Below are 57671 nucleotides of genomic sequence, written 5' to 3'. Positions count from 1 at the left end.
TGGGCTCTGCAGTGTCTTTGACTTTAGTTATGGAGCTTGGCCCTGTTTTGACAGCGTTGATGGTCACCGGTCGGGCAGGATCAGCCATGTGTGCTGAGATTGGCATTATGCGAATATCAGAGCAAATCGACGCCCTGGAATGTATGGCTATTGACCCTTTTCGTTATTTAATTTCGCCTAAGGTGCTGGCTACAATTATTGCTGTGCCGTTATTAACAGCTTTTTTTGATGTTGTTGGTATATTTGGTGGATATCTTGCCGGGGTGAAGCTTATGGGCGTGAATGCTGGTGCCTACTTTGCCAGCATGGAACAAAGTGTCACCAATCATGACATTCGGCTCGGTGTTGTGAAGTCTTTTGTTTTTGCATTACTGATTGTCTGGATATGCGCTGGTAGAGGGTACTTTGTTCAACAGATTCGAGGTGCCGGTTTTGGCGCAGAAAGTGTGAGTAAAGTGACTACCCAGGCTGTGGTGGTCGCGTCCATCTCAATTCTAGTTTTTGATTACCTGCTGACTGCAATACTGATCTGATATACGATTTATGGAAAAGAACCAGAACCCCCAAGAATATGCCATTCGATTTGTAGACGTAGTGAAATCATTTGGTACCCGCGACAGTAAGCACGTTGTTCTGGACCATGTCGATTTTTCCATTCCAAAGGGGCAGACAACCGTTATTGCAGGTGGCAGCGGTCAAGGGAAAAGTGTTATCCTTAAATTGATATTGGGGTTGCTGCAGCCTGACAGTGGTGCCATCTATATTGGCAACAAAGACGTGAGTAACATGGGGTACAAGGCTCTGCAGGATTTGAGAATGTCGTTTGGTGTCCTCTTTCAGGGCTCGGCACTTTTTGATTCTTTATCTGTCTTTGAAAATATAGCCTTGCCGCTGCGCGAACGAACTCAGCTTGATGAATCTGCTATCAGGGTAAAGGTGGCCCAGACGCTCAAACAACTTGAATTGGAAGGACATGACCAGAAATTTCCTGCACAGTTAAGCGGTGGTATGAAGAAAAGAGTTGGCTTGGCCAGGGCATTGCAGCTCGAACCGGAAATTGTCCTTTACGACGAGCCGACTACCGGACTTGATCCGGTGATGACCAGAGAAATTTATGATCTTTTTACCAGTGTACAAAATCGGCTGGGCTACACTGCTGTAATTGTGAGCCATGATATTCCGCAGGTCTTTGATCTGGCAGACCGAATTATCCTCTTGAATAAAGGGCAGCTTGATGTCTTTGGGCATGTGGATGAAATTATTTCTTCGAAAAAGCCATATATAGCTGAATTTGCTGAAAAAACTCTTGGGCTTGCCCGTGAAACTGAAATTAAAGGTGAGTAGAATGCGGTATTCCCGTTTCGACGTGTTGGTAGGTGTTTTCCTTATTGCCGGTTTTAGTGCATTTGGTTGGCTTGCGTTGCAACTCGGCGAGGTCCCATGGCTTACAGGGGTAAAACGATATGATATCCAAGCAGAATTTCATAATATTTCGGGTATAAAGACCGGCGCAGACGTCCAGATTTCAGGGGTGAATGTGGGCTTGGTAAAGGAGCTCGAACTCAGTGAAGACGGATTAGCCGTGGTGACTATGCAACTTGACAACAGTGTTCAGTTACCAATAGATTCCATTGTATCTGTTAAATCACAGGGAATTATCGGCGATAAATTTCTGCAGATTTCCTTGGGTGGTGATGATGAGTTATATGGGCCCGGTGATTTGATTGTTGACACGGAATCCTCGGTTGATCTTGAATCCCTCATTTCGAAATTTGCATTTGGACAGGTTAAATAGTGGGTTATGGTTTACCGGAACTTAATAATCTATCGTATAGTTATCCTGTTTTTTTTGTTATTGATAACTGCGCCGACGTTGAGTGCTGAAGAAGTTGACTTCCTTGATGATGACTTCTACCTGGATGAACTGGAAAGCGCGGCTGTTAATGATCCTATAGAGCCGTTTAACAGGCTTATTTTTGATTTTAATGATTCTGCATACATGTACCTGTTGAAACCGTTGGCCACGGGATACAGTACAGTGGTCCCTACCGACATACGGGGTTGTGTCTGGAATTTTTTCCGAAATTTGGAAGAACCGCTTCGTTTCGTGAATTGTATTTTGCAGGGGCGTTTTGAGGAGTCCATGTGGGTGTTATCTCGTTTTGCGATTAATTCTGTTGCTGGAGTTTTTGGACTTGGTAATCCAGCTACAAGAGAATTCGGGATACCCATGATTGAAGCTTCTCTTGGCGAAACACTCGCAACCTGGGGAGTTGGTGATGGCTTTTACCTGGTTGTTCCTCTCTATGGTTCATCGACCTTAAGAGATATCACAGGGACAGTAGTAGATGCTATGACAATGTCTCCCTATTATTTCTGGTCGGATGATTATCTTACTCTTGCGGCTATTTATGCTGGAAAAGAGACAAATAAGCTCTCGCTGTACTTGAATGTGTATGATGATTTGAAAAAGTTAAGTTTTGACCCTTATGTAGCTTTGCGGAATAGTTATTTTCAAAATCGAAAAAAAATAAGAGACCATACTGATTTTCAAGTAGAATTTTAAGCTCTAAGGATATAACTCCATGGATTATTTTCGAAGTATACCATTCCAAAGGCAAGAGCGACGGCGCAGCACATGGACGGCTTTGTATCTTCTTGTTCTGTTGGCAGCACTTCTGGTACCTGGCTCAAAAGTATGCGCCTCCGCTCCAGATCCTACCGAACAATTGAAACCCTTTATTGAAAAGGTAATCGCTATTCTACAGGACGAGGAGCTTAGAGAAGGGGCGAGGTGTACCCTGTGTCAAAGGGTTATCGATGTTGCAAGAGAGCGATTTGATTTTCAGGAAATGTCTAAGCGAGTTCTGGGAAAACACTGGAAGCAAATTTCAAGTGAGCAGCAAGCCGAGTTTGAAGAATTATTCACCCGTCTTTTGGAGCACGCATATATTGGGAAAATAGAAGAATATGCCGGCCAGGAAATTGAATACAAAAAACAACGAATCCGCGGGGAGCGAGCTGAAGTGCAGACGTTGCTTATAGATTCAGGTAAAAGCATCCCTGTGTCGTATATTATGTTACTGCGGAAAGACCAATGGATGGCTTATGATGTCGTGGTTGAAGGGGTTAGTCTGGTTCGCAACTATAAGGAACAATTCGACCAAATCATAAGTGCGGATGGCTACGAGTATCTAGTTGGGGAGATTGAAAAAAAAATAACGGCTATAGAAAAAGAGACTACAGGCGAAGAGTAGGAGCCGTGTTGTAACTAGAAAAACGTGACAGGCTTCTTCATCTTTTTCAGCCTCTCATAGGGGACGCCTTGCAACCCGAATAAAGAGATATTTCATTGCAGGGGAACATCTCAAATCACCTACCCTTATTTTTCGTTGGCTTTCTTCTTCATTTTTGTGTATATAAAGCAGCTTTGACGAAAATTACCACTGTTACCACGGGGTAGTGTATCATGCGCCTTCGATTTACCGAGATTTCACCCCATGGAAATCAGGTTGAACTATTTGAAGTTACTGGCTTAGAGCAGGCAGAGATCGTTTCCATAGAGGGTGAGAGCCGTTTTACTTTTACCCTTAAGAGGAAAAGTGAAACCCAGGTTGAGATGAGCGGAATCTTGCTTGTTACACCTGTTATCAACTGTGATCGATGCCTGGTGCCATTTGCCTATCCTATAAACACCTCTTTTCATATTTTATTTGAAACAGGTGGCACTGAGAACTGGCAGCTTAAAGAAGTCGAATGTACTTCCAGTGAGATGGATATAATTTTTTTGGATGAACCCATCATAGATTGCGATGAGGTCTTTCGTCAGCAAATCCTACTGGCATTGCCCCAAAAGAAGCTTTGTTCCCCAGGATGCAAAGGCATCTGTAGCCGGTGTGGTGAGAATTTGAATATCACTGTTTGTGATTGCGAAAATACTCCTACCAATTCACCGTTTGCAGTGCTTTCACGTTTAAAAAAAAATGATTGATTGTTTTCAGCACCTGTTGTCAAGACGTGTGCTGAAAGCGTTGAGTATAAATAAGGAGAATAAAAAATGGCCTTACCTAAAAGAAGACATTCCCGATCACGCACCAGGCAAAGACGCGCTCATGATTCATTGAATCAACCAAGTGTGAGCAAATGTCCAGAGTGCGGTGAACCCAAAATGCTCCATCAGCTTTGTGGTGGGTGCGGTGTTTATAAAGGAAAAAATATCATCCAGTTAGAGGATGAACTTAACTAGGCGGCAACTGTGCGAATAGCCCTCGATGCCATGGGTGGGGACCATGGACCGGAAATGCTTATTCAAGGTGCTATTGCAGCCGTTGAAGAGCAGAAGGATCTCGTAGTTATCTTAGTTGGTCCTGATTCCCTCCATGGTCAACTCGCCGGCGCTGTAACAGGTAAGCCTGGAGATATAGCCGATCGGCTGAAGATTCAACATGCTCCCGAGGTCGTCGGGATGGATGAATCTCCAGTTGACGCCGTGCGAAAGAAAAAAAACTCCACTGTTATGGTGGGTTTTGATCTGATTAAATCTGGAAATGCAGACGCTGTCGTGTCCGCTGGGAACTCTGGGGCGACTTTAGCCGCAGGTGTGCGTAAACTGGGTCGTCTTTCCGGTGTGTCAAGACCTGGTATTGCCAGCTTTTTCCCCACATTGCAACGTCCTGTTATGTTGATGGATATTGGTGCTAATGTGGATTGTCGCCCACAGCACCTGTATCAATTTGCTGTCATGGCTTCATCTTGTTCCAGTCTTTTACTTAATATTAGAGACCCTCGGATTGGTTTACTCAGTATCGGTGAAGAAACCGGAAAAGGCAACGCGCTTGTCAAAGAGACATATGACCTCCTTAAGCACGGCCCCATGAACTTCGTTGGTAATGTTGAAGGGCGGGATGTCTATAAAGGTGATGTCGATGTAATTGTCTGTGATGGGTTTGTCGGCAATATTTCACTGAAAATAAGTGAAGGGCTGGCCGAAGCCGCTATGCAGATGTTGAAAAAAGAAATTATGAAAACCTGGCGAGCCAAAATCGGATACCTGCTTATTCGCAAGGCCTTTGCTGATTTTCGCAAACAGGTCGATTATGCTGAATATGGTGGTGCACCTTTGCTTGGTATAAACGGGACGGGTATAATTTGTCATGGGACATCCAATGCCACTGCTATCCGTAACGCCATAAAAGTTGCATCAGACATGGTCTGCAATAAGGTAAACAATGTTATTGTACAGGCGCTTCGGCAATAATAAGGCCTTCTCGAGGCAAAAGAATGAGTAAAGCTTTGATATTAGGGACAGGTTCATGCCTGCCTCAAAAAACGTTAACCAATGCCGAACTTGAGCAGATAGTTGACACCTCTGATCAATGGATTACCAGTAGGACAGGGATAAAAACCAGGCGGATCTCCGGCGAAGGTGAAGAGAACTTTCGACTGGCTACTCTCGCTGGGCAACGCGCTTTGGAAATGGCGGGTTTGTCACCTCTTGCGTTGGACATGATCATTGTGGCAACCCTTTCTCCGCATAAAATAATGCCTTCTACAGCCTGTTTTGTGCAGGCTGAACTTGGGGCCACCAACGCCTTTGCCTATGATATCAATGCGGCCTGCACAGGTTTTACCTACGGTCTTGATCTGGCAAGTAAATATATTCAAAGCCAACCTGAGATGAAGGTGTTGGTTATAGGATCAGAAACTCTTTCAACCAGAGTTGACTGGAAGGATAGAAACACCTGTGTGCTTTTTGGCGATGGTGCCGGCGCGGCAGTACTTGGCGGGAGTGAAGACGGCCGAGGTGTTTTAGGGAGTAAGCTCCATTCAGACGGCCGACTCTGGAACCTGTTGCATATGGATGGACCGGAGAGTCAAAATCCTGAATTACAGGGGAGTGATTGGGAAGGCGCCCTCATACGCATGAACGGCAGTGATATCTTCAAACAGGCCGTTCGCGCCATGGACGATGTCGTTGTAGAATTATTAGAACAACAGCAGCTGACAATTGAGGATATTGACTTGGTGATACCGCACCAGGCAAATATCAGGATTTTGAACAAATTGCAGCAGCGACTGAACATTCCCGATGATAAATTATTTATCAATGTAGATAAATACGGCAATACTTCTGCCGCCAGTATCCCAATAGCTCTGGATGAAGCCAATAAGCAAGGAAGGGTCAAAGAAAACGACCTTGTTCTGCTTTGTACTTTTGGTGCCGGTTTAACCTGGGCATCGTTACTTATGCGTTGGTAAAAACACCAAGGAGAGACTCGTGGAGTATTTTTTAACTGAAGAACAACAGATGATCGTTGATACCGCCAGGGAAATTACCAACGAGAAGATCATCCCCGTTCGAGCCGAACTTGATGAGAAAAATGAATTTCCCCGCGAAATTTTGAAGGATATTGCCAAGGCTGATCTTTTCAGTATTTTTGTTCCTGAAGAATACGGCGGGTTTGGTGGGGGCTGTTTTGATATAGCCCTGGCCTTGGAAGAATTGGCACGGGGTTGTGTCGGCGTTGCAACTAGCTTTGCCGCAAGTGCCCTTGGTATTTATCCTGTTCTTATTGCAGGTAGTGAAGAGCTGAAGCAGAAATATTTGCCATCCATTGCAACTGGAGAAAAATTTGCTGCTTTTGGATTAACGGAAGCAAACGCAGGCAGTGATGCCTCTGGAATCCAGACAACTGCTGTCCTGGATGGCGATGAATGGGTCCTCAATGGCACTAAGCAATGGATAACCAACGGTGGAGAGGCGCAGATTTACACCATTATAGCCTTGACTGATCCCCAAAAAGGCGCTCGGGGAGCTTCTATTTTTGTCGTGGAAGACGGCGATCCTGGTTTTTCTTATGGTAAAAAAGAAGATAAGATGGGTATCCGTTCTTCATCCACGAGGGAACTTATTTTAAAAGATTGCCGGATTCCCAAAGAACGAATGGTAGGAAGAAAAGGTACAGGCTTTATAACTGTCATGAAGACGCTGGATATTTCTCGACCAGGTATTGCAGCTCTTGGAGTAGGACTCGCTCAGGGTGCATTGGATGAGGCTGTTATCTATGCCAAACAGCGTGTTCAGTTCGGTAAACCTATTGTTTCTTTCCAGGCTGTTCAACATATTCTTGCGGACATGGCTATCCAACTCGAAGCTGCACGTGCTTTGGTGTACTCTGCAGCACGCCATATTGCTAATAATCCAAAAAATATGTCCAAAGCCTCTTCAATGTGCAAGGTTTTCGCTACAGATATGGCAATGAAGGTCACAACGGATGCTGTTCAAGTACTCGGAGGTTATGGGTATATGAAAGAGTATCCTGTCGAAAAAATGATGCGTGATGCCAAAATTTTGCAAATCTATGAAGGTACAAACCAGATTCAGCGTAATGTGGTAGGCCAGGAACTCAACAAAGAATATTCATAATAGCTGAGCCCATGCATATAGTAGTGTGTATCAAACAGGTACCGGATGCCAAAGATGTCCGCCTTGACCCGGAAACAAATACATTGGCTAGAGAAGGTGTGGAATCGATCATGAATCCATATGATCGGCATGCCCTTGAAGAAGCCGTTGCTTTGAAAGAAGAACACGGCGGCACTGTAACCGTTATTACAATGGGGCCGCCGCAGGCAGAAGAAGTGTTGCGTGAGTCAATCGCCTGCGGGGCTGACCAGGCTTTACTTGTGTCGGACCGTGCGTTTGCCGGCGCTGATACGTGGGCAACTTCTTATACCTTGGCAAAGGCAATACAAACCTTAGGCAAAGTCGATTTAACCTTATGTGGCAAGCAAGCCATTGATGGTGATACCGCACAGGTCGGTCCCGGCATTGCCTGCAGGCTTGGTGTGCCTTTTGTCACTTGCGTTCAAAAAACGCGACAATCCTCCACGGAGTCGATAATCGTTGAGCGTATGATGGATGATGGGTTCGATGTTGTACAGGTGCCGTTTCCTGCACTGTTGACTGTGGTAAAAGATATTAATGAACCTCGTGTTGCGTCTTTGAAAGGGAAAATGAAGGCCAAAAAGGCAACGATTCCTACTCTTTCAGCTGCAGATATTCAAGCAGAGCCGCAAAATTTAGGACTCACTGGTTCACCCACTCAGGTAGTCCGCGTTTTTTCGCCTGAAGCGCGAGGCGATCGTACCGTGTTCACTGGAACTGTAGAAGAACAAGTTGATCAGCTGGTACGACAACTGAAGGACCACTTTTAGTAAAAGATATAACCACACCTCTGTTTTTATATATATTACGATACGAGAACATGCTTAAGATAGACTGTGACAAATGTATTGTTTGCGGAATTTGCGAAGCTAGCTGCCCTTTCAGTGCGATTCATGTAGAAGATGATTGCGTTGTCGTCGACGATAACTGCACCCTTTGCGGGGCGTGCGTTGATAATTGCGAAGTGGAAGCGCTATCAATAGAAGTTGCTGATAAAAAAGTACAGGATGATTTCGCGGACTGGGCAGGGGTTATGGTTTTTGGAGAATGCCGCCACGGGGCCATTGCCCCTGTAACCTATGAACTTCTTGGCGTAGGCAGAAAACTTGCCGACACCAGAGGGGTTGCCTTGAGTGTTGTTCTTCTTGGTAAGAATGTGGCCGAAAATAGCGATAGGCTCATTGCTGCAGGTGCTGATTATGTCTATCTTGCAGAGCATGATGACCTTGAGCAATTTCGTGAAGATGTATACGGATATGTTCTGGAAGATATTATCCGTCAAAAGAAACCTGAGATTGTCCTTGCCGGAGCCACTGCTATTGGTCGCTCTGTTATTCCTTTTGTGGCGACCTTGATTGATGCCGGATTGACTGCTGATTGCACTCGGTTGGAAATTCGCGAAAGCGACGGGATGTTGCTGCAAACCCGGCCTGCATTTGGCGGTAATATAATGGCCACTATTGTATGCCCTGATACCCGACCACAGATGGCTACGGTGAGACCCAAGGTAATGGCTGCCCTTGAACCTGATAGCAGTCGGGTCGGGGTCATTGAATCCATTGAGGTTCAACCCAATGCTGTTTCGTCCAAAATAGAAATCTTAGAAACCGTGGTGAGTGACCAAGACCAGGTGAATATACAAGAGGTCGAGACGTTGGTTGCCGGTGGGCGTGGACTTGATTCTGCAAAAGGGTTCGAGCTTATTCGGGAACTGGCAGATGAACTCGGAGCAGCTGTAGCAGCCAGCCGCGCTGCAGTAGATTCCGGCTGGATTCCTTATCCTCATCAGGTGGGACAAACCGGAAAAACAGTTAACCCAAAATTGTATATAGCCTGTGGTATTTCAGGTGCTGTCCAGCATGCCGTAGGCATGCAGTCTTCTGATATTGTTGTTGCCATCAACCGAGATGCAAATGCGCCTATTTTTGATTTTGCTACCTACGGTATTGTTGGGGATCTTTACGATGTCATACCTGCTCTTATTAAAAGAATTCAGGAGGTAAAAAGTGAGTCTTGAAGGGAAAGTAGCACTTATTACTGGTGGTAGCAGGGGGATTGGCAGGGCAGTCTGTACTCAACTCGCCTCGTTAGGCGTTTTGGTGGGCGTTAACTATGTGTCCAATCCAGCGGCTGCCGAGCAGACTTTAGAACAGGTAAAAACTGTGGGCGGGCAGGGCTTCACTTGCCAGTTTAATGTGGCAGACACTGAGGCCGTTCAGAAAAATATAAAAGCTATTATTGATCAATACGGAAGTATTGATATTTTAGTTAATAACGCCGGCATTACAAGAGATGGATTAATGGCACGTATGAAAGAATCCCATTGGGATGATGTGCTTGATACTAATCTTAAAGGTGCCTTTAATTGCAGTAAGGCTGCAATGCGTCCCATGATGAAGAAAAAGTGGGGGCGAATCATTAATATTAGTTCGGTTATTGGTTTTCTTGGTAATGGAGGTCAGGTCAACTATGGCGCAGCTAAAGCTGGGCTTGTTGGTTTTACTAAATCCATGGCCAGGGAACTTGCCGGTCGCAATATCACTGTTAATTGCGTGGCACCCGGATACATTGTTACCGACATGACTGAAGAACTTGACCAGGAAGTACAGGATGCAATTAAAATGCAAATCCCTTTGGGCCGCCTTGGTTCCCCTGAAGATGTGGCTGCTTCTGTAGCCTTTTTCGTTTCTCCAGGTGGTGATTATCTCACAGGTCAGACTCTTCACGTTAATGGCGGCATGTATATGGGGAATTAGTGACTCTTCAGTATTGACACTGCTGAAACAGTTGCTATCTGTTTTACATTCAGAAATTAAATTTATATTTAGGAGAATACAATGGCAGTTGAAGCAAAAATGATTGATATCATCGTAGAGCAGTTGAGTGTAGATAAAGAAAAGGTGGTTCCTGGAGCCTCTTTTGTGGATGATCTTGGTGCAGATTCTCTTGATCTGGTTGAACTTATTATGGCTATGGAAGAAGAATTTGATGTTGAGATTCCTGATGAGGAAGCTGAAAAAATTGCAACTGTGCAAAACGCTATCGATTTTGTAGCAAAAATTCAATAGTAAGTAAGGATAAGTTTGTGAAAAGAAGGGTCGTTGTTACAGGTATCGGATTAGTCACTCCTCTTGGTACAGGAACTGAGAAGACATGGGAAAGTCTCGTTAATGGCCGCGGTGGTATAGGGCCGATTACTCGATTTGACGCTACCGGTCATGCTTCGCAGATTGCAGCGGAAGTAACTGATTTTAAGACGGAAGACTGGTTTGAAAAAAAACAATCCAAAAATTTGGATCTGTTTGTACAATATGCAATTGCTGCTGCTGAATTGGCCTGGCAAAACAGCGGCCTTTCCATTACCGATGAAAATAGAGAGCGGGTTGGAGTCATTACCGGATGCGGTATGGGCGGTTTGCCGACTATTGAAGAGTATCATCAAATCATGGTCGAGAGAGGACCCCGCAAAATAACCCCGTTTTTTATTCCTCGTGTAATTCCAAATATGCCTTCCGGCCATATTTCCATGCGTCTAGGTTCGAAAGGACCGAATCTCACCCAGACAACAGCTTGTGCTGCAGGCACCCATGCTGTTGGAGAGGCATTTCGTCATATCGCCTACGGAGATTGCGACATAGCTGTAACAGGCGGTACTGAATCCGTTATCTGTCCACTTGCCGTAGGTGGATTTAGTGCTATGAAGGCCCTCTCTACGCGTAATGATGATCCTGAATCAGCATCAAGGCCTTTTGACAAAGACAGAGATGGTTTTATCATTTCCGAGGGGTCGGGAATGATTATTCTCGAAGAGTTGGAATCAGCCAAAAAACGCGGAGCGAAAATATACGCGGAGGTCATAGGGTACGGACAGACCAGTGACGCTTATCATATTGCTGCCCCGCCCGAGGATGGAGAAGGTGGTGCCCGATGTATGGCAGCTGCCCTACGTGATGCGAAGCTGAACCCAGAGGATGTTGATTACATTAATGCTCATGGGACCTCAACCCCGCTTAATGACAAGTGTGAGACCCAGGCTATTAAGACTGTTTTTAAAGAGCATGCACACAAGTTAGCTGTAAGTTCAACAAAGTCTATGACCGGGCATATGCTTGGAGCCGCCGGAGGAATCGAGTCAGCATTTACTGCTCTTACCTTGGATACGGGTATAATTCCGCCAACGGTTAATTTGCATAACCCCTCGCCGGAATGCGACCTCGATTACGTTCCATTGACTGCCAGAGAAGCCAACCCTATGGTTGCTATTTCAAATTCTTTTGGGTTTGGCGGAACAAATGGTGTGGTTGTTATGAAAAAGTTCTCATCGTAATTATCCCGGAGACTGATGTGAATATTATTATTGGTTGTGACCACGGTGGATTTGAACTGAAACAGGAAATCATGTCCTTCCTCCTGGAGCATGACCACCAGGTAATGGATGCAGGGTGTTACTCTACAGAATCTGTGGATTATCCGGATTTCGCTTCTGAGGTATGCCGTGCAATAGATACGCAAACAACAGATAAAGGCATACTTATATGCGGGACCGGCATTGGCATGTCTATTGCCGCAAACCGCTATCCAGGTATTCGCGCCGCACTCTGCATGGAACCTTTTTCCGCACGTATGAGCCGAGAACATAACGATGCAAATGTCTTGTGCCTTGGTGGTCGCCTGACCGGAGTGTCACTGGCTACCGCTATTGTCGATACCTGGCTGAATACAGAGTTTAGCGGCGGTCGTCACCAACGGCGTATAGATATGCTTGAATAGTAGCTCTTTTTACGATTTTATCGAGTCGCCATAGACTTTTATAACCGGTATGCTTGTAACGAGCTGCCGGTTTTTTTTTACCTATACTTACATTTCTTTTGAGGATGCCATGAAATGTCCTTACTGCAGTCATCTCGAAAATCGAGTGATTGACTCTCGGGTGAACAAAGATAAAACTATTATACGTAGGCGTCGTGCGTGTTCATCGTGTCAACAACGATTCACAACCTACGAGCGAATTGAATTGATGCTGCCCATGTTGATCAAAAAAGATGGTCGGCGAGAGCCGTGGGATCGTGGTAAAATTATAGCAGGGCTCGAAAAAGCATGTGAGAAACTTCCTGTAAGCATGACTGATATTGATGCTTTTGTTGATGCTATTGAGCTACGACTTCAAGATGCCGGAGGGAAGGAAATTTCGACTACTCAAGTAGGAGAGTGGGTGATGGAGGCGCTTCCCTCTCTAGATGAGGTTGCCTATGTACGCTTTGCTTCTGTTTATCGGCAATTTAAGGATGTTAACGAGTTTATGGATGAATTAAAGATTTTCCTCGGTAATGCAAAGGACAAATAATTATTTATGGCTAAGCTACTCACAGCTACTCTCGCAATCTTCCGTCGGTCGCTTACCTCCACGGGCGGTCTCGATCTCCATTATCGATAGGCTGACGGAGTCGTCGCTTACCTTGCTAATAAACACTCCTGTTCATATATGAGACACTTGTGAGCAGGTACAGATTTCAGGGATTATACATCAAGGACTTAGCACTCCAGTGAGTTACATTTATGGTAGGTTTCAAAAAGGAAGATTATGGAAAATTTTGATATTCATTTCATGAAGTTGGCAATACAAGAAGCCGAAAAAGGCATAGGGCGAACTTCTCCCAACCCTGCTGTTGGTGCTGTGATTGTGCATGATGGCGACATAATCGGAAAAGGATATCACAAAAAAGCAGGCACACCTCATGCCGAAATTAATGCTCTTGCCGATGCAAACAAGAACACTGCCCAGGCAACAATGTACGTTACGCTTGAACCATGCAATCATACTGGGCGTACCCCGCCATGTACTGAGGCAATTTTGAGGAGCGGGATTGAACGCGTTGTTATCGGTATGAAGGATCCTAACCCGCATGTTGCCGGTGATGGTATAACTCGTTTGCTTGAAAATGGAATCAAAGTAGAGTGCGGAATATTAGAAAAAGAATGCAAATTGTTAAATCTGCCCTTTCTTAAGCATGTCTCCACTGGTCTGCCATGGGTTGTCATGAAGGCAGGGGTTAGCCTAGACGGGCGAATATCCTATCAAGTGGGCAGCGGGGGGGCAATCACCGGCGCCAAGGCATTTGAAATGGTGCATAGGTTGCGAGATAGGTTTGATGCTATTCTTGTTGGTGTTGATACGGCTTTAATTGACAATCCTAGTCTTACTACTCGAATGAGTGATGACAGCGGGCATGATCCGTTAAGAGTAGTGCTTGATTCCAGACTGAGACTTTCAGCCGACGCACAAATGTTGCGGCAACAATCCCAGGCAGAGACATGGGTTTACTGCTGTGAGGGTGCGGAAGAAAAAAAACAGAAGGCGCTTGAAAAAAATGGGGCTAAGGTCCATAGAGTCGGAGGCCACGAGGCGCACCAGTTAGATATTAAAGAGGTTCTGTCACATTTAAGCAAAGCAGGCATAACCTCAGTTTTGGTCGAAGGCGGAAGCCGTATTCACGGTGCTTTCCTTGATGCTGATGCAGTTGACGAAGTATATCTCTTTTATGCGCCCTTTTTTATCGGTGATGCCGGTACGCCGCTCGTCAAAGGATACACATCCTTTACAAAAAGGGAAGATAACTTTTTTGTTGAGCATTCAGCGCAAGTTATTGGTACGGACATACTCTTTCATGGAATTAGGCGCTATCCCTGGTAGGTGAGGCGGGCACCATTGCCTTTAAGGCATCAAGTTTTGACTCTAGAGCATGAATGTCATCAAAGGTAATGGAGAGGTTGCAACTGTCTTTTTCAAAGGATGCACTGTGCTGAAGCTGAAAATGTTCTGGGAGTTGCAGTTGATGAATGCGTAATTGAAATGCCTTCTCTGCCTTAAAAAGTTCCGGTGAACATTGATGTTGGAGAAAGTCGAGGAGTTGATTTCCCTGTTGGGGGATGTTTTTTGCGTCCGTAATATTCTGTTGATCACAGGTTGAAAGGACTCGTTCAATGGAGCATTGTCTCCTTTTCGATAATTCAATCACCATCTGTACAAAATTATGCTGTTTTGACCCGCCAAAATGGTATTTGTCAATGAGGCTCACCAGAAGATGCTGGTCTACTTGGCTAAGCTTGTTCAACTTTTTTCCTGTTTTGAGGGTGAGCTTTCCCTTATGAATACTAATCATTGCTGTTTTTTCCAGTTGGAGTAGAGAAAGCAGCTCGTTGAACTGGTGTTTATTGGGCTTATATCCCATTATCTGCAGCAGAGGGAGTGTTTCGTGGTCAGCCAGGTGCTGCTGCGTCTGCTGGAGAAGGAGGGCATCTTCGATGGGGCTGACATTATTATCCAGGTGTTTATGCTGGGCTATATATTGATACAATTCACCAAGCTCGGTCTGGCGAGAGAGGACGAGACACGGAACCAATAGAATGTTGAATGTTATCGCTGCCTGTAATCTTTTGAAACCCGATAAAAGGTTAAATATCCCACCACCGCCTTCAGTCTCAGCAACAAGCAGGGGCTGCATGATGCCGAAATTTTCAATACTTGCAAGTAATGTGTCGTCGAGTGCGGTGTGTGCATGTATCAGGTGAAAAAAATCATTATGGGTGGAGATGATGTCGGGTTCCAGTAAACGAAACGAAGGAGCATGCTTCACGGTGTCTGCCAATAAGTAAGGGGTGGGGTAAAAGATAAAGGGGCATCAACACATGATGCCCCTTTTGTTCATGCTAAAGGAAGGAACTCTTATGCCGAATTTATGCGGGTGCGTAAAATACCGGAAGGCTTAAAAGTGACAACACGACGAGCGTCAAGAATCAGTTCATTCCCAGTCTGAGGATTTCTTCCTCGTCTTGATTTTTTGTCCTTGATATTAAATTTTCCGAATCCGCTTAACAAGAGATCCTGCCCGTTGATAAGGGACGATTTAGACAAGGTTAAAAAGGTTTCTACAGATGCAGTTGATTGAGATTTTGTCAACGTTGGGTGTGTTTTATACACTTGTTGAACTAAATCGGCCTTGGTCAAGGTCATTTTTCACCTCCAAATGAAGCGAATTTACAATGGTTTGGTTTGTAATTAAACTGTTACTTATATGATAGGCAGCCATACCCGTAATTGTCAATCCTCAATCATTAAGAAAATGAAAAGCTGTTGTGCCTGCAAACTGCGCAACTTCACCAAGTTCTTCTTCTATGCGAAGCAATTGATTGTATTTCGCAACTCGATCACTGCGTGAAGGAGCACCGGTTTTTATTTGTCCTGCATTGAGTGCGACAGCAAGGTCGGCAATTGTAGTATCTTCGGTTTCACCGGATCGGTGCGAAATAACGGCAGTGTAGGATGCCCTGTGTGCCATGTCGACAGCATCGATTGTTTCTGTTACAGAACCTATCTGGTTAAGTTTGATTAAAATGGAATTGCATACTCCGCGCTTGATACCTTTTTGTAAGATAGCAGTATTGGTCACAAAAATATCGTCACCAACCAGCTGAATCTTGTTACCCAATTCTTGGGTAAGTTTTTTCCAGCCCTTCCAGTCGGCTTCATCAAGACCGTCTTCGATGGATATAAGCGGGTATTGTCTCACCCAGTCACTGTAAAATTCGATTAACTGGTCAGCATCTTTTTTTGATTTTTTCTCAGCAGCCAGTACGTATTTCTTTTCCGTGGCATCGTAAAATTCGCTGGCAGCTGCATCTAGACCAATATAAATATCTTTGCCGGGTTTGTATCCGGCTTGGTGAATTCCTTCAAGAATAGCTTCCATCGCTTCTTCATTGGAACTCAGGTTAGGGGCAAATCCGCCTTCATCGCCACCGGCTGTTTGCAGGCCACGCTTTTTGAGCACGGATTTTAAGGCATGAAAAGTTTCGGCTCCCATACGAAGGGCGTCTGCAAAACTTTTTGCACCCACCGGCAGGATCATGAATTCCTGAATATCGACATTGTTGTCAGCGTGGGCGCCACCATTGAGGATATTCATCATAGGTACAGGCAGCACTTTTGCGTTGACACCACCAAGATAATTATAGAGTGGTAATTCAAGCTCTGCTGCAGTCGCCTTTGCAACAGCCAAAGATACGCCCAGTATGGAGTTGGCACCTAATTTTTTTTTGTTAGCAGTATTGTCCAGCCCGAGCATAACGGTGTCGATCAACACCTGGTTAGAAGATTCAAAGCCAAGAAGGGCAGGGGTGATGATGTCATTCACATTTTTTACGGCCTGCAATACCCCTTTTCCACCATACCTTCTTTTTTTGGTATCTCTTAGTTCCAGCGCTTCTCGTTTCCCTGTAGAAGCACCAGAAGGTACAGCTGCCCTGCCGACCGCCCCGGTTTCAAGGTATGCTTCAACTTCAACTGTAGGGTTACCTCTGGAGTCCAATATTTCTCGCGCAACTATATCTACTATTTCTCCCATGAAAGTACTCTCCAAAATCTATAATTTGATATTTTATATAATAATGTAAATAGTATAAGTATTGAAAGGAATTAAACAACACTTGCCATTTTAAAAATCGGCAGATACATGGCTACAACCAATCCACCAATCATTCCGCCTAAGAAGACCATCATAAACGGTTCGATCATAGCGGTTAGATTTTCTACCGCCTGGTCTACTTCTTCGTCATAAAAATCGGCGATCTTTTCAAGCATGGTGTCCAGTGCACCAACCGACTCGCCGACGTTAATCATTTGTACAACCATATTGGGAAAAACACCTGACTCGTCGAGCGGTTCAGCAATTGGACGTCCCTCTGCAATACTGTCAGCGACTCGAAAAACAGCTCGCTCGATAACCTTATTACCGGAAGTTCGCCCGACAACCTGCAGTGCCTCAAGTATGGGTACGCCACTTTGCAGCATGGTACTTAAGGTTCGAGTGAATTTCGAGACCGCGACCCGGCGGAGCAGGGTACCTAACACCGGTGATTTAAGGAGGGCCGCATCAATTTTGAGACGACCTTTTTCAGTATTGTAAATCCGTTTGAAAATCCAGGTGAAGAGAACAGCTGCAATGACAATATAGAAGAAATTACCTTTAAAAAAATGACTCATGTTGACAACAATCTGCGTTGGTGCCGGCAGTGCTGAACCAAATTCCTGAAACATTTTGTCAAAAACAGGCACAACAAAAACAAGGATGACAACAAGAATAATAAGAGAAATGCCAAGACAGATGGCAGGGTAGGTCATCGCTCCTTTTATCTTTTTCTGCAGAGCCATGGCTTTTTCTTTGAAAACGGCAAGCCTGGAGAGGATGGTGTCAAGAATACCTCCCAGCTCCCCTGCCTCGATCATGTTTGAGTACAGGTTATCAAACACTTTAGGGTGCTTGCGCATGGAATCTGCCAGTGTCGTACCAGTCTCAACGTCGGTTTGAATCTCGAGGATTATCTTTTTAAAGGTGGTGTTTTCCTGCTGTTTGCCGAGAATTTGTAAACATTGAACCAGCGGAAGGCCCGCATCAATCATAGTTGAAAGCTGCCTTGTGAAAATAACAAGGTCTTTGCCGGTGACTTTAGGTTTAAAAAGCGGAATTTGCTCTAGAATATCTTTAGGCTTTTCCTTTATTTTGACATTGTCAATCCGCATTCGCCTGAGTTGCGCCAGAGCAGAATTCTCGTCGGGTGCCTCCAGTTCCCCTTTCCGTTTTTCGCCGTAACTATTTTTTCCTTTCCAAACATAAATTGGCATGAGTCTTTCTCCGGACAACTTCCTGGTGTTTTTAAAGGCTGTTCAATATAAGGTATTGACAGAAAGCGCAATAGTCTTTATAAAATCTATTTTCTATCGGTGAAGTGACAATTCGTCACAATTAATGATATTGTAGGGAAGTTTTTTTCTTGATTCAAGAAAAAGTTTATATTTTTTCAGGAGTTGGCAAGATGCAGACAAATGATACAGCTAAATTCAGTGATGGCCCGTTTCAACCGGTTGTCGAGCAGTGCGAAGGGTGTGATCGCATTGTAGAGGTTGATGAAAAGAAATATTGCAACACATATGTACAGCCTGATGCAAAATGGCGTCTTGGTATTTGCAATTTCGCGACCCATTCCAAGCCGGAAGTGAAAGTGGTGAAAGTAAGAATTAACCCGTTGAAAGCTGCAAAGAGAGCTTCTTCCAAGCGAAGATCCTAGTAATTCAGCAACTTTCTCGGGGCAAGAAAGGAAATCCGCTGCACCATTTCTTCTTGCTGTTATTGAAAAAAAGGCCTTTGTTTCTTAGAAACAAAGGCCTTTTTTATTTTGCGTTATTTTCTTCCGACTCCCATATATTGAAAACCGAGTTCCTTCATCTTTTGCGGTTCGTATACATTACGCAAGTCGACAAATACCGGAGCATTCATGCTTTCTTTTATTCTTTCCAGGTCAAGTGCTCTGTATTGGTTCCATTCTGTCATTAGAACAACGCAGTCGGCTTCAGCAGCAGCTTCATAGGCGTTTTGAACATATTCTATTCCTGCCGGCAGGTAGTGTTTTGCCTCCTCAATACCTTTGGGGTCGTGTGCTTTGATTTTGGCCCCTTTTTCAAGAAGGGCCGGAATGATTGTTGCGGAGGGTGCATCCCGCATATCATCTGTTTCCGGTTTAAATGTAAGGCCGAGTATGGCGATAGTCTTACCTGCCTCAGACCCGCCAAGCATTTCCCTGATTTTTTTAACCATTCGTGCTTTTTGTGCTGAGTTTGCCTCTACTGCAGCTTCAACAACTCGAACATTTTCACCGTTTTCCTGGACTATACGCATCAGGGCCAGCGTATCCTTGGGAAAGCAGGAACCACCGTAGCCCGGTCCTGGGTGTAAAAATTTACTGCCGATACGTCCATCCATGCCAATAGCCTTGGCAATATCTGTAACGTTGGCGTTCACTGCTTCACAGACATTGGCAATTTCATTAATAAAGCTGATTTTTACAGCTAGAAAAGCGTTTGCTGCGTATTTAGCAAGCTCTGCAGTTTCTATGGTCGTGCTGACAATAGGGGTGTCTCTGATGTAAAGGGGTTTGTATATTTCGCGCATAACGTCCTCTGCGCGTTCTGTTTCAACCCCAATTACTACCCTGTCAGGCCGCATGAAATCAGCTATTGCGGCACCTTCTCTTAAAAATTCAGGGTTTGATGCTATATCAATATCAACAGATGGATTAGTTTCTTTGATAATGCGGCTTACCTGCCGTGCTGTACCAACCGGAACCGTGCTTTTGTCCACAACCACTGTGTAACCATTAAGATGTGGTGCTACCTCCTTTGCTGCCTGATAAATATAGCTCAGGTCCGCATAACCGTCACCGCGTCGAGAACTGGGGGTGCCGACAGCAATGAAAACAGCATCTGAGAATGGAACCGATACGGCCAGGTCGCTGGTAAAGCAGAGTCTGCCCTCATCGACATTTTTTTTCACCAGGTTGTCAAGACCTGGTTCATATATAGGGATGACTCCTTTTTTTAATTTTTCAATTTTTTCCTCTACCTTGTCAACACAGGTGACGGTATGGCCGAATTCGGCAAAACAGGTCCCTGTTACCAGGCCTACGTACCCGGTGCCAATCATGGTAATGTGCATTAACTTCTCCTTTTAATAATCTCTAGCACCAAACAGTGCCGTTCCTATTCGTATGTGTGTCGCACCCTCTTCGATAGCAACATGAAAATCTGCCGACATACCCATTGAGAGGACAACGTTTTGATTGTCTGTAAATAATTGTTTACGGGCAAAATCCTCTGCAAGTTTCCTTGTCTCTCTGAAAAAGAGCCTGGTTTCTTCCGGGTTATTTGAAAATGGGGGAATGACCATCAGGCCACGTACCTGCAGTTTGGTTTCGCTGGAAATCCGGCGCAGTAAGGACTCCGTTTCTTCAGGCAAGACGCCTGCCTTTTGTGGTTCCCTTCCGATATTGATTTGCAAAAGGATAGCGATCGATTTGCTAAGGGCGTTGGCATGTTTGTCTATGAGTTTTGCGAGTTTCAGGCTATCAACAGTTTCAATGACGTCAAAAAGACTGACAGCCTGTTTGGCCTTATTGCTTTGCAGATGCCCGATAAAATGCCATGTTATAGACGATGGAAGTTCAGGGATTTTTTGGGCTGCTTCCTGGAGATAATTTTCGCCAAAAATTCTTTGTCCACAGTCAAAAGCCTGCTGTATTAACGCGCATTCTTTTTTCTTTGAAACCGCAACCAAATGGATTGAGTCCGCTGCCCGGTTGCAGCCTGCAGCACATTGGCTGATTTTTTGGCGTATAGTTTGGTAGTTATCCTGTATCATGTTTTTGTTTTAACCCGGCAACCGAAACAGATCGATTGCATTTTTTGTTGTCATGGCAGCAACGTCATGCAGTGACATCTGCTTCAGCTCGGCCACCATTTGCGCAGTATAGGCAATTTTAGCAGGAGTGTTTCTTTTACCCCGAAAAGGGACAGGAGCCAGGAAGGGACCATCAGTTTCAAGAATAAGGTGCTGGATATCTGTTTCCCGGACAACTTCCTGAAGGTCTTTGGCGTTCTTAAAAGTAACAATACCTGGTATGGAAATATAAAAACCAAGATCTATAACCTGACGAGCGAGAGAAACATCGCCTGAGAAACAGTGCATGACCCCTCGCTTGTGGAAAGGACCCGTTGCTCTTAGAAGTTGGATGGTCTCGTCGTGTGCTTCCCGGTCATGGATAACGACCGGTAGGTCCAATTGTTTGGCGAGTTCCAGTTGTGTTGCAAACACTTTACGCTGAACTTCACGAGGAGCATAGTTCTTTGCATAGTCAAGGCCGATTTCACCATACCCTACCACCTTGGGGGCTTTGGATAAAAGTGAGAGCTCATCAAGGATGGCCGGTGTTACATTGTTAGCCTCGTGGGGATGCACTCCTACAGTAGCGTAGATCTGCGGGTATCGGTCTGCAAGTTTCACCGCAGCCCTTGAACTTGCCAAGTCTATACCAATGGTAATTATGTTGCGTATTCCAGCGTCTGCAGCTTGTTCAAGAACATGATCGAGGTCGCTGTCGTATGCCTGCATGTCCAGGTGGCAGTGGGTGTCGATGAGTGTAGCATCAGGAAGAACGGGGGGAGGGCTGGGCGATGTATTCTGCATATATGTGTAAGTAAATATTGGTGACGTTCTCTCTAGTAGGTTGTTTTCGTTTATTTTGTATAAATGAAAATAATGCGAAAAAGCCTTGCTTCGTATAACGGACTGGTGCGTCTCTGCAACAAAAAAAGACTTATATAGCATAGTGAATGTTTATTGACATTAAAACCTTATTTTTTTACAACCAAGTATTTGTTTGTAAAAAAGTTAGCCTGAACAATAGTTTTTTTTGAGCAGTGGAATACTGGGTACTTTCTCCACTTTCTCACTGTATCGAAACAGGCTGCAATACAGGGCGCCTTAGGAAATGTAATTTGTTGATCAGGGGTAGCTTATGTGTAGATGGTAACACCGGGATCTGTTGGGGATTTCGAATGTGAAAATTTTATCATAATGCTCAGTCAGACAACAATACAGTCTCTTAAGGTGACTTACACTCTCTGATCGGAGGATGATCTGCATGAAGAAGAATTTTGTTGTATATGCCATTATTTTGGCAGGGCTGGTAGCGGTGTTTTCTTTATCGGGTTGTGTCGGTAATAAGACAGCAGTTGCCTCTGCACCTGGCGAAAGTCCTGACTCCCTTCCACCTGTACCCGGCTTTGCCGGTGATATCCAGGATATTGTTCTTCCAACGGAACTTGAGTGGAATAGAAAAAATTCGATGGGCATTAAGACCGAGTCTTTTCGAGGTGGCGTTTATGTGTATGAGGGAAAGGTTGCTGTAATGTCCTTGAAAGACTACATGGTGCAATCCATGCAGGATAACAAGTGGAAGCAAGTAGGGGAAACGTCTTCAAAGGATATTATGCTTGCATTTGTCAAGCCCAATAAAACCTGTATGATGGTTATCAGCGAGGGAGGACCTCTCTCCAAAACAAAGTTAACTTTTTATGTGACCATTGATGAAACAGCAGCTACCTCTTTAAATCCCTTTGGTGAAGCTGTAACTCAATAGTAGCGTGTATGACCCCAAATGGTTTTTTTGAATTTCAGTAAGGTATGAGCCTGTGATGAAGAATACACATGTGGACCTGACAAAACCTGGTCTGCAGGGGGTGCGGGTATTGCTTGGAGTTACCGGATCCATTGCCGCATATAAAGCTGCGGAATGGGTTCGTGCTTTAATCAAGGAGGAAGCCATTGTAACGGTTATGATGACCAGTGCCGGACAACGGTTTGTTTCACCGTTGACCTTTTCTGCTCTTTCCGGAAATCGGGTGTATCATGATATGTTTGAGGAGGATCAGGAAGGGGTAATGGCGCACATCAATCTGTCACGAGATAATGACGTGGTGCTCGTGGCTCCTGCTACAGCTCAAACCATGACGCGATTAAGCCGGGGCATGGCTAACGACTTGGTCTCCACTACAGTATTGGCAGCTCAAAAACCTGTTATAGTGTGTCCGGCAATGAATACCAACATGTTCACCCATCCCGCAACACAAGAAAATATCAAGAAATTGGAAGACTACGGATACCATGTGGTCGCCCCGGACAGCGGTTCGTTAGCGTGTGGGGAAGTTGGCGATGGACGGCTTCCTGACTGGGATGTGGCCAGGGAGAAATTGCTGCAGGTACTGTGTCCTGATGATCTCACTGGACAAAATATCGTTATCACTGCCGGGCCTACCAGAGAGGCTATTGATCCCGCCCGCTATCTGACTAACAGGTCCAGTGGGAAGATGGGATATGCTCTTGCAAGAGCAGCCGTGCGTCGCGGCGCTAAGGTTACATTGATAAGTGGGCCCGTAACCTTATCTGAACCTCCAGGGGTGCAGGTAGTCAAGGTCCAGTCTGCCCAAGAGATGGAAGCAGAGGTACTTTCCCATGCTGCGGAAGCATCTGTCGTTATCAAGGCAGCTGCGGTTGCAGATTATCGCCCTCTTGTTGAACAGCACCATAAAATAAAGAAAAAAGCTGATACCTTCAGTCTTGAACTCGTTAAAAATAATGACATCCTTGCCAGGCTTGGAAGGGAAAGAAATGGGCGGCAATTGTTGGTCGGTTTTGCAGCAGAAAGCAAAAATCATCAACAGGAAGGTTTGCGCAAACTCACTGAGAAAAATGTGGACCTGATAGTGGTCAATGATATTCTTGGTAAGAAAACCGGCTTTGATGTTGAGACGAACCAAGTCACCTTAATAGACCGTACCGATATCTGCCAACTTCCGCTTCTCTCCAAAGAGGGGACCGCCAATCAAATTCTTAATAAAGTGTTAGAACTCCTGTCGGCACGATAAATCCGTGCCGACGGTGAGCGTAATCCCTTTTCCCCCGTTTTTTATTTTACAGCGTATCGTCCCTTTTCTTTTTACTCTTTTGTGAACTGGGTGTTTATCAAGAATAGTATTAAGACGGTATGGGGGCTCATATAATTAATTGTTGGAGTAAAAAACGTGCACATAAGTCGCTCGGAACAGAAAAGACGTATCAAGGAAATTGAAACACTGGTGGTTGAACTGGCCAAATTGTCGTCCCAGGTTATTGAAAAATGTCCTTGTTCCCAGGAAGTGAAAGAACTGCTCAACGAGGCAAGTGAACTCAAAGGCGGAGCAAAAAAAAGACAGCTTAAATACATCACCAAGCTGTTGAAGGAGCAACCCCTTGAACAACTCTATAAGTATTTAGCTGATCGAAAAGGGAATGAACTTGTTAAAAATAAACAGTTCCATGAAATTGAGTATTGGCGGGACTCGTTGCTCAACGAAGCGCTGGAGGCTAAAAAGCAATGTGTAGCTGAATTTATGGAGTGGACTGAACAATGGGATTCCAGCGTTGCCGAGTCCATAGCGAAGGAACTTCCAGGGGCAGAAAAGAATACATTGCTCAGGCTTGCATATTTATTTGTTCAGACAAGAAATCCTCGGCACAGCAGGGAAATTTTTCGCTATCTGATGGCCATCAGAGAACAGCAGCGTTTTGGAAAATAAAACGGTTCGGTGAGAGTAGAAAGCCTGTCCCTCCACGACACATATTTGCAGTGCTGGCGCGTAGCATCTGTGTCGCAGAGGTTGAGATTATTACGCTTTTTCTAGTTTTCGTTTGAATGCACGGGCAAAAGTAGCAGCCTCCATCCCGGCGACGCATCCTTCTCCGACAGCTTTTGCCATCTGGTAGGGAGGGCCGACGATGTCTCCGGCGGCATAGATGCCGGTAATGTTAGTTTCCTGTTTGTTGTTTGTCGCGATATACTTGAAGGATTCCATGTCTAGTTGAACGTCGACTTGAGTGGCAAGCTCAAGGGCGCCTTTGGAGCCCAGTTCAATGAAAACACCTTCGGTTTCAATAGTTTCTCCATTATCAAGCAATACGGAACCGACAGCATTTTCTCCTTGAATTTCCTGGATACTATTTGTGATAAATTCTACTTCACTGGCGCGTAATTTGTGTTCGAGTTCCTGAGAGACTTCAAGTTTGTTGGCAATAAGGTAGACTTTAGAGGCGTAATCAAGCAAGGTGAGAGCGCCATCTACAGCCGCGCTTCTGTCTCCTGTTACAGCTACTGTAGCTCCTCGGTAGAAATTGGCGTCGCAGTCCACACAATAGCTGACTCCACGACCTGAAAAATCCTTTTCGCCGGGAACGTTCAGTTTCTTTTTCGCAACACCCATAGCAAAGATAAGCGCCCTTGTGGAGACTGATTTTCCTGTTTCCAGGGTTAAGTCAAAGCCATCTTTCTGGGCGGAAATTTTCAGCACGTCTTCGTGTGAAATCTCGGTGCCGAATGATTTCGCCTGCTCTAAACCTGTCCGGAGGATGTCGCAGCCATCAGACACGCCTGGAATAAAGGCATAGTTTTCAATGTGCGCCCCATAGAGAGCTGAATTTTCGATTCTACCGAGCATGAGAACACGCGTTTTTTTTCTCGATGCATGTATTGCTGCCTGTATACCAGCGGGACCGGCACCAATTATCACCACATCGTAAACGGATTCAGGCATATTTGTCTCCTCTTCTATACGAAAAAAAATTACCCCTGTATGTTTACACAATTAGGGGATGATATTTATCCACGAATATTTCATAAATATTTCTACACCATCCTTAGATCTAGGTCGACAGAATTATTGTTTTCATTTATAATTTCAGGCTCTAGTTTTTATTTATAATTATGGTGTGCTTTAACTCTGCCGGTATCTCTTCTGCAAGCTGTTGACAGCCCGCCGCGCGGCCCTGATGAGCTGGTTCGGTTGCAAACCCTGAAAGTGTAGCGGCCTTTTGCTTATTTGGGCTTAGCCTTTGCATGGATAAAATCGAAGCAAAAGATACAAATCAAGCGCTGCCCGCAATTATTCGACATTAAATTCAACTTCAACGTTAGGTAAACTGTGACATTATCAATAATTGAAATGCTGCTTAATGCAGGGCTCATGGTTAAACTCGTCATGATGACTCTGTTTATTTTTTCTGTAGTATCCTGGTCGATTATCATCGTCAAGCACCTCATGTTTAAGAAATCCGAGAACGCTTCTGCTGATTTCCTTGAAGATTTCTGGAACAGTAAAACGCTTAATGAAGCCTACAACTCTGCTCAAAACTATTCACAGAGTCCAGAGGCCTCGGTTTTTATAACCGGTTATACAGAACTGAAAAAAATCAGCGCAGCCAGGAATGGTGGTGAAGGTGCCGTGACCCTGGAGATGCAGTTGGCCACCATGGAAAATTTAAAACGGTCCGTAAGAAAAGCCCAGGTGATGGAAAGTGATAGAATGTCACGCTCTCTTTCTTTTCTGGCCACCACCGGATCTGCCACGCCTTTTATCGGCTTGTTTGGCACGGTCTGGGGGATCATGACCTCATTTAAAGATATAGGTGAGCGCGGATCTGCATCCTTGGCTGTTGTCGCCCCCGGCATATCAGAGGCTTTGGTGGCGACTGCTGCCGGCTTGGCTGTAGCTATCCCAGCTGTTATTTTTTTCAATTATTATTCCAACAAACTTGCTGATTCGGAATCCGATATTGATAATTTCAGTTCAGATTTTTTGAATCTCATCGAACGAGATATTCTTTCTCGCGCATAAGGATACAATGGGGCCTTCAGGATTAAGAAATAAAAAAGGTTTGGTCGCTGAAATTAATGTGACGCCCCTGGTAGATGTCATGCTGGTATTACTCATCATTTTTATGGTGACCGCGCCGATGATGACACAGGGGTTGGAGGTGGATCTTCCCGCAACAACGGCCAAAGCGTTGAGGCAGCAGGAAAAGCCGATTGTGGTCACGATCAGTGAACAGGGAAAAGTTGTATTAAATAAGGTCGAAGTGAACGCCTCTTTATTGATACAGCAGTTGTCCGCCTTGCCTGACGATCAAAAGGAACAGCCTGTGTATTTACGAGCTGATAAAAATGTTCCTTACGGAGTAGTTGTGGCCACCATGGCAGATATTCGATCAGCCGGTTTTAAAAAACTAGGTATGATCACCGTGCCTGCAGACAAGAAGAAGTAGAGTCTTTTGATTAGATGGCTGTACATTTAACAGAATCCGATTTTTATATTCAGCAAAAAAATGCTGATAACAAGTGGCGTATAGCAGCACCTGTTGCGGTTGGGCTGCATGTCATTCTTCTGGTGTGGTCTTTTTTGCTGCCGGATATGTTTGATCAGAAACCGCTTTTGGATGAGTTCGTCACGGTTGATCTGGTCTCGATGCCTGAACCGCAAGCTCTGCCTGAAATAGCGACACCACCACCAAGCAAACAACCGGAAGTTGAGCAGCCACCTCAACCACCACCAGAAGAGGCGGCACAGCCTGATCCCGATGAGGTGGAAATTCCCCTTGAGTCTGAAGTTGTTCCTGATCCTGTTGTAGAGGCTAAGCCGATATCAGTAAAACCTTTAAAACGAAAAATAAAAAAGGCCGTTGATACGCGACTTGCTGAAGAAAAGGAACGTGAAAAAAGGGCACTTGCATTGCGCGAAAAAGAGCATCAGCGAAAGCGCAATGAGCAGTTGGAGAGAGAACAAAAGCAAAAGGCTGCTGCTGCCCGAAAAGCGGCTGCGGTTGCACGAGCTGAACAAGCAAGAAAAGAAGCTGATCTCGCCGCCAAAGATGCGAGAAGAGCCCTGGCGGAGATGTATCGTCGCCAAGGCGCATTGGAAACAAAAAATACAACCGCTGCTGCAAGCGGTTCTGGAAACTCTGCTAGGCGTCAGGTGCAGTCAATTGTTGCCCAGCAATACTATGCTGCCCTCTATTCGCATATACAAGGATACTGGGTGTTGCCCGATATGCGCAAGTGGGATCGCAACCTTGAGGCGACAGTTGTCCTGGTGATTAATAACAACGGACAGGTACTGAAAACAACTGTCGAAAAGCAATCACGAGACCCCTTTTTCAACCAGGTCGTGGTAAAAACACTGCATAGTGCTGCTCCAATGCCGACTTTTCCAAAGCTCATGAAGGAAAGAACCATTGAGGTGGGGTTACGTTTTCGGCCTGGTAAACTGGAAATGTGATGAAAACAAAACGCAACTGTGCAGCCGCATCCACGGTGGCTGGGTTCACCTCTGCATACGATAAGGCCGGAAGGCATAGCTTGCGGTAGTATAGTTATCCAGCCCGCTTGATTGTCGGAGCACAACTGAACAGTTACAGGTCGAAGTTAAGGCGAGCTTTTTTTCGCTGAACAGTTCCAATAAAACATACAACAAAAACTATGATTTTTTTCAAACGCAACTTTTTGGTCATTGTAGCTCTTTTATTTACGTGCGGTTTTTTGCCGGACAATGCCTCTGCTGAACGGGTATATCTTGACATCACCGCAGCTGATGTTCGTAAAGTGGTTGTAGCTGTGCCTGCCTTTACCTTCACCGGATCGCCGGCCGGTAGCCAAAAGGGTAAAGAGATGGCGCAACTGCTCGGTCGTGCACTGGAAATTCATGGTTTTATTGATTTAGTCGATACCAGCCGTTATGCTGGTGTGCAAAATGTCGATTGGCGTGCCTTGGGTGTTGATTATGCTGTTATGGGAAAGTTCAGCCAGAGCGCTCAAGAGATGGTTATTGAAGGGCGGCTGCTTGATGTTGCTGAAAACAGACTCCTGGCAGGAAGGCGCTACCGAGGAGCCGCCAGCCAGCAGGATGACATGGTTTTACGACTTGCCGATGGTTTGATAGAGGAATTCACCGGTGAACCGGGGATCAGCAGAACTTCCATCGCCTATGTGTCTGATGTGTCAGGTCGAAAGGAAATATATATCTCGGATATTTTAGGTCGAAATCAAAGACAGATCACTAAACACAAGCATTTAGCTGTTTCTCCAAGATTTACCCCTGATGGCAATTATCTCGCTTATACCACCTATCACCGTGGTAATCAGGACCTTTACATTACCGATCTCAGGCAAAACAAGGTGACCAGGTCACTTTCTCGCAGAAGCGGGATGAACTTAGCACCTGCTTTTTCTCCGGATGGCAAGAATATGGTCGTCACCTTGAGTAAAGATGGTGGACCTGACTTGTACCTTTTGGATAGAAAAGGGGAAATACTCAAACGCATCACATCAAGGTCTGGAATTAATGTCTCTGCCTCCTATTCTCCGGATGGTAACAACATTGTGTTTGTTTCCGATCGCAGTGGGAAGCCTCAAGTGTATACAATGGATTTAAGGAGTGGAAATGTGAAGCGTTTGACCTTTAAATCCGCCGGCTCGCAGAACAGCGAACCTAATTGGTCACCCAAAGGAGACTTGATTGCTTTTTCAGGATTGGTTGACGGGCATAATCAGCTTTTTATTATGGATCCACAGGGAAATAATGTGAAACGGTTGACCACAAGTTGGGGTGATTACGAGTCGCCTTCATGGTCGCCGGATGGAAAATTGTTGACTTTTGCCCGGAGAAGAAACGGTAAATCAGAGATCTGTATTATAGGTAAAAATGGAAAAGGATTGCGTGTGCTTTTTCCTTTTAAGGGCAATAAGTCGTACCCGCAATGGTCCCCTTCTTTATAACACTTTCCATGGTCGTCACTCCAATCAAAGGTGAGTTGTCCTTTTTTGCCGGGGTACTTGAGAAGGTCTTTTCTAAGAGAACAGGGCGCTGCTGCGCAATAAAGATTTTTAAAGTAACATGAGTATAGAAATGTAATTTAAAAAATCCATTTTTCCGCCCCTTTTCGGTGAGGCTTTGCATGGTTGTTATCGCAAAGGGCTGACCGTCTTTTGGGCGGAATTTGAGGTTTCCTTAAATCGGTTTATTATAGAGTGAATGAAAAGGGAGCGTACATGAAAACTATTCGTAATATTACTGTGGCCGGCTGTTCATTGTTACTGCTAACCCAATGTGCAACACAAGATGAGGTTCGAGTTCTGAATAATCAACTCCGGGCCGTTAATCAAAAAGTGGATGAGGTTAAGTCCACTACAGTCAATCAAATGCAAAAGCGGCAGGCCAGCTCCGTGAATAAAATAGGTCAAGTAGAAAGCGAAACTATGCGCCTGCAGTCCATGATTGAAGAGAGTGCCCACCAGGCAAGTCTCTACCGGGAGCAGGGCAAAGAGGATATTGCTAACCTGCAGGCTGCAATAGAGGCAATGCGTGAAGAGAATAAAACCAAGCTGCTTGAAACAGATCAAAAAATTTCTGTTCTAGAGCAACAGGTCGCTCTGTTAAGAGGAAATATTGAGCAAGCCCAGCAACAAAGGGTTCGAGAGGCGGAAAAACGTGCCCGCGCAGCTGCTATAAAAGCTGAAGAGGCGCGTCGTCAGAGCTATGTTGCTGCAACCAGCGGCTCGCAACTGGCAAGAGTCACTCCAGATAAAAAGAAAGTAAAGATTGGCAGCGCCCCTGTTGTCAATGGTGAGGAAACTCCTGCTCAGGCTTCCGTGGCGACTGCCCCAAAAGTAGAAGAAGTACAGCCACAGGTTAAAACGGTTGTTACTCCTGATTTGACATCAGAGCCATTTAACCAGGCGATGCAGCAGTATCAGGCAAAAAAATATCAGGATGCCTATCGAGGATTTGAGCAGGTATTAGCCGGTAATCCACAAGGGAAACGCGCTGCCGAAACGCTTTTTTACATGGGAGAATGCCTTTTTTATCAAGGTGAGTATGATCTGGCAATCCTTGATTATCAAAAAGTGATTTCTAATCACTCTAGAAACAGCCTTACCCCCCAGGCCCTGCTGAAACAAGGGATGTCATTTGAAAAACTCACTGACCATGAAACAGCTAAAATTATCTATAAAAAGCTTATCAATGATTATGCGGGCAGTAGTGAGGCCGGCCAGGCAAAGAGTCGACTGGCAAATCTTTAAGCTGAGAGGATGACTCAAACCGAATCATTACAAGGCATTGTGCCGTCAACAGTTTCAAATATCAGGCTGCATGCACTCAACCGGTTGGACAAGAACGACCTTTTTTATTTCTGGATTGATTAACAGTGGGCAAGAAAAAACGACTCGACATAATGTTGGTTGAAAGGCAGCTTGCCAAAAGCCTTGATGAAGCCCGGCGGTTAATCTGTTCGGGTGTGATTCGGGTAAACGGAATGCTTCGTGAGAAAGCGGAAAGTCAACACGAAGAGCACGTCAAGATCAGCCTTCATAAAACAAAACGTTTTGTGAGTAGGGGCGGCGAAAAACTTGCACCAGCGCTTGAGCATTTTGCCATTGATCCGGCAGGGAAAATCTGTCTTGATATAGGTAGTTCTACAGGAGGTTTTACTGATTGCCTGCTCCAGAATAATGCGAAACGCGCTTATTGCGTGGATGTCGGCTATGGTATATTGGACTGGAAAATTCGCCAGGATAAAAGAGTGGTTGTGTTGGAGCGAACCAATGCCCGTTTCCTCACCAAAAAGGAAATACCGGAATCTGTAGATTTTTGCGTTATTGATGCTTCCTTCATTTCGCTGAATCTCCTACTGGAACCACTTGTTCAGTTTTTTGATACCACTGTTATGATTTTGGCATTAATTAAACCACAGTTCCAGTTACCGCAAAAAAAAATTACAGCAGGTGGGGTTATCACTGATCAGGACTTGCACGCTGAAGCTATTGAAATGGTAGAGACCCATGCTGCAACGCTTGGCTTATATTCCCAAGGAATTATTGCCTCACCCATACGCGGGGCAAAAGGTAATCAGGAGTTTTTTATACTGCTTACCGGACAATCAAGTGATCTTCACTGAAGAATAGGGTTAAGATAAATAAGGAGATAACGATGAAAAGAAATATCGTCAAAAATGTATTCATATCAACTGTTACAGCTGCCACTCTAGTGGGAGCGACCGTTTTGAGTTCATCGGCAGCAGAATATGTAACTGTTACAAAAGACGGCGTAAACCTACGTTCCGGCCCAGGCACCAATTATGAGGCTATTTATCAGTTACCTATGCATTATCCTTTACGAGTTTTATCAAAAAAAGGACAGTGGGTCAAAATTGAGGATTATGAGGGCGACAAGGGGTGGATTTATGATACCTTAGTTTCGGCATCTCCTTATGTGATTGTAAAGGTCGAGGAAGGGAATGTTCGCAGTGGTCCTGGAACCAACAATGCAAAGGTAGGGACCGTGTCCAAAGACGTTATTTTAAAAAAGGGTGATAATCAGGGTGACTGGATACAGGTCAGTCACCCTGAGATCAACGGCTGGGTCCACCGCTCCCTGGTATGGCCGTAAGCTTTTTTTCTAAAAACGAGAAGTTACTGTAGTCGCTCACCACAATTTTTAATCTACCGCTGTTTAGCCTGATCTGATACTCGGGCTAGCCCGAATTTCTCATGAGTTTTTTGGTTTTCGGTTTAAGTTTTTGATATTTATAGAAAATACGGTAGCGTTAAAAAAACAGACTGTTTTTTCGTCGATAATCAAAAAACTCACCCTCCGGGTCAGCGGATTTTTCCGCAGACTCTTTGTTGCATGCCATTTGCGGTAGCTTACTATCGGAGTCTACGCTTACCTGCTGCGTGTCCTGCGCCTCGATCTGCGAAAAACTTCACTGATGAGAAATCCGGGCTAACGCGGCTTGAAAATTAACCGGCAGTCGCACCTTTTTCTTCGCTTTGTTTCGGAAAAGAAGGTGCTGCTGCCGGATTCCAAAGAGAAAAAGTTCTTTTGTCAATTGTACATCTTCTCGGCAATAGGCTGTCAGCTTTTCCATTTCTCCCTGTTTAAACCATTCAAGAGCCTGCAGGCCATGTCCTTGCTTGCTTTTGCCCAGTGTCTGTTCGGCGAGGTGATCCAGACTGAGCCGGTAGCCAAGTTGATTGTAAATTACTTCCAGGATGTCAAAGGACGGCAGGGAGGAAAGATTTTTTCGGGTATAGGCTGAGAGCACTTTGTTGTCAAACCGTTTGTTATTAAAGCCGACAACGAGGTCAAATGAGAAAAGAGATATGATCAGTTGTTCTATCTGTTTCTCTTCATACACAAGAAATTTTTGTTGCCTGTTGTCATATACTACGGCAACGCTGACCCCCATATTTTGTGCTCTATGCCAGCCGCCTACCTCCTGGGCTGACCTTTTTGTTTCTATATCGAAAACACAATAATTTTCGGGCAGGATGACCTGCTCGATGTGATTCGTTGTTTTTTTGAGAGTCGGTAAAGGGGGGTGCTCTACCATTGCGGAGTTTGAAGCAGGCGGCGGTTTCAGCAATGCCTCCATGATATAAACGCATCCATTTTTGTCTATTGGGCGGTTACCTGAACCACATTTAGAAGAATGGACACAGCTCGGGCAACCTGCGTCACAGCTGCAGGAGCGTACGGCGTTCAGAGTACTTTCAACCAGGCTGTGTATATGAGAAAACGCCTCACGTGCCAGTCCCACGCCACCGGCATGGCCGTCGTAGACAAAAACAGCGGCTCCTTCTATTTGGTCATGCCAAGGATGAGAAATGCCGCCAATGTCATTGCGGTCACAAAGTACCAAAAGCGGCATCAGTCCAATAAGAGCATGCTCCATGGCGTGTATGCCGCCCATAAAATGAAATTGGTGGTGTTCGCAGGCATTTTTGATATGTGGGGGAAGCAGGAGCCAGTAGCCTTCTGTTTCAAAGGTCTGCGGGGGAAGATCAAGCGGACGACGACCGATGATCTTCATGCTGCCGGAGAGAATTTTCAAGTATCCCGTGATATGCTCGGTCACCCGTAGCCGACCAAAAAAAACGACCACACCTTTGAGTTGAGTTCGTGAGAATTCCTCTAGTATCTCGGTGGTTTTGGTTGATTGGACACGGGTAAAATAATTGGGGGATATTGGGCTGACATAGACAGCCTTTTCTTCCATATCAAGGCCGTCGACGTAATAGCTTTGTGCCATATGCAGATAGATTGCTCCCTTATGACATTCTGTGATAACGCGACGCCCGTCAATTTCACCTATTATTTTATTGTTTGCTGAAAGGTAAATCATAAAGGGGTGGCCGCTCCCCCTGATACTGACATGACGTTGCGGGTACTTTCGAGCGGCAAACCAAGAGTTGCCATTTGCAGACTGCAGCAACTCTCCGGCAGTGGTTAGTTCTTGCAACTGTTGATCGAGTTTATAGGCCTGGAGCAGTGGCTCCTCTCTGTGGAGAGGTATTTCCGCAGCTGCGCACACCAGGTGCCGGCCGGCAATAAAGGTATTGAGCGGGTTGATGGTGACAGATTCAACCGGGCGGGCGAAAAAATCTTCAGGGTTGCGCATAAAGTACTGATCAAGGGCATCTTCATGACCAATAAGGATGACTAATGATTCGCGATTATTTCTCCCGACCCTTCCAGCCCGTTGCCTGGCTGCCATTATAGATCCGGGGTAACCAACCATTATACATATGTCCAGGGTACCGATATCTATACCCAGCTCAAGTGCTGAAGTGGTGATAACGGCAAGCAGTTCCCCTGTCACAAGCTTTTTTTCTATATGGCGTCGATCTTCAGGGAGAAAGCCGGCCCGATAAGAAGCTATGTTGTGTTGATACTCTTTGAGCCGCTTGCCGGACCACATGGTGATCAGCTCTGTCATCTTTCTTGATTGCGTATAGATGATGGTTCGCAGTTTTCTGTGTACAGCAGCGTCGAGTAGCAGGGTTGCCGCGCCTGCTGCTGAGTCTATTGGGTTAAGCAGCAGGGTATGTTTGGCTGCTTTACCGGCTCCTGAGGCGGTAACTGAAACAAACCGTTGTCCGGTCAGGTTTTGTGCCAGGTCTTCAGGGTTGCCAACCGTAGCAGACGTGAGGATGTAGGTCGGTTGGGTACCGTAAACTTCGCACATCCTATTCAAGCGGCGCAGAACCCAGGCGATATGCGAGCCGAAAACACCTCGATACGTATGTACTTCATCAATGATAATATACTTAAGATGTGAGAAAAAATGCGCCCATTTGTCGCTGTAAGGTAACAGGGAAAGATGGAGCATATCAGGGTTGGTTATAAGCACTGCCGGCAGTTGTTCACGTATCTTTTTTCGTTTATAGCCGGAGGTGTCACCGTCATATATTGCAGCCGTATCGGTTTCCGGCAGAACCTCCTCTGGAAGGTTATGGACGAGGGTTTGAAGGGTTTTCAACTGGTCCTGAGCCAGTGCTTTTAAGGGAAATAAATAAAGGGCTTTTGTCAGGGGCTCGGTAAGTAGGCTTTGTATTACAGGTAGATTATATATCAGGCTTTTCCCCGAGGCCGTAGCTGTGGAAATAATAACATGTCGTCCTGCTGCAACATGTTCTATAGCTGCTGCCTGGTGGGAGTAGAGGGCCTTTATCCCTATATTGTGTAACAGGCTCCGTATCGGGTCGGACAGCAGTTTAGACGAAGCATGTTCAGCTATTTGGGGAGCATCGGTGTGGTGAGCAACAACTTGCCGGCCGAATTTTTCAGATTGTTTAAGTGCGGTAACATACTCTGTAACGCCTGTTTTCTCTCCTTCTGTCCCCATTGATAACTATTAGTGTTTGTTATTTTAAAAATATCTTATACTATTGCTTGGCCCTTTTCCACCATGGTCGGGAAGGGCGTCACTCAATCGACTTGAGTGGCTTGAGCGTATAAAAAATGTTTTGGTAACTATTCGTAAAGATCTACAAACTCTCAATCTATCCCGAACTGTAGCTATTCATCTGTGTTTCAATTATTCATAAGCATACCGATTAGCTCTACATCGCTATGCTGGGGCGGATTAGGGAGAATGGGGGTGCTGCTCAATAGTTACGTGTTTTTTTGCTGTTTTCCGGCTGCTGCAGTACTGTATACACAAATTCCATAGGTATAGAAATGTTAACCATTGCCACAATTGGACCTCAAGGATCTTTAGCGTGGAAAGCTGCACAAAAATATGCAGATGATGCAGTTTTGCGTACCCATTCGAGTTCGAAAAAAGTGATTTCCTCTTTTGTTAATCACGATGTGGATTGCGCAATCCTGCCTGTCTATAATACCCGCGAAGGGGAGAATAAACAGTATTTTCGTATTTTTGACCACCTGAAAGCAGGGTATTGGGTGGACAATGTTATTGTCTACTCCGACCTTTCACTGGGGATGCATCAGCCGGATGCTGATTTAGATTCCATACATTTACTGGTTGGAAGGCGAGAAGTCCTGGGCCAGTGTGCCGAGTTTATTGATCAGCATTTACCAGACGTTGACCAGATGGTGGTCAGCGATGTCGAACAGGTAATGGCTGACATCAGCAGCGGGCAACGATCAGGAGTCGGATTCATTGCTCCTGTGGAAATGCTTAGTGAGCACGGATTTCATATACTTGAGCGGGAGGTCGCTCCCCATAACCGTACCAGATTTGCTGTGTTTGCGCATGATTTACCCAAGCCGACCGGGTATGATGCCACCACCTTTGTCACTGTACCTTTAGATGATCGCGTAGGGTTACTGGTAGATATCCTCCAGGAATTCTCTCAGCGGGGTATTAATATTCTCGATATGCGCTCAGAGAATGATATAAAAACCCAAAAGCTGCAGATCTACATAGAAGCAGAAGGTCATATCAGCACCGAGATGATGAGCAGTGCACTGCAGCATATCGAGAACAAGGTTATTCAGCAGCCGGGCGCTATTCAAGTGCTTGGCAGTTTCCCTCGGATCGATATGCGAACCAAGCACATAAAATCGTTTGGCTTTATCGGCACCGGAGCGATGAGCAAGTGGTTTGCAGATCGCTTGGAGAGTGAAGGGTACAAAGTGTTCATGAGTGGTCGCTCCACCTCGTTGCGACCGGAAGAGATGATCCGTTATGTGGACGTTGTCATCATCTGTGTTCCGATATCGGTTACCACCGAAACCATTGCCAAATATGGGCCGATGATTGCCGGAAACAAAGCGCTTATTTTACTTGCAGGCGAATCGGAAAAAACAGTTAACACGGCACTTGAAACTACCTCGGAAACGGTAGAAGTTATGCTGGTGCATAATTTGTGGGGGCCTCAGGCAGCCACAATGAAAGATAAAAATGCAGTGGTGGTCAGAACGCCGCGGAGCGGTTTGTATTGCAGTGAGTTTGAAGCATTTATGTATAAACATGGTGCTGATATTTATCACGACAGCTCTACCCAGCATGATTTATTGATGGGGGTCGGCCAGAAGTTGCCCACTGCTATTTCGGTTGCTCTGGCCATGACACTGCAGGAAAATGAAATCACCAGTGAAGATATTGCCAGTCATAGTACCCTGACATCCCTGTACCCTATTTTAGCAATGGCCAGGGTGCATTCACAGAATCCGAGGACCTATGCGGAAATAATGTCCACCTCTGGTGCTGGCAATAAAATTGTGATCGATTTTTTAAAAAATCTACAGACAATAATGGAACTCGCAGATGCGGCTTCCATAGGTCCTTTAAGCGAACTGATTAATAAGAATGCTCAACATCTGAGTGACTCGTTCCTTCGTGCAAGAATGGAGCAGGCTAAAGCCGTGGATACGGTATTGGGGAAAATGATTTAATAAGGTGTGTTGACCATTAAGGTACCAGTGGTTATTTTTCACCTTTGCGTTCGCCTTTATGGGCGGAAATTGTCAAATATGTCAAACAGCACCTGTTATAGAGGGTTATCAGATGACGCAGAGAAAACTGAATAACCTTAGATGGTAGGATAAGAAGAATATGTTCAATTTTCTCTAAAAAAGGAGCTTTTGCCTTTATGTTGTCCCGTGCATTGAAGTATCTCGAAGAAAAACATACCTGTCCCCACTGTAAACAAGAGTTGTCGCTTTGTCATGCGCCACCAATGCATGTCGGTGACGGGCTTGGCTGGGGATCTGAATTTCTTTTTGTCTGTCTCAATGATGAATGCCCTCTTTTTGTTAAAGGATGGAAGTACATCGAAGACCAATACGGTCATGTCGGCTCTTATCGACATATGGAAATCCCGGATTCCAATGAAAACTATAATATGATGGTTGCCGGTCATGATGCTTTTAAAGGCAGTCTGGTTGATGTTGAGAGCATGAAAAAGCAGAATGATCGTTTTCAAAAAGAAAAAAAAGCTGTTGCAGCTTTGGACACCTGTGTTGAAAAGGGTGATCTGGAATCTGTACTGTTCTTGATCCTCGATGAACATGCCAAACTGTCGGACAGAAAGCGAGCTGTTACGTACCTGGTTCCCCTAAACGATGTTTCCTGTATAGAACCTCTTCGCAATTTTAGTTATAGGGATACAGATCTTGAGCAGGCAGTGAATATGGCGCTCAATAAATTACTGGCGCAGAATTTTTTGAAAGAGTGCCCATTCTGTAGCGAGTTGATTAAAAGTCGGGCTAAAGTGTGTAAACACTGCCAGAAAGATTTATAAATTGAACTTTCTGCTTGCCAAAAGATCTGCTTGAGGGTATATAAGCCCACGTTCAGTGGTGAGCGTAGCTCAGCTGGTGGTAGCACCGGGTTGTGGCCTCGGAGGTCGTGGGTTCAAGTCCCATCGCTCACCCCACAAATTGAAAAGGCATTTCAAGTATCGCACTTGAAGTGCCTTTTTTTTTCTCTGGAAAACTCTCGTCCTTTTCATGCGTTAGCGCCCACCCAGGCAGGTTCTTTTCTCCCCAAAATATTGATGTTTAAGCAGGGTAAACCTGCGCTCTCTTTGGTCATCGCTCTTAACCCTGATTGTATGATTCCTCATGAATATTTTTTCATGAAACAAGAAAATGTTTATGAGGAATCCGGGTCGTTAACCGAAAGTTACTTTTCAAAGAGAGACCGGGGTTGCGGTTGTATAGTATCCATTACGCTGTTTTTGATGGATGGTTGATGAGCTTTTAGTGTATTTATAAAAAAGAGGGATAAAGTCGTCAGCGACCCCTATTGCTTTACAAAAATCTGCTGCATTGATTGCTTGCAGTTGCGGGGCGAGTATCCTACAGGCTGTTTGGAAGAGAATTTTCGTTTTTTCTCTATCAGAGTGCCGTATCAGTTCTTTAAAGTAGGGTGCACAAACAAAAATGACCATAATTCACCTCAAAATTTTTTTCTATTACTATTGCACTTTTCATTCCAGATTGTTTTTTTAGCTCTAGTGCGTTGGAATTGTAGAGTTTGTTCAATTTGTTGATTCTTGTTTTTATTTGTTGTTTCGGAAAAAAGGAATTTTTAAAACTGTATTCCGGAATTGCGCGTTGCAGGTGTAGCGGTTAGGTGACTTTTGTTGTTGACAGTGAGAATACCACCATGTTGCAGATACTTCCTTTTGAACAGAGTGTTGAAGTACAGCAAGCTGTTGAGGCCTATCAGAATGCCGAATATCCTATTGCCCTGACTGGTGCCGGAATTTCGGTTGCTTCCGGGATACCTGATTTCAGGAGTCCAGGTGGATTATGGAGCATATTCAATCCTGAAGAGTACGCTACTTTGGAGGTGTTTTTGCGTAATCCAGATAAAGCGTGGCAACTATATCGTGAACTTGGTTTGGTTCTGTTGGACAAGGAGCCAAGTAAGGCCCATAATGCTCTGGTGGAGTTAGAAAGAGAGGGGTTGCTGAAAGCGGTTATTACGCAGAATGTTGATCGACTCCACCAGAAAGCCGGAAGCCGTCAGGTAGTAGAAATACATGGCGAGCATCAACACCTCCAGTGCCTGCAGTGCAGGAACCGCATGCCGGTTAGCAAATCACACTATCAGGGCAGGGGCAGTGTACCTTGTCCCAAGTGCGGTTTTCCTTTAAAGCCTGGTATTGTCCTTTTCGGCGAGGATGTGCGTGAGTATGACAGAATTGCTGCCATAGCTTCCAAAGCCGATTTTTTGCTGGTCATAGGTACTTCCGCCCAGGTGTATCCTGCTGCGGAGATACCGTTTTTGGTGAAACGCAATAACGGGCGTGTGTACGAATTTAATCAGGAACACGTACTTGCAAGGCAGCTGTCTGCACAAAGCGGCAGGGAGGGTGATTATTGTTTTAAAGGCGATGTGGAAGAAACACTTCCCTGGTTTGTCAGTTTGGTTGTAGCAGCATGAAAAAACAACCTTGCATCATTTTCACCCAATCTCTCAGAGCCTGGTGCTTACTATGGTAGGCGAAAAAACTGTTAATTTACTCCGAATTTTCACTGTTCAGCAGTTTTTCAACTACCAGCGGGACGCCTTTTTCAGGGGCTCTTGTTAAGGTGATGGCTCCATTTTTACATTTGTCGGCACAAACCCCGCAGCCAAGACATTGTGCAGTATCAACTGTAGCGCTCTGGTGACGTTCCCCTGCAATTGCCTGAAATTGACAGAAATGGACACATGCCAGGCATCCTTCACACAGTTCAGCATCGATGTTTGCTATATACCCGGATGATGCAAGCATTGGAGTACCATTCTTCATGGCTTGGATAGCCCCGCAGCAACAGCCACAGCAATTACAGATAGCATAAAATCGATTGAGCATGGCTTCTTTGAAAAAGGCATGCTGCACGTGGCCTCTTTTATGCTCTTGTTCAACAATGGTAAGAGCCTCAGCCTGTGTTATTTTTCTTGAGCGGTGAGGATGATGTTCCACAACAAAAGATGCAAAAGGCTCCCCAATAATTAAACAGACATCCACCGGCAGGCATGGAGTAGGACTTGATAATCTGCAGGGGCAGTCAAGGACAACAATATTTTCTGGATTTTTGAGAATAATGCTTCTTGCTTTGGTGTAAGGGATAACTTTTTCCAGATCATCAATGACTATTTCACGGTTTACTGTCACCAGTTTTTTGGCCTCATTTACGGAAATAACCTTGCCGTGGTAGGTGTCGCTGAAAGTGGTTTTTTTGTTCCCAGTTGTGAGGGTAGGTAAAAAATAGCTGATACGCTGAAAAAAACCGACCATCGGTCGGATAATTTTTGCAAGCGGATGATTTCCTTTGCCAATCCCTATATAGAGGTAGGTCCACCGTCCATACACGTAGCCGTGGATCCAATCCATCAGTGAAAACGAAGGGCTCTTCCAGGCTTCACGGATAAAAGCAATAGTCGATGGTCGGGGAAATATCCTGAATTTGCGCATTTTCAACCTCTGTATGGGATGAGGAGATACCTGCATTTTACTAAAACATCTATGCTTAAATGTACTCTCTCCTTATGAACTATACCATGATCCGCAGCTGCAGAAAAGTTAGGAAATGTTGACTTGCTGGCCTGTTATGGTATTAACTGGTTGGAATTATGTCGTTTGGAGAGTGGGTAAAGCTGTTTTTACGGAGTATAAATGCTTTGCTAAAGGTTGATAAAGTCCATTGAATTGATTTTAAGAAAAGGAGAGAGAGGATGCGTAAAAAAGAAGGCCTTACCGTTTTTTGGGGTAGTTATTTGTTGGCTGTGGGTGCTGTTGTATTATTTGCCACTGGAGCCGTTGCTGCTACGTATAAGATAGGCGCAATATTGGCGGAAACCGGTCCGGCTTCTTTTCTTGGCGGCCCGGAAAGCCGTTCGTTGCGTATGTTGGTTGACGATATTAATCAACGTGGCGGTATTAATGGCAATCAGGTCGAGCTGATTGTCAAGGATTCCGGAGGCAGTCCTGAAAAGGCCATATCTTTTGCCCGCCAACTTATTGAAGAAGAAAAAGTCTTTGCCATCATTGGTCCATCCACCAGTGGTGAAACTCTGAAAATTAAAAAGATATGTCAGCAGGGCAAAACTATTCTTATCTCGTGTGCTTCTGCAGAACTGATTGTTAATCCACTCGCCTCCTATGTCTTTAAGACGGCGCCAAGCGATAGCTATGCAGCACAACAGATTTTTATGACCATGCAGGATATGGGCATTACAAAAATTGCCGTATTGGCTGGAAATACAGGTTTTGGTAAGGCTGGGAAAAAGCAACTGGAAAAAATAGCTCCGGAATACAGCGTCGAGATTGTTGCTCAGGAGGTTTACGACAAGAAGACCACTGATCTCTCAGCGGTGGTTGCCAAACTTAAAGCTAACGAGAGCATTCAGGCGGTTATTAATTGGTCCATCGTTCCAGCTCAGTCAATCGTGGCTAAAAATATTCGCCAGGCAGGTTGGGATGTCCCTCTCTTCCAGAGTCATGGTTTTGCTAATATTAAATATGTGGAAGCTGCCGGAGCTGCTGCAGAGGGTATAATTTTTCCTGCGAGCAAATTAATGGTCGCCGAAAGCCTCCCCGCAGGAGATCAAAAAGATTTTCTCCTGAAGTATAAAGAAATGTATGAGAATAAATTTAATGAAGATATTTCTACTTTTGGCGGTCATTCCTATGATGCCATGAGTATTCTTGCCAAGGCCATTGAGCAGGGTGGGGACGATCGTGAAAAGGTACGCGCATCCATCGAAACCATCAAAGATATGATAGGTACTGCCGGTATCTTTAACTTTTCAGCAACAGACCATAATGGTCTGGGGCTCGATGCCTTTGCCATGCTGACCGTAAAGGACGGCAAGTTTGTTTTAATGAATGAGAAAAAGTAGTTTCTGTTTGTTGCCACATGGGGGACGATCATGGTATAGCTCCGTGCGTAAAAAAACAATATTGTTAACAGGCAACTTTTAAAAGGAACTACGAGGGATTTTTACCATGGAAAGAACATTTGCCATTATTAAACCAAATGCTTTTGCCGCCGGTAATGCCGGTAAAATAATTGATCGCATTTATGCTGAAGGGTTTGCCATTGTCGGTCTGAAAAAGCTCTATCTCAGCAAGCTGGAGGCCGAAGGGTTTTATCATGTCCACAGCGAAAGACCTTTTTTTGGTGAACTGACAGATTTTATGTCAAGCGGACCATGTATTGTGATGGTGCTTGAAGCAGAAGGTGCGATTAAAAAATGGCGCGATCTGATGGGTGCTACAAACCCTGCCGATGCTGAAGAGGGTACCCTTCGCAAAGAATTTGGTGATTCTCTGGAGGCAAATGCAACTCATGGTTCCGATGCACCGGAAACCGCTGCATTTGAGATTGGTTACTTTTTTTCAGGTCTTGAAATGCTGATGTAGTTCCTGTAGGCTCAGCACTAAAAAAGGCGGTCACCTGAAAGGTGACCGCCTTTTTTTTTTAGACAGCTTCAGTTGCTTCATCTATCAGGGATAAAAGAGAAATGTGGGTGGATATTGCCCTGCAGGGCAAGCCCTCTCTCGCACGTTTTGCTGGTTGATTTTATGTCTATTCCTTTGGCAATAGAGCCTAAATTATTAGCACCAGGTTGGCCACCTTTTCTGGAAAGGGAAGAGCGTAGAGCGAAAAAGAGATGTTACCTAAAATTTAGCTTACAATTGTATGAGCAAAGGCTATGGCCTTCTTTTTCGCTTCGCTGTCAAGATTTTCAGGGGTTGTACAAGAGCCAATGTATAGTTCTCCGGCATTGATCGCCTTATGCGGAGCCTGCAATTTTCGGAATGCTGCAAATACCGGTTCTGCATTGTTTTCGTACGGTCCGCCCCCGGTCATAAGCAGCGCCTGTCGTTGTCCTTCAACCAGCGAAGAATGTCCGGGTTGATGATACCCAGTGTAGAGGCTGTATGTTCTGTCGATAAATGATTTGAGAGGACCGGCCAACCCCCAAAAATAAAGCGGAGATGTGAAGATTACCAGGTCTGCAGCGACCATCTCGTCAAGGATAGGCCATGTGTCGTCTTTCTGGATGCAGTTAATTTTATCTGCTTCTTTTTTGCACTGGCCGCAGGCAAGGCAGCCTTTTATAGTTTTGTCATGCAAGGGAATAGAGGTGATTTCGTGTCCCATGGAGGTTACTTCGGAAACAACCCAATCGAGTATGGTGGCTGTGTTGCCTTTTTGCCTGGCTCCACCCTGAAGTGTAAGAATTTTCAAAATATCTTCCTTGTATAGTCTTTGTCGTCTGTATGTTGAGAAAACATGTAACTGTTCAGCAGTGCTCCAAATGTTCACAAACTGACCGATTTAGCAGATATGCCTCAACTTCCACGCATCGGTATGCTGAACGGGTAGATCGTGAAGGGTTGGGGTGCTCCCGAACAGATACGGAAAAAGAAGAACAGGCCCAATGCATGAAAGGGCTTTGCATTAAGGTTTGTTGCTACGGGTGTGTTTGTACAGGATAGTGTGGATTTGTCCAGTCAATTTGTGTTTGCTAAACGTTTTATCGCAATGCAATGGAACAGGGAAGAAATAAATTGTCCGTTGTTGCTTAGCTTATATCCTCAGCTCATTTTCTTGGTTAGCGTTTCCATTCGCCCGCTTTTTCTTTTTGGCTGCAAACTGGATCGAATATTTCTTCATTTTTCGCCAGAGTGTTGTTTTGTCTATGTTCAAATGGGCAGCTGTTTTTCCCCTGTGTCCGTTGAATTTGTGAAGTGCTGCCCATATGGCGCTGGCTTCTGCGTTTGAAAGAGGGTTTGCCTCACTCTCATCAGCTTTGCTGGTGTGTAAGGTGGACTCAACAATTTCTTCAGGCAGGCAGCCCACATCAATAATTGAATCCTGACACATGACAAAACAGTGTTCAATAATATTTTCAAGCTCTCTGATATTGCCTGGAAAGTCATACTGCATAAGAATTTTCAGCACAGCCGGAGTGGCGGCCTGAATATTCTTTTTTTGAGACTCTCTGAATTTGTCTATAAAATGCTGCACAAGCAAGGGTAAATCTTCTCGCCGCTTACAGAATGGAGGGAGTGCTATATTGATAACATTGAGACGAAAATAGAGGTCACTGCGAAAAATACCTTTAGTGACCTGTTCTTTCAGCTTTTTATTGGTCGCTGCAATGGTTCGTACGTTTGCTTTGAGGGTGGTGGTGCCGCCTAGTGGTTCATATTCTTTTTCCTGGAGCACACGCAAAAGTTTTGCCTGCAGGGCAGGGGATATATCACCGATTTCATCTAGAAAAAGGGTGCCGTTTTCTGCCATTGCAAAACGGCCCAGCTTATCTTTTGTAGCACCTGTAAAGGCCCCTTTTTTATAGCCGAATAATTCAGATTCCAACAAGGTGTCGGGCAGCGCTGCGCAGTTAATAGCTACAAAAGGGCCCTTTCTTGAGCTGAGGGTATGGATAGCGCGGGCAAAAAGTTCTTTGCCTGACCCGCTTTCACCTTCGATGAGTACCGTACTGGTACTTTTGGCTATTGTTGGCAAAGTTGAAAATATTTTTTGTATTCTGCTGTTTTTACTAATAATGTTTTGGAAATTGTATTTTTGCGGAATGTTTTTTCGTACATTGCCAAGGCTGGAGACATTACGGAATGTTTCCACGCCTCCAATAACAACCTGGTCGCCATCTTTCAGCACAGAGGTGTTAATGGCTATTTTTAAATCATCGCCATGAATGTCTTTGATAATCGATTTTTGGTTAACCATTTCCTTGCCGGTCTCAATGGATTTTTTGAGTGGACAGTCTGGTTTGGAGATGTTGGCTCCAAACAGGTTGAAGCACTTGGTGCCGATGGCCTCCTCCCGCTTAAAACCGGTTATCATTTCAGCAGCCCGGTTAAAGGAAGTTATTTCAAAATCATGATTAACAGTAAATGCACCGTCTGCAATGGACTCGAGGATGCAGGTGCTAAAGGTGTTATTGTTTTCAGGCAAATGACTGAGACAAGAGCCCGGACACGCTGATGTTAGATCGGACCCGGACTGGGCAGAAGCAACATTGTCAGCAGGCAATTTTTCTTCTGTCTCGTTCTTGATTTTTTGCTTTTCGATTGAGTCAGCTTTATCAGGAGCGTGCTTTTTGGGTTGCCTGGCTGCTGGGTATTTACTTTTCTGCATGAGAAATACCTTGGTGCGGAACCTGTAACCGCGTTGTTTCTATGCTTAGCACTGGTATTTCATCTGGTTGTTTAATGATGAGATAAGCGTGCAAGCAGTGGTCCCATTTTTTTTGGTTAGAACCATACTGTTCCTCTTTCTGTATTGTCTGCAACGACTAATGGGGGCAGCCGAGCTTGATAGATAGAGATAGTCTCCATACAAGATACCCGGTAGTACCAGCTGTCGTCAATACATGTGAAGTAACAGCTATGATAGAATATAAGGTCGATTGTTATCTTTACAAGCAATATCGATTGCTTAGTTCTTTATTGCCTGTCGTTTTATAGATGTGTAAAGTCGCGATTAAAATTAATTGTTTGCACAATTTTCATCTTGTCCGAAGACAAAAAAACTCGTCGGGCTACATTTTTTGCATCTTTAACCGTAACAGTCATCAGCAGTATAGAGACGAATTTCCATCCAACCTTTTTGGAAAATTGCTCATTTGTCCGATTTCTTGTTCTATCCACGATTTTATCCTCGGAGACAAGCATAGGCTCAGCTATTCAGCATACGTCTGCTGAAAAAAATCATCGTTGTTCTCGGAGTCGAGGGTTATCCATACTTTAAATTTTACCTAAATCTTGCCACCCTTCGGGATTGCCGATTTTACCGAATCTGTCTTGTTTGCGCACACTTGAAGTACTACAATACGTCTGCGTGTACGCAGCCTCGCACCTTCGGCAAACTTGGCAATTGCAGGATTTAGGTTTTAATAAAAGACTCATTAAAGCTCTGTGCAGACAGCGCCATCTCCGTCAGTATTATGCCGGCTACAATAGTCACCAACTATGCATCATTGCCAACAACAGTTTTGAATCTGACGCCATCTGAACTAATAAGCAATCCAGTTTAATCGTGGTGCTCCTCGTAGCCGGTAAACATGGCCTTGAAATGAGCAAGTGGTGTGTGTCCTAACGTCGCAAGATAACAATGGATAAATATAAATGAGGTGAAAAAGAAAAATATAAGGACATGGATAGTGTCGATAATTTTTATTCCACCCAGTAACATGACATATTCCTCGTACCCCTTTACCTTCCACAGAAATAGTCCGGATATCATTTGCGCGGGGAGAAGTACCATCATGATGACGAGGTATGCTTGCTGCTGAAGGGCATTAAATTTATTTTCAGGGGTCATTACGTGCGGATTGGGTTTACCGACAAAGAATCCGTAACCATAATACTGAGCCTGTTTGATTGCCATGGCGACCACGTTTCTAAGATCAGGAATATAAATTTTTATTTTCCCTGTCCCGAGGTAATAGGCAAACCAAATAAAATAGTTGGCGATAGCCGCAAATCCAACATAATTATGGATTGAGATAGCGCTACTCAGCGTCATGAATTCTAATGTTTCCGCGTACCTGATCTGGATTCCGGTAATTATCAGGACAATAAATGATGCCGCATTTATCCAGTGCCATATCCGGACAGGAACAGGGTGAATGTATATGAGTTTTTGATGATTCACTGAGGAACCTCCTTGTAAATTGAAAGAGAATAGAAAATGACTGTCACTGTTCTTTTCTTCTGTTGCGGAGCCTGACCGTTACAATTCTTAAAAAAAGATGACCAAATGCCCCCAGAATGCCGCCACCAAGAATAAGAATGCCTATTTTGTCCAACATTTTAATTTTGGTTCCACCCAGAAGGTAGAAGTGGCTTACATGGTAGCTCTCCAGCACCGAACGATCGATTGTATACCTTTCAACTGTGCCGTCATTATGTGGCAGGAGAATTGATACTTCGTTGAAGTAAGGCGAGTCGCCTGAATGACATTTTTCACAGTCATTTTGTGCAGCACCTCTGTTTATCTGGTGTGCTATTGGATGTATGTCGGCAACTAGTTCAGCCCGCAAGAGGGTGTGTATGTTCTGTTGCTTGAGCATGAAAAGCAAGTCCTCAAGTTCATCGCTATCGATGATTTTGTTGCCATTTTTGTCAATGGTGGCCATAAAGTTTTCACTGGTAAGACCAAGGGCCTTTAAGATTTGGTCACCGTCATAAAATTTATTGGTAACAAGATCATAAAAACGAAGATTGATGTATTTCGGTACATCAGGGGCGTGGCACACAACACATTCAACAAAGGCAAAGTGTGAATCGCCCGCCGGTAACCAGTCGTGGGAAAGATTGGGGTTGTGGCATTTCAGGCATTTAGTGTTTGCTCTTTCTGCTACCTGTACCCCTTCCATCGGCTTCACATAATGGTAATCATGGCAGGCATAACAACTCATGGTTACACCTTTTTTACGGATTTTCATGTGCACACTGTTTTGGAACTCTGTTCCGGACTCTTCGTGGCACTCGGTACAGGATACAGGCTGTAGCTCCGCCTTATGGGGTATATCTTCATCCCAGTTGAGTTCCTCTATGTCAGTGTGGCAGTCAACACAGGTTATGCCGTTTATGTTGTGGATCGAATGTTCAAATTTTTCTTCATCCACATACATGGATTCTGTAATCGCGGTTTGCAGGATGTTGTCAGTACTTTCCTTGGTAAGCGTTTCATCGGAATGACACTCAAAGCATTCTGAATTTTCAGTCGCCCTGAGTGGCGTTGGGTAAAGCCAGGATGCAAGCATAAGGGAACATCCCAGGTGCAACATACAGCGGGTTACTTTTTTCATGGCATGGTTTCTCCTGGTAGACTCCCATCTGTTGTTTGGAGCCTGGTGAGTAAAGTGAAGTGGTTTAACATTTTTTATATGCTGTTATTTATCTTGTCCGGTCGCTGACAACTATCTTGCCCGGCATTTCACTCGTTGTATAACTGTCATTACTTTTGTGAAGCAAAAGGCGTCCTTGCTAGAGTTTGTACTGATCTTTCCACTGGCTTACCCTGCGTTGAAAGGTACGCAGCTTGTTGTCGGAAAATCTACCTGGATGTTCTTTCTGCAAATGTTTAAATAAAGTATTTGCGGTCAACCTCGGATTTTCCTTTAAAAGCGGTACAACCTCCTCGCCCCATACCTCAGCAAAAGAATCGGGGTGGGTTCTCCAGTTTCTCTTTTTATTATTAATGGGTTGGAATTCCCCTTTTTCAATCCTGCGACCAGACCTTTCCGATATACCGGCGATGGCAGCAGCCGTTTTTTGGGTTTTGCCGTTGTCGCGTGCTTCCTTATACAGTTTTATTTGTTCTATATTGATGGGCTTGCCAGACACGCGAAACCTCCATTCACAAAAGATGTTTCTTGGCCGATATGCAGCAAATACAATCGGCCATTTTAATTGCCATTTATCGGCCATTGTAATTGTCATCTGTAAGGCACAATACAACGTGTCGATACATACAGTTTGCATTTCATGTGCCACCTTCTGTTGTGCGTAAAATCAGTGAGATGGAGTGGGCGTTGCTGAAAGATGTTGCAACGATGCAATCCTTTTTTTAAGAAATGCTTGCAAAAATGCAATCGTTGCAAGTCGTGTAGGTAAGCTGAAATAGTGGAGTAGTAGCTCAGCTCCGAGGATATAATTTTGAGCATATCGAGATTAGGAGAGAAAGCTGTTATTCAAGATGCGCAGAGGTAAAATGCACAGCCTCTTCATAAAGTTGTCAGGGTATGGTGGCAGCAAGGTAGCAGGTTGATAGTTGCTGACTGTATGTTCAACACAAAGGGGGTGTGTAGTTGTTTATAGCATTGACGTAATCTTGAATCCGGGACGGCACAGAATAATGTGTAGGAAAAATCAGGATGATGGTGCGGAAAAAGGCAGTTTTACTGTTGCAGATGCAATCAGCAAAACTGCCTGGGAAAAAGTAAGGTGAAAAAGAAAGTGTTTATTGTTCGTTGTGTAACAGATTGTATTTTTTACTGTATTAAACCGGCATCATATGGCCGCTTGCTCCTGTTTCTGTTTCTAGCTTTTTATCAATAGAATATCCGATCAATCCATAGCAATGGGCAAACAGAACTGCATTTACAATATTGATTATAACTAGTTGAGGCGCACTGATAACTGAATTAAGTTCAAGTACTCCGCTGCCGAGCAAGCATAAAAAGCCTATTGATCCATGTGTTAAATTGGCTATAAGTCCTATTAATCCCAGCAACTTTCCGATCAAAGGAATATACGTCATTTGTAATAAACCGAGACTTACCGGAGCAACGACTAGTCCAAAAGCGATACCATTAATCAACCATCTGTGCTTAACTTGGAAGTGCTTTGTAAGTTGTATGCTTGACAGGGGGATGATTGCAAGAAAAATTAACCATTGACTCATGACGCGTCTCCAATCTTTTGTAATTAGTCAGTATAATCACCTGGGATGTTTTAAATTCCGGATGATTACCCTTAAATTGTCTTCATGAATAAGTTCATGAAAAATTTTCTTTAGTTGTTTTATTCACTGCACGTACTGTGCCAATGAGTTTTTTGTAGCTTTATGTATAATATTCAGTAGGTTATGCGTTGCATGGTTGTTTGGAGTATTGCAATAAATGATTGCAGAACTGCAATGAAAGGGTGAAAAGAAGGAAATGCGTGCACTGGTCAGGATGCATCTTGAGTGAAAAACAACCTGTTTTTTTCAGATCTCAGCCGGTAAGTCCTGTTGCTGAAAAGGAAAAATGGCACACTATGTAGAGTGGCTGGTGGGGGAATGCAAAATAGCTTGTGGGGTAGCAGGTTCAGCAGTATGTATCATGGATATATATGCCTGGAAAGAGTGTCGCCTCAGGCTCTATGCGTTCACCTCTACCCTGGCCTGTCCATGAAAAAATCCACAGTTCTCTATTGTCTTGCCGGAAATAAAACCTACTGTAATTATTGTCCCGGCTACTGCTGCTACCGTTTGCAAGGGTCAACGCTCTATCTGGATGCCATTGATATCAATCGGATAGCCCGCCATTTTCACATTACTGATGGGACGGTTAGGCTACGGTATATGGAAGGAAAAAATACCTTCAAGGTCAGGGAAGACGGCTCTTGTATTTTCCTCAACAATAACAAGTTTCATGCCCGCTGTATGATTCACACTGCCCGCCCCAGACAGTGCCGTGAGTTTCCGTATGAGCGCCCCTGTCCATATCTGGAACGTGAAGATTTGCTGGAAACTATCCAGCCCCGCATAGAACAGTATATAGCAGACCGTTTTAAGAGCGGTTCTTAATCTGCTGAAAGCTTCATTGGCTCCGGGAGATACTTTGGATTGCTCAGGACAGCGTCAGGCAACTGATCCAAGGATATGTTGCCTTTTTTTCATAGATTGTATGCCAAGGAGATAGCGCAGCCTTTGATCAGGCTGCCGGTGGAAAAATACATGCAATCAGTCCGCTGGCTGCTTAGGCCAATAATCGGCAGAGTAGCTTGCGTAATCAGGAAATAAAATAAATTGCTTTTTTTATCATTACTCATTAGTACTTGCTCATTCCGATTGGGGTGTTCTGCACTAGTGGCAGGGCTGAGATCATACCCATCGAACCTGATACAGTTCATACTGTCGCAGGGAATTCGGAGATCGCTTTCCCCGCCGGAATTTTTCCAGCCTCCTGCAAAGCCTTCCCGCCTTTCCCCGACAGTCTCGTTGTTTTTAATCGTTGCCGATGCAAAAGGAGATTGTGCATGAAAAGCGGAGAAGCTCTAACCCGTTCCCCCAAAGGTGGGGAGCAAAGCGTTTCTGTCATACAAAGATACAGTCATTATATCAGTCAGTTGGGTCCGGCATGGATCATCGGTGCCGTGGCCTGCGGGCCGGCAACCCTGGCCAGCGTAGCCATTGCCGGAGCAACATACGGCTACAAGATGCTGTGGGTGGTAATCTTGAGTGCTGTATTCGGCACCACCGCACAGTATCTGGCTGCCAGGGTCGGTATCCTGGAAGGAATGGGCATAATTGAGGCAACGGAAAAATACTTAGGCAAAAGCTGGGCATGGATACTCACCATTGACGCACTCCTGGCCACCTGGCTGGCCGCCATGTTCCTCATGAACGCCCTTGCAGGCGTAACCTCACTGGTGACCGGCCTGGAAACCCCATACTGGGGAGTTGTATACGGCATACTGATCACTCTTTTTCTGGTGCGCAAAGGATATCGGAAATTTGAAACAGTTTGCAAAATCCTGGTTATCTTTGTTGTGGCATGTTTTGTGGCGACCCTTTTTATGGCAGATCTCTCGGCCGCAGGAATCTTGGGGGGAATTCTTCCTAATCTGCCGGGCGGCATTGATGCGGCCCTGATGATGGCGGCTATCATGGGCGGTGCGGTTCACATCACCATTATCGGGATGCATACCTACAATACCAATGCCAGAGATTGGAAACCTAAAGACCTGCCCCTGGCAAGATTCGACACCGTAACCTCAATGGGGATGGCTTTTGGTCTCTACAGTGTCGCTATTTTTCTGGTAGCTGCAGCCGTACTTCATCCCAATGGAATTGGAGTGAAAAGGGCAACAGACGCAGCATTGGCTCTACAGCCTCTTTTAGGGGACAGTGCCATGAAAATTTTCATGATCGGCCTCTGGGCTGCAACGCTGTCCACCCTTTCTCCCACCTTTATGGCTGGAGCATATTTCATTTCCGGGAAAATGGGATGGGCACAGAATGTTAAGGATAAGCGTTTTGCAGGAGCGGTTTTTGCCGGATGTTTGGTGAGTATGCTCGGTCCCTTTGTCAAGGGCAGCTTTTTCCTCCTGCTCCCATTGATGCTTGCCCTGGGCCTTACTGGCACCCCGTTGGTCATCGCGATTATTCTCTACCTGCTCAACCGATCAGGCTGCACCGTCAAGAATTCGGCTTTACTCAATTTTATGGGTGGCCTCACTTTGTTGGTGACCTCCTTTCTTGCCGTCAGGTTTCTTCTTACTCAATTTGGGATTATGTAATGCAGGATGTCGATATTCAACACTATCTTAACAGGCAGACCCTGATTGCCGGTGATGTTAACTCCGGCAAGACCACCAAGACCACTACGGTCCTGGAGCAGTTCCTCCATGCTGGATACGGTGAGCAGATAGTAGTGCTGGATTTGTCTCCAGATCCTGTTCAAGGGATCGGCGGAAAGCTGCCCCTTGGTCCAGGAACGCCTGTTATGTACCTGACCACCCAGATTATTGCGCCCCGCCTTATGGGCAGGGATGCGGAGCATACCCTTGAGCTGGCGGCTGAGAACGCTCGTAAAATAGAAGGATTGTTTGCGGAGTTTGCTGGGCAGAAGCGGGATATTTTGTTTGTTAACGATGCAACCCTTTATCTCCAAGCCGGTAATTATGACCTGTTTCTTGAAACGTTGGCAAAAAGTTCAACTCGAATTATTAACGCCTACTATGGGATTACGTTTGCAGATTCAGAGCTGACCAAGCGGGAAAGAACGTTGACCGAAGCCTTAATGGGCGTCAGTGATGAAGTTATCCGTATGTAAAAGGAGTATTACTCGTAATGTCGTTTTGGAGGAGCAAGTAGTTTGGGAGGTGGTTGAGCGTTTTCTATGGCTATGAACAGTGTTGAACGCATTTATTTTCAAAACAGAGGCAATTCATGGCAACCAAAAAAGCACTCATCGTGGGGGCAACCGGACTTATCGGCGGGTACTGCCTCCAGGCACTCCTCAAGGACCCAGCGTATGCAGGGGTCATTGCTCTTGTAAGAAGTCCTCAGCCCACGACCCATCTTAAGCTCAAAACAGTATATGCACGATTTGATAACCTGGAGCCTGCGCTGGCAGGGATAGAGGTGCATGATGTCTTTTGCTGTTTGGGAACCACGATTAAAAAAGCCGGATCTCAACAAGCCTTTAGAGAGGTAGACTTTACTCTGGTGCTTACAATAGCTGAGCTGATGAGAAAAAAAGGTGCAATCCAATTTCTGGTAATCTCTTCGATGGGTGCCGATAAAAACGCAAAGGTATTCTATAGCCGGGTGAAGGGGGAGATGGAAACGGCGCTCAAGCATGTGGGGTATCCGTGCTTACGTATTATTCGACCATCGTTGCTGCTGGGATCCAGAAAAGAATTCCGCCTGGGAGAGAAAGTAGGAACACTGTTAACTCCCGTGCTGCAACTGCTTTTGCGGGGGCCGCTGGGGAAATATCAACCAGTCCAGGCAGAAGCAGTTGCTCGCTTTATGGTAATGGTGGCTCATCAAGAACCATCGTCCGGCGTCCATGTGTACGAATCGGATATGATTTGCCGACCAAAAGGAATGAAAAGGCAAAAGGATCAAAAATAGTGGTTTCGGCAAGTAAGCCCCAACCCTATGGGTACCTTTTCCTCGCCACAAGATAATGAGCGTCCACCTTCTTCTCTGCTTCTGTAACCAGAAGCCACCACCCGACCTGGAATTGTTCATTTCCCCTGTAGCCTGTATTTTGTTTGACTTGAAATAGCGACAGATGTATCGTCTAATCTGTTGAACTTACATGACAACCTGGTTCCTCCAGGTGTCCATTGTCATTTTCAAGTGGAGACAATTATGCAATCTTTACGATCAGTATCTTACCTCTCTCTCTTGTTGCTCCTCCTTTCCTGCCCAATCTACGCAGCGTCTGCCGACAACACAATCAACGGCAATGCCGGGTCAACCCTTTTTGCGCAAAGTTTTGGCGCATTCAATGAACCCTGGGCTATGACCTTTCTACCTGATGGAAACCTCCTGGTAACGGAGAAACCCGGCACTTTACTCCTCGTCAACCTGGATGATCGCTCAACAATAACCGTAGAAGGTGTACCTGAAGTAGCTTACGGGGGGCAGGGTGGTCTGGGTGATATAATCCTCCATCCTCAGTACGAGGAGAACCACTGGGTATACTTTTCGTATGCTGAGGAGGATGCATATGGAAAAAGGGGTGCTGTCGTTGCCCGGGCCACATTCCGTCCTGCTTCTGCCAAGCCAAAACTGGAAAACGTGGAAGTCATCTGGCGGCAGACACCGAAAGTATCAGGGAGTGGGCATTACTCACATCGGTTGGCATTCAGCCCAGATGGAAAATTATTCATCACTTCCGGTGAACGGCAAAAACAGAAGCCGGCCCAAAGCTGGACCCAAGACTTGGGCAAAGTTATCAGGCTCAACGCAGACGGCTCAGTGCCCGCAGATAACCCGTTTCAGGACAAGGGCGAACTCGCGAAAACCTTCTGGTCCCTGGGGCATCGCAATCTGCTTGGTATTGCTTTTGATGGGCAGGGGCGACTGTGGACACACGAAATGGGCCCAAGGCACGGTGATGAATTTAACCTTACTGTTGCTGGGGATAATTACGGTTGGCCAATTGTTTCCTGGGGCGATCAATACTCAGGTATTCCCATCCCTGACCATGACACGCGTCCGGAATTCAATGCACCAGAGGTCTACTGGGTGCCCACCGTTGCTCCCTCAGGACTGATTATTTACAATGGTTCGCTCTTTCCAGCCTGGCAGGGGAATGCCTTTCTCGGCGGACTCAGGTCAGAATCTCTCGTACGAATCAAGATTGAAGGCGACCAGGCCGAAGAGGTCGAACGTTTTTCCATGGGCAAACGGATACGGGAGGTTGAGCAAGGACCCAAAGGTGCCATATGGGTGCTGGAGGATAAAAAAGGTGGTCGTTTGCTTCGGCTTACCCCGCAGGAGTAACCATGGGGTAACAAATGTGCATGGTGTGGACAGGATGTTCAGGGAAAGTAATCACACCGTTTACCCCAATAAAAGTAAAAAGTAAAGGTGTTCAATTATTTAATTTTGAGGATCCTTTTTTCATGTTGCGCATTTCAATATTAGTTATCGTGGAAAGCTGGGTGGATGGAGTAATAAATGGATATAGTTTTCCTCTTCGGACTCCATGATATTCAATATTATGAAAAACATGTCCAGCTATAAGGCAATATTATTATGGATCTTTTCCATGTATTGCACTGTTGGACACTCCAAAAATAGATAAACGGCATCAATAAACTTACCCCAATCAATGACCGCCTCGAAAAACCAAATTATAAAAGAATTGCTGATATCAATAACCTTGCTAGCAGCTTATCGATTGATGCTAATGATACCTATGCCATTTGTTGATTTAGGGGGACTCTACTCATTTTCAGAAACAATAGGCGGCTCATTTCTGGGCAATGATTTCTTTAGCCATATTTCAATTACAGCATTGGGTATCATGCCATTTGTTTCTGCCTATATTTTGGTTGAATTACTCTCACTTTTTATTCCATTTCTGAAAAAACATCGTACGGGTGAATATTATGGAAGAAAAGTGCTGAAAAAATATGCAATGGGGCTAACTCTAATATTAAGTGTAGTTCAGGGATACTTTATCATTCATGGTTTAAAAGGCATGCTATCTCCTTCTGGAGTGAAAATTTTAAACCTCTCCAATAATATGCAATTTTTTGCACTTTTAGCAACATTAGTAACTGCAGTATTTGTTCTCCTATTTTTAGCAGAAATTATCACAAAATTTGGAATTGGTAATGGAATTTCTTTATTAATTTTTTCGGGCGCATGTTTTAATTTGTTTGACAATTTTTTAAAATTCTTTGACCACACAAGTGAATTTCAGCAAAACTTTTTTTACGTCGTCGTTTTTGCCCTTGTAGTCATATTTCTTTTTGTCTTCATACCAATCGTCTTGGTAAAAACAACATTTTCAATACCACTGAAACACAGCTCAGATGAGTCTGTTTCAAACTTCTTCAAACTAAGCTCTTGCCTGTCAGGCAAAGAGATAATCGGTTATGCAACCTCCTTACTAATGCTGCCTGCGACTCTATTTTCTTTCATGGGTGGTTTTGAATCATTTGCAAACTCATTATACCCAGGGTCTTTTTCTTATTACTTTTTTTCTTGCATTTTAGTCATATTATTAAGCTACTTGTTTGGCTGGTCGTTTTTAAGCCCAAATAAAAGATTCGAGACTCTAAAACAATGGGGGTGGAATTCAGAAGGGAATCAGAACTTTTCAATTGATTCTATAAAAAAGAAATTCCTATTCATGAACTTGCCTTGGACAATATTTCTTTGCGCAGTACTCATCTTGCCAACCATCACAATTACTGGTTTTAATATCCCATTTTACCTTGGTGGCACATCTTTAATTATAGTAGCGGTTATTAGTTTAGATTTTGTATCACGATTTAGACTTTGGAATGAAAATATCCACGATAAAGCATACAAAATTGCAGAGTTTCAAGATCTACATCATGCCACTATGATCAAAAATCACCTTATCGATGAAAATATCAAGTTTTACTTACAAGGGTATTATCATAGACATTTGCTATATTTCTTTGGCCCATATATACCTATAAATCTCATGATTCCGGCATATGAGGCAGAACGAGTAATAGAAATTATTTCTCGTTATTATGGTGGGTTAGGTTTAAAGAAACGATAAAATGTCCAACAAACCATTCCAGCGGACCCGAAAAAGCGCCGGCCGCTGAATTCAACGTTAGGAGTAAAATGGGGTCAGACCCCGTTTTACTTTTTTTAACCTTCAAACTGAAGGTTCATTCATTGCGCTCATGAAGGGCCTTTGGGGAAAGACGTTGCACAGGTGCCGATACTGGCGCCCATAAAAGAGGATGCGCTCATATTTTTCTTTACATCCTTGCTTTTGCATGCAGGACAAGTGATCCCCTTTTCTTTACCTGACAAAACAACTCTCTCAAACTCTTTACCACATTGTTTACACGTATATTCCAAAATAGGCATGGGTAAAACTCCCTCATTCGTAGATAAAATAATCATCCAAAATATACTTTGATATTAAAACGAAGTCCTTCGTGCTGTTGATCAATAGGGCAGCTTTTCATCCCAGGTATGCTACGACAGACGCCGGTAACAAGGAGAAACATAATGAACATGCAATCAATACAAACAATTTTACTGAGTATTGTTGTCGTATTGTTTGTGGCTATTAGCCCTGGAGTTACTGCTCAAACAATGAAGATGGGTGCATCCGACGTTTATGGAATCATTTAACACGCCGAATCCTCTTCTCTCGTGAGACCCTTTTTTCCTGCGCACTTTTCTCATACTGATCAAAGAACGAATCAAATTTTGAGTTATACTTGGCGC

The 57671-nt window shown here is 44.7% G+C and carries 59 protein-coding genes, 1 tRNA gene and 1 riboswitch (1 of these 61 running past the window's edge); of the genes, 42 read left to right on the top strand and 18 right to left on the bottom strand.

Translation table 11 applies throughout. From position 1 onward, the window contains the following. From JWH17_RS15985 to ribD, 18 genes are all read left to right on the top strand, one after another. Positions 1-533 carry the 3' portion of an MlaE family ABC transporter permease gene (locus JWH17_RS15985; protein WP_205223638.1) on the top strand. 289 nt of this gene lie to the left of the window's left edge, so the window shows 533 of its 822 coding nt (coding positions 290-822); its start codon lies off the left edge, out of view; its stop codon occupies positions 531-533. A gap of 10 nt (positions 534-543) precedes the next feature. Next, positions 544-1344: an ABC transporter ATP-binding protein gene (locus JWH17_RS15980; protein ID WP_205223637.1), complete on the top strand. Its 801-nt coding sequence runs from the start codon at positions 544-546 to the stop codon at positions 1342-1344. A 1-nt stretch (position 1345) separates the two neighbouring features. Next, positions 1346-1795, top strand: a complete 450-nt coding sequence (gene mlaD / locus JWH17_RS15975) for an outer membrane lipid asymmetry maintenance protein MlaD (RefSeq protein WP_205223636.1) — start codon at positions 1346-1348, stop codon at positions 1793-1795. Positions 1796-1801: 6 nt separating this feature from the next. Continuing rightward, positions 1802-2566, top strand: coding sequence for an MlaA family lipoprotein (locus JWH17_RS15970; RefSeq protein WP_205223635.1), 765 nt, complete (start codon positions 1802-1804; stop codon positions 2564-2566). 19 nt (positions 2567-2585) lie between these two features. After that, a complete protein-coding gene (locus tag JWH17_RS15965) occupies positions 2586-3257 on the top strand; it encodes an MlaC/ttg2D family ABC transporter substrate-binding protein (RefSeq protein WP_205223634.1) in 672 nt (223 codons plus the stop codon). Positions 3258-3469: 212 nt separating this feature from the next. Beyond that, entirely contained in the window at positions 3470-3991 is a 522-nt protein-coding gene (locus tag JWH17_RS15960; RefSeq protein ID WP_205223633.1) for a YceD family protein, read from the top strand. 66 nt (positions 3992-4057) lie between these two features. Next, positions 4058-4246 carry a 50S ribosomal protein L32 gene (gene rpmF / locus JWH17_RS15955; protein WP_205223632.1) on the top strand — a complete coding sequence of 63 codons (189 nt, stop codon included), beginning with the start codon at positions 4058-4060 and terminating at the stop codon, positions 4244-4246. A 9-nt stretch (positions 4247-4255) separates the two neighbouring features. Further along, positions 4256-5257, top strand: a complete 1002-nt coding sequence (plsX, locus tag JWH17_RS15950; RefSeq protein ID WP_205223631.1) for a phosphate acyltransferase PlsX — start codon at positions 4256-4258, stop codon at positions 5255-5257. Positions 5258-5280: 23 nt separating this feature from the next. Next, the gene (locus JWH17_RS15945; protein ID WP_205223630.1) at positions 5281-6258 is read left to right on the top strand and encodes a beta-ketoacyl-ACP synthase III; all 978 of its coding nucleotides are present in this window, start codon (positions 5281-5283) and stop codon (positions 6256-6258) included. A 19-nt stretch (positions 6259-6277) separates the two neighbouring features. Next, on the top strand, positions 6278-7426 hold the full coding sequence (locus JWH17_RS24395) for an acyl-CoA dehydrogenase family protein (RefSeq protein ID WP_332468421.1): 1149 nt from the start codon (positions 6278-6280) through the stop codon (positions 7424-7426). 11 nt (positions 7427-7437) lie between these two features. After that, positions 7438-8217: an electron transfer flavoprotein subunit beta/FixA family protein gene (locus JWH17_RS15935; RefSeq protein ID WP_205223629.1), complete on the top strand. Its 780-nt coding sequence runs from the start codon at positions 7438-7440 to the stop codon at positions 8215-8217. Between the two features lie 50 nt (positions 8218-8267). Beyond that, complete coding sequence (locus JWH17_RS15930; protein WP_205223628.1) at positions 8268-9464, top strand: FAD-binding protein; 1197 nt, start codon at positions 8268-8270, stop codon at positions 9462-9464. Continuing rightward, positions 9454-10203 carry a 3-oxoacyl-ACP reductase FabG gene (gene fabG / locus JWH17_RS15925; RefSeq protein WP_205223627.1) on the top strand — a complete coding sequence of 250 codons (750 nt, stop codon included), beginning with the start codon at positions 9454-9456 and terminating at the stop codon, positions 10201-10203. Before JWH17_RS15930 ends, fabG begins: the two co-directional genes overlap by 11 nt. 81 nt (positions 10204-10284) lie before the next feature. Then, positions 10285-10515 (top strand): acyl carrier protein, encoded by a 231-nt coding sequence (acpP, locus tag JWH17_RS15920; protein ID WP_205223626.1) that lies wholly within the window; start codon positions 10285-10287, stop codon positions 10513-10515. 17 nt (positions 10516-10532) lie between these two features. Further along, complete coding sequence (fabF, locus tag JWH17_RS15915; protein WP_205223625.1) at positions 10533-11774, top strand: beta-ketoacyl-ACP synthase II; 1242 nt, start codon at positions 10533-10535, stop codon at positions 11772-11774. Positions 11775-11791: 17 nt separating this feature from the next. Next, a complete protein-coding gene (gene rpiB / locus JWH17_RS15910; protein WP_205223624.1) occupies positions 11792-12217 on the top strand; it encodes a ribose 5-phosphate isomerase B in 426 nt (141 codons plus the stop codon). A gap of 109 nt (positions 12218-12326) precedes the next feature. Then, complete coding sequence (gene nrdR / locus JWH17_RS15905; RefSeq protein WP_205223623.1) at positions 12327-12791, top strand: transcriptional regulator NrdR; 465 nt, start codon at positions 12327-12329, stop codon at positions 12789-12791. 237 nt (positions 12792-13028) lie between these two features. Further along, positions 13029-14138, top strand: a complete 1110-nt coding sequence (gene ribD / locus JWH17_RS15900) for a bifunctional diaminohydroxyphosphoribosylaminopyrimidine deaminase/5-amino-6-(5-phosphoribosylamino)uracil reductase RibD (RefSeq protein ID WP_205223622.1) — start codon at positions 13029-13031, stop codon at positions 14136-14138. On the opposite strand, the gene JWH17_RS15895 is transcribed toward ribD, so the two are convergent. The 4 genes from JWH17_RS15895 to JWH17_RS15880 all read right to left on the bottom strand — a co-directional run bounded on the left by JWH17_RS15895 (position 14119) and on the right by JWH17_RS15880 (position 18125). After that, the gene (locus tag JWH17_RS15895) at positions 14119-15081 is read right to left on the bottom strand and encodes a ParB N-terminal domain-containing protein (RefSeq protein ID WP_205223621.1); all 963 of its coding nucleotides are present in this window, start codon (positions 15079-15081) and stop codon (positions 14119-14121) included. The genes ribD and JWH17_RS15895 overlap by 20 nt on opposite strands. Positions 15082-15170: 89 nt before the next feature. Continuing rightward, positions 15171-15458, bottom strand: a complete 288-nt coding sequence (locus tag JWH17_RS15890; RefSeq protein WP_205223620.1) for an integration host factor subunit alpha — start codon at positions 15456-15458, stop codon at positions 15171-15173. Positions 15459-15552: 94 nt separating this feature from the next. Then, entirely contained in the window at positions 15553-16848 is a 1296-nt protein-coding gene (gene eno, locus JWH17_RS15885; protein WP_205223619.1) for a phosphopyruvate hydratase, read from the bottom strand. A 71-nt stretch (positions 16849-16919) separates the two neighbouring features. Continuing rightward, positions 16920-18125, bottom strand: a complete 1206-nt coding sequence (locus tag JWH17_RS15880; RefSeq protein ID WP_205223618.1) for a type II secretion system F family protein — start codon at positions 18123-18125, stop codon at positions 16920-16922. 191 nt (positions 18126-18316) lie between these two features. On the opposite strand from JWH17_RS15880, the gene JWH17_RS15875 reads away from it, so the two are divergent. Next, positions 18317-18568: a PxxKW family cysteine-rich protein gene (locus JWH17_RS15875; RefSeq protein WP_205223617.1), complete on the top strand. Its 252-nt coding sequence runs from the start codon at positions 18317-18319 to the stop codon at positions 18566-18568. A gap of 113 nt (positions 18569-18681) precedes the next feature. On the opposite strand, the gene JWH17_RS15870 is transcribed toward JWH17_RS15875, so the two are convergent. The 3 genes from JWH17_RS15870 to JWH17_RS15860 are packed head-to-tail and all read right to left on the bottom strand — an operon-like array spanning position 18682 to position 21519. After that, positions 18682-19992 carry a UDP-glucose dehydrogenase family protein gene (locus tag JWH17_RS15870; RefSeq protein ID WP_205223616.1) on the bottom strand — a complete coding sequence of 437 codons (1311 nt, stop codon included), beginning with the start codon at positions 19990-19992 and terminating at the stop codon, positions 18682-18684. Between the two features lie 12 nt (positions 19993-20004). Further along, positions 20005-20694, bottom strand: coding sequence for a YggS family pyridoxal phosphate-dependent enzyme (locus tag JWH17_RS15865; RefSeq protein WP_205223615.1), 690 nt, complete (start codon positions 20692-20694; stop codon positions 20005-20007). Between the two features lie 9 nt (positions 20695-20703). Beyond that, positions 20704-21519 carry a TatD family hydrolase gene (locus JWH17_RS15860; protein WP_205223614.1) on the bottom strand — a complete coding sequence of 272 codons (816 nt, stop codon included), beginning with the start codon at positions 21517-21519 and terminating at the stop codon, positions 20704-20706. Positions 21520-21976: 457 nt separating this feature from the next. On the opposite strand from JWH17_RS15860, the gene JWH17_RS15855 reads away from it, so the two are divergent. The 3 genes from JWH17_RS15855 (at position 21977) to yjgA (ending at position 24449) form a co-directional block, all read left to right on the top strand. Continuing rightward, positions 21977-22474, top strand: coding sequence for a hypothetical protein (locus JWH17_RS15855; protein WP_205223613.1), 498 nt, complete (start codon positions 21977-21979; stop codon positions 22472-22474). 55 nt (positions 22475-22529) lie between these two features. Further along, complete coding sequence (gene coaBC / locus JWH17_RS15850; RefSeq protein WP_205223612.1) at positions 22530-23759, top strand: bifunctional phosphopantothenoylcysteine decarboxylase/phosphopantothenate--cysteine ligase CoaBC; 1230 nt, start codon at positions 22530-22532, stop codon at positions 23757-23759. 156 nt (positions 23760-23915) lie between these two features. Further along, complete coding sequence (gene yjgA / locus JWH17_RS15845; RefSeq protein ID WP_205223611.1) at positions 23916-24449, top strand: ribosome biogenesis factor YjgA; 534 nt, start codon at positions 23916-23918, stop codon at positions 24447-24449. A 90-nt stretch (positions 24450-24539) separates the two neighbouring features. On the opposite strand, the gene JWH17_RS15840 is transcribed toward yjgA, so the two are convergent. Beyond that, positions 24540-25460: an NAD(P)/FAD-dependent oxidoreductase gene (locus tag JWH17_RS15840; protein ID WP_205223610.1), complete on the bottom strand. Its 921-nt coding sequence runs from the start codon at positions 25458-25460 to the stop codon at positions 24540-24542. Positions 25461-25847: 387 nt separating this feature from the next. On the opposite strand from JWH17_RS15840, the gene tolQ reads away from it, so the two are divergent. From tolQ to JWH17_RS15805, 7 genes are all read left to right on the top strand, one after another. Next, on the top strand, positions 25848-26540 hold the full coding sequence (tolQ, locus tag JWH17_RS15835) for a protein TolQ (RefSeq protein WP_205223609.1): 693 nt from the start codon (positions 25848-25850) through the stop codon (positions 26538-26540). A 7-nt stretch (positions 26541-26547) separates the two neighbouring features. Continuing rightward, positions 26548-26967: a protein TolR gene (tolR, locus tag JWH17_RS15830; protein ID WP_205223608.1), complete on the top strand. Its 420-nt coding sequence runs from the start codon at positions 26548-26550 to the stop codon at positions 26965-26967. 14 nt (positions 26968-26981) lie between these two features. Then, positions 26982-27977 (top strand): cell envelope integrity protein TolA, encoded by a 996-nt coding sequence (gene tolA / locus JWH17_RS15825; protein WP_205223607.1) that lies wholly within the window; start codon positions 26982-26984, stop codon positions 27975-27977. A gap of 200 nt (positions 27978-28177) precedes the next feature. Beyond that, positions 28178-29473, top strand: coding sequence for a Tol-Pal system beta propeller repeat protein TolB (tolB, locus tag JWH17_RS15820; RefSeq protein WP_205223606.1), 1296 nt, complete (start codon positions 28178-28180; stop codon positions 29471-29473). Between the two features lie 273 nt (positions 29474-29746). Further along, positions 29747-30778: a tetratricopeptide repeat protein gene (locus JWH17_RS15815; protein WP_205223605.1), complete on the top strand. Its 1032-nt coding sequence runs from the start codon at positions 29747-29749 to the stop codon at positions 30776-30778. 125 nt (positions 30779-30903) lie between these two features. Next, positions 30904-31653: a TlyA family RNA methyltransferase gene (locus JWH17_RS15810; RefSeq protein WP_319548006.1), complete on the top strand. Its 750-nt coding sequence runs from the start codon at positions 30904-30906 to the stop codon at positions 31651-31653. A gap of 32 nt (positions 31654-31685) precedes the next feature. After that, positions 31686-32144, top strand: coding sequence for an SH3 domain-containing protein (locus JWH17_RS15805; protein WP_205223604.1), 459 nt, complete (start codon positions 31686-31688; stop codon positions 32142-32144). A 316-nt stretch (positions 32145-32460) separates the two neighbouring features. Here the strand turns inward: JWH17_RS15805 and JWH17_RS15800 are convergent, their stop codons facing one another. Further along, the gene (locus JWH17_RS15800; RefSeq protein WP_205223603.1) at positions 32461-35385 is read right to left on the bottom strand and encodes a DEAD/DEAH box helicase; all 2925 of its coding nucleotides are present in this window, start codon (positions 35383-35385) and stop codon (positions 32461-32463) included. Between the two features lie 335 nt (positions 35386-35720). Between JWH17_RS15800 and JWH17_RS15795 the strand changes: the two genes are divergently transcribed. The 3 genes from JWH17_RS15795 (at position 35721) to JWH17_RS15785 (ending at position 38386) form a co-directional block, all read left to right on the top strand. After that, positions 35721-37403, top strand: a complete 1683-nt coding sequence (locus JWH17_RS15795; protein ID WP_205223602.1) for a prephenate dehydratase domain-containing protein — start codon at positions 35721-35723, stop codon at positions 37401-37403. Positions 37404-37600: 197 nt separating this feature from the next. Next, complete coding sequence (locus tag JWH17_RS15790; RefSeq protein WP_205223601.1) at positions 37601-38251, top strand: zinc ribbon domain-containing protein; 651 nt, start codon at positions 37601-37603, stop codon at positions 38249-38251. A gap of 58 nt (positions 38252-38309) precedes the next feature. Beyond that, positions 38310-38386 (top strand) — tRNA-His (locus JWH17_RS15785). Between the two features lie 255 nt (positions 38387-38641). Here the strand turns inward: JWH17_RS15785 and JWH17_RS15780 are convergent. Then, positions 38642-38902 (bottom strand): hypothetical protein, encoded by a 261-nt coding sequence (locus JWH17_RS15780; RefSeq protein ID WP_205223600.1) that lies wholly within the window; start codon positions 38900-38902, stop codon positions 38642-38644. Positions 38903-39087: 185 nt separating this feature from the next. Between JWH17_RS15780 and JWH17_RS15775 the strand changes: the two genes are divergently transcribed. Continuing rightward, positions 39088-39903 carry an SIR2 family NAD-dependent protein deacylase gene (locus JWH17_RS15775; protein ID WP_205223599.1) on the top strand — a complete coding sequence of 272 codons (816 nt, stop codon included), beginning with the start codon at positions 39088-39090 and terminating at the stop codon, positions 39901-39903. A gap of 76 nt (positions 39904-39979) precedes the next feature. On the opposite strand, the gene JWH17_RS15770 is transcribed toward JWH17_RS15775, so the two are convergent. Continuing rightward, positions 39980-40921 (bottom strand): 4Fe-4S binding protein, encoded by a 942-nt coding sequence (locus JWH17_RS15770; protein ID WP_205223598.1) that lies wholly within the window; start codon positions 40919-40921, stop codon positions 39980-39982. 260 nt (positions 40922-41181) lie between these two features. On the opposite strand from JWH17_RS15770, the gene JWH17_RS15765 reads away from it, so the two are divergent. Then, positions 41182-42348 carry an ABC transporter substrate-binding protein gene (locus JWH17_RS15765; RefSeq protein ID WP_205223597.1) on the top strand — a complete coding sequence of 389 codons (1167 nt, stop codon included), beginning with the start codon at positions 41182-41184 and terminating at the stop codon, positions 42346-42348. 106 nt (positions 42349-42454) lie between these two features. Further along, positions 42455-42871 carry a nucleoside-diphosphate kinase gene (gene ndk / locus JWH17_RS15760; protein ID WP_205223596.1) on the top strand — a complete coding sequence of 139 codons (417 nt, stop codon included), beginning with the start codon at positions 42455-42457 and terminating at the stop codon, positions 42869-42871. Between the two features lie 265 nt (positions 42872-43136). Here the strand turns inward: ndk and JWH17_RS15755 are convergent, their stop codons facing one another. The 6 genes from JWH17_RS15755 to JWH17_RS15730 all read right to left on the bottom strand — a co-directional run bounded on the left by JWH17_RS15755 (position 43137) and on the right by JWH17_RS15730 (position 49895). Beyond that, positions 43137-43703, bottom strand: coding sequence for a flavodoxin family protein (locus JWH17_RS15755; protein ID WP_205223595.1), 567 nt, complete (start codon positions 43701-43703; stop codon positions 43137-43139). A gap of 342 nt (positions 43704-44045) precedes the next feature. Beyond that, positions 44046-45620, bottom strand: coding sequence for a sigma-54 interaction domain-containing protein (locus JWH17_RS15750; RefSeq protein ID WP_205223594.1), 1575 nt, complete (start codon positions 45618-45620; stop codon positions 44046-44048). Between the two features lie 894 nt (positions 45621-46514). Beyond that, positions 46515-47138 carry a cytochrome b/b6 domain-containing protein gene (locus tag JWH17_RS15745; RefSeq protein ID WP_205223593.1) on the bottom strand — a complete coding sequence of 208 codons (624 nt, stop codon included), beginning with the start codon at positions 47136-47138 and terminating at the stop codon, positions 46515-46517. 43 nt (positions 47139-47181) lie between these two features. Beyond that, a complete protein-coding gene (locus JWH17_RS15740) occupies positions 47182-48297 on the bottom strand; it encodes a cytochrome c3 family protein (protein ID WP_205223592.1) in 1116 nt (371 codons plus the stop codon). 178 nt (positions 48298-48475) lie between these two features. Next, positions 48476-48973, bottom strand: coding sequence for a hypothetical protein (locus JWH17_RS15735; RefSeq protein ID WP_205223591.1), 498 nt, complete (start codon positions 48971-48973; stop codon positions 48476-48478). Positions 48974-49490: 517 nt separating this feature from the next. Beyond that, the gene (locus JWH17_RS15730; RefSeq protein ID WP_205223590.1) at positions 49491-49895 is read right to left on the bottom strand and encodes a hypothetical protein; all 405 of its coding nucleotides are present in this window, start codon (positions 49893-49895) and stop codon (positions 49491-49493) included. A gap of 346 nt (positions 49896-50241) precedes the next feature. On the opposite strand from JWH17_RS15730, the gene JWH17_RS15725 reads away from it, so the two are divergent. From JWH17_RS15725 to JWH17_RS15695, 7 genes are all read left to right on the top strand, one after another. Continuing rightward, the gene (locus tag JWH17_RS15725) at positions 50242-50388 is read left to right on the top strand and encodes a hypothetical protein (protein ID WP_205223589.1); all 147 of its coding nucleotides are present in this window, start codon (positions 50242-50244) and stop codon (positions 50386-50388) included. Then, entirely contained in the window at positions 50385-50783 is a 399-nt protein-coding gene (locus JWH17_RS15720; RefSeq protein WP_205223588.1) for a YkgJ family cysteine cluster protein, read from the top strand. The genes JWH17_RS15725 and JWH17_RS15720 overlap by 4 nt, the downstream gene beginning before the upstream one ends. Before the next feature lie 255 nt (positions 50784-51038). Next, positions 51039-51140, top strand: a riboswitch (TPP riboswitch). 95 nt (positions 51141-51235) lie between these two features. Next, positions 51236-52498: an NRAMP family divalent metal transporter gene (locus tag JWH17_RS15715; protein WP_205223587.1), complete on the top strand. Its 1263-nt coding sequence runs from the start codon at positions 51236-51238 to the stop codon at positions 52496-52498. Then, the gene (locus tag JWH17_RS15710) at positions 52498-53034 is read left to right on the top strand and encodes a hypothetical protein (RefSeq protein ID WP_205223586.1); all 537 of its coding nucleotides are present in this window, start codon (positions 52498-52500) and stop codon (positions 53032-53034) included. The genes JWH17_RS15715 and JWH17_RS15710 overlap by 1 nt, the downstream gene beginning before the upstream one ends. 116 nt (positions 53035-53150) lie before the next feature. Beyond that, on the top strand, positions 53151-53840 hold the full coding sequence (locus JWH17_RS15705) for an NAD(P)H-binding protein (RefSeq protein ID WP_205223585.1): 690 nt from the start codon (positions 53151-53153) through the stop codon (positions 53838-53840). A 243-nt stretch (positions 53841-54083) separates the two neighbouring features. Further along, positions 54084-55223 carry a PQQ-dependent sugar dehydrogenase gene (locus tag JWH17_RS15700; protein ID WP_205223584.1) on the top strand — a complete coding sequence of 380 codons (1140 nt, stop codon included), beginning with the start codon at positions 54084-54086 and terminating at the stop codon, positions 55221-55223. Between the two features lie 331 nt (positions 55224-55554). After that, positions 55555-56985, top strand: a complete 1431-nt coding sequence (locus JWH17_RS15695; protein WP_205223583.1) for a preprotein translocase subunit SecY — start codon at positions 55555-55557, stop codon at positions 56983-56985. Between the two features lie 128 nt (positions 56986-57113). Here JWH17_RS15695 and JWH17_RS24665 read toward each other — a convergent pair whose 3' ends face one another. Beyond that, positions 57114-57305 carry an FmdB family zinc ribbon protein gene (locus JWH17_RS24665; protein WP_205223652.1) on the bottom strand — a complete coding sequence of 64 codons (192 nt, stop codon included), beginning with the start codon at positions 57303-57305 and terminating at the stop codon, positions 57114-57116. Positions 57306-57671 lie beyond the last annotated feature (366 nt).

The sequence above is a fragment of the Desulfogranum marinum genome (genome assembly GCF_016918565.1).
Classification (GTDB): domain Bacteria; phylum Desulfobacterota; class Desulfobulbia; order Desulfobulbales; family Desulfobulbaceae; genus Desulfogranum; species Desulfogranum marinum.
The sequence above is the reverse complement of the archived record's forward strand: the minus strand, read 5'-3'. Positions and strand labels throughout refer to the sequence as shown.

Excerpts from the sequence above, each read along its gene's own strand:
- JWH17_RS15980 (WP_205223637.1), top strand. The coding sequence starts at position 544 with ATGGAAAAGAACCAGAACCCCCAAGAATATGCCATTCGATTTGTAGAC.
- mlaD (WP_205223636.1), top strand. The coding sequence starts at position 1,346 with ATGCGGTATTCCCGTTTCGACGTGTTGGTAGGTGTTTTCCTTATTGCC.
- JWH17_RS15970 (WP_205223635.1), top strand. The coding sequence starts at position 1,802 with ATGGTTTACCGGAACTTAATAATCTATCGTATAGTTATCCTGTTTTTT.
- JWH17_RS15965 (WP_205223634.1), top strand. The coding sequence starts at position 2,586 with ATGGATTATTTTCGAAGTATACCATTCCAAAGGCAAGAGCGACGGCGC.
- JWH17_RS15960 (WP_205223633.1), top strand. The coding sequence starts at position 3,470 with ATGCGCCTTCGATTTACCGAGATTTCACCCCATGGAAATCAGGTTGAA.
- rpmF (WP_205223632.1), top strand. The coding sequence starts at position 4,058 with ATGGCCTTACCTAAAAGAAGACATTCCCGATCACGCACCAGGCAAAGA.
- JWH17_RS15945 (WP_205223630.1), top strand. The coding sequence starts at position 5,281 with ATGAGTAAAGCTTTGATATTAGGGACAGGTTCATGCCTGCCTCAAAAA.
- JWH17_RS15935 (WP_205223629.1), top strand. The coding sequence starts at position 7,438 with ATGCATATAGTAGTGTGTATCAAACAGGTACCGGATGCCAAAGATGTC.
- JWH17_RS15930 (WP_205223628.1), top strand. The coding sequence starts at position 8,268 with ATGCTTAAGATAGACTGTGACAAATGTATTGTTTGCGGAATTTGCGAA.
- acpP (WP_205223626.1), top strand. The coding sequence starts at position 10,285 with ATGGCAGTTGAAGCAAAAATGATTGATATCATCGTAGAGCAGTTGAGT.
- nrdR (WP_205223623.1), top strand. The coding sequence starts at position 12,327 with ATGAAATGTCCTTACTGCAGTCATCTCGAAAATCGAGTGATTGACTCT.
- ribD (WP_205223622.1), top strand. The coding sequence starts at position 13,029 with ATGGAAAATTTTGATATTCATTTCATGAAGTTGGCAATACAAGAAGCC.
- JWH17_RS15890 (WP_205223620.1), bottom strand. The coding sequence starts at position 15,458 with ATGACCTTGACCAAGGCCGATTTAGTTCAACAAGTGTATAAAACACAC.
- eno (WP_205223619.1), bottom strand. The coding sequence starts at position 16,848 with ATGGGAGAAATAGTAGATATAGTTGCGCGAGAAATATTGGACTCCAGA.
- JWH17_RS15880 (WP_205223618.1), bottom strand. The coding sequence starts at position 18,125 with ATGCCAATTTATGTTTGGAAAGGAAAAAATAGTTACGGCGAAAAACGG.
- JWH17_RS15875 (WP_205223617.1), top strand. The coding sequence starts at position 18,317 with ATGCAGACAAATGATACAGCTAAATTCAGTGATGGCCCGTTTCAACCG.
- JWH17_RS15870 (WP_205223616.1), bottom strand. The coding sequence starts at position 19,992 with ATGCACATTACCATGATTGGCACCGGGTACGTAGGCCTGGTAACAGGG.
- JWH17_RS15865 (WP_205223615.1), bottom strand. The coding sequence starts at position 20,694 with ATGATACAGGATAACTACCAAACTATACGCCAAAAAATCAGCCAATGT.
- JWH17_RS15860 (WP_205223614.1), bottom strand. The coding sequence starts at position 21,519 with ATGCAGAATACATCGCCCAGCCCTCCCCCCGTTCTTCCTGATGCTACA.
- JWH17_RS15855 (WP_205223613.1), top strand. The coding sequence starts at position 21,977 with ATGAAGAAGAATTTTGTTGTATATGCCATTATTTTGGCAGGGCTGGTA.
- coaBC (WP_205223612.1), top strand. The coding sequence starts at position 22,530 with ATGAAGAATACACATGTGGACCTGACAAAACCTGGTCTGCAGGGGGTG.
- JWH17_RS15840 (WP_205223610.1), bottom strand. The coding sequence starts at position 25,460 with ATGCCTGAATCCGTTTACGATGTGGTGATAATTGGTGCCGGTCCCGCT.
- tolR (WP_205223608.1), top strand. The coding sequence starts at position 26,548 with ATGGGGCCTTCAGGATTAAGAAATAAAAAAGGTTTGGTCGCTGAAATT.
- tolA (WP_205223607.1), top strand. The coding sequence starts at position 26,982 with ATGGCTGTACATTTAACAGAATCCGATTTTTATATTCAGCAAAAAAAT.
- tolB (WP_205223606.1), top strand. The coding sequence starts at position 28,178 with ATGATTTTTTTCAAACGCAACTTTTTGGTCATTGTAGCTCTTTTATTT.
- JWH17_RS15815 (WP_205223605.1), top strand. The coding sequence starts at position 29,747 with ATGAAAACTATTCGTAATATTACTGTGGCCGGCTGTTCATTGTTACTG.
- JWH17_RS15805 (WP_205223604.1), top strand. The coding sequence starts at position 31,686 with ATGAAAAGAAATATCGTCAAAAATGTATTCATATCAACTGTTACAGCT.
- JWH17_RS15800 (WP_205223603.1), bottom strand. The coding sequence starts at position 35,385 with ATGGGGACAGAAGGAGAGAAAACAGGCGTTACAGAGTATGTTACCGCA.
- JWH17_RS15795 (WP_205223602.1), top strand. The coding sequence starts at position 35,721 with ATGTTAACCATTGCCACAATTGGACCTCAAGGATCTTTAGCGTGGAAA.
- JWH17_RS15790 (WP_205223601.1), top strand. The coding sequence starts at position 37,601 with ATGTTGTCCCGTGCATTGAAGTATCTCGAAGAAAAACATACCTGTCCC.
- JWH17_RS15780 (WP_205223600.1), bottom strand. The coding sequence starts at position 38,902 with ATGGTCATTTTTGTTTGTGCACCCTACTTTAAAGAACTGATACGGCAC.
- JWH17_RS15770 (WP_205223598.1), bottom strand. The coding sequence starts at position 40,921 with ATGCGCAAATTCAGGATATTTCCCCGACCATCGACTATTGCTTTTATC.
- JWH17_RS15765 (WP_205223597.1), top strand. The coding sequence starts at position 41,182 with ATGCGTAAAAAAGAAGGCCTTACCGTTTTTTGGGGTAGTTATTTGTTG.
- ndk (WP_205223596.1), top strand. The coding sequence starts at position 42,455 with ATGGAAAGAACATTTGCCATTATTAAACCAAATGCTTTTGCCGCCGGT.
- JWH17_RS15750 (WP_205223594.1), bottom strand. The coding sequence starts at position 45,620 with ATGCAGAAAAGTAAATACCCAGCAGCCAGGCAACCCAAAAAGCACGCT.
- JWH17_RS15740 (WP_205223592.1), bottom strand. The coding sequence starts at position 48,297 with ATGAAAAAAGTAACCCGCTGTATGTTGCACCTGGGATGTTCCCTTATG.
- JWH17_RS15735 (WP_205223591.1), bottom strand. The coding sequence starts at position 48,973 with ATGCAAACTGTATGTATCGACACGTTGTATTGTGCCTTACAGATGACA.
- JWH17_RS15730 (WP_205223590.1), bottom strand. The coding sequence starts at position 49,895 with ATGAGTCAATGGTTAATTTTTCTTGCAATCATCCCCCTGTCAAGCATA.
- JWH17_RS15725 (WP_205223589.1), top strand. The coding sequence starts at position 50,242 with ATGGCACACTATGTAGAGTGGCTGGTGGGGGAATGCAAAATAGCTTGT.
- JWH17_RS15720 (WP_205223588.1), top strand. The coding sequence starts at position 50,385 with ATGAAAAAATCCACAGTTCTCTATTGTCTTGCCGGAAATAAAACCTAC.
- JWH17_RS15715 (WP_205223587.1), top strand. The coding sequence starts at position 51,236 with ATGAAAAGCGGAGAAGCTCTAACCCGTTCCCCCAAAGGTGGGGAGCAA.
- JWH17_RS15710 (WP_205223586.1), top strand. The coding sequence starts at position 52,498 with ATGCAGGATGTCGATATTCAACACTATCTTAACAGGCAGACCCTGATT.
- JWH17_RS15705 (WP_205223585.1), top strand. The coding sequence starts at position 53,151 with ATGGCAACCAAAAAAGCACTCATCGTGGGGGCAACCGGACTTATCGGC.
- JWH17_RS15700 (WP_205223584.1), top strand. The coding sequence starts at position 54,084 with ATGCAATCTTTACGATCAGTATCTTACCTCTCTCTCTTGTTGCTCCTC.
- JWH17_RS15695 (WP_205223583.1), top strand. The coding sequence starts at position 55,555 with ATGACCGCCTCGAAAAACCAAATTATAAAAGAATTGCTGATATCAATA.
- JWH17_RS24665 (WP_205223652.1), bottom strand. The coding sequence starts at position 57,305 with ATGCCTATTTTGGAATATACGTGTAAACAATGTGGTAAAGAGTTTGAG.